41 protein-coding genes are annotated in these 51088 nt (G+C 64.9%); 24 read left to right on the top strand and 17 right to left on the bottom strand.

Translation table 11 applies throughout. The features are described from left to right. Positions 1–40 precede the first annotated feature (40 nt). The 6 genes from Q1U94_RS06280 to Q1U94_RS06305 all read left to right on the top strand — a co-directional run bounded on the left by Q1U94_RS06280 (position 41) and on the right by Q1U94_RS06305 (position 5006). Complete coding sequence (locus tag Q1U94_RS06280; protein WP_300542781.1) at positions 41–1282, top strand: type III PLP-dependent enzyme; 1242 nt, start codon at positions 41–43, stop codon at positions 1280–1282. Further along, positions 1279–2325 carry a deoxyhypusine synthase gene (locus tag Q1U94_RS06285; RefSeq protein WP_300542782.1) on the top strand — a complete coding sequence of 349 codons (1047 nt, stop codon included), beginning with the start codon at positions 1279–1281 and terminating at the stop codon, positions 2323–2325. The genes Q1U94_RS06280 and Q1U94_RS06285 overlap by 4 nt, the downstream gene beginning before the upstream one ends. Before the next feature lie 506 nt (positions 2326–2831). Further along, positions 2832–3167 carry a GIY-YIG nuclease family protein gene (locus tag Q1U94_RS06290; protein ID WP_300542783.1) on the top strand — a complete coding sequence of 112 codons (336 nt, stop codon included), beginning with the start codon at positions 2832–2834 and terminating at the stop codon, positions 3165–3167. 404 nt (positions 3168–3571) lie between these two features. Then, on the top strand, positions 3572–3952 hold the full coding sequence (locus tag Q1U94_RS06295; RefSeq protein WP_300542785.1) for a hypothetical protein: 381 nt from the start codon (positions 3572–3574) through the stop codon (positions 3950–3952). Positions 3953–4062: 110 nt separating this feature from the next. Beyond that, positions 4063–4704: a MarC family protein gene (locus Q1U94_RS06300; RefSeq protein WP_300542786.1), complete on the top strand. Its 642-nt coding sequence runs from the start codon at positions 4063–4065 to the stop codon at positions 4702–4704. Between the two features lie 113 nt (positions 4705–4817). Further along, entirely contained in the window at positions 4818–5006 is a 189-nt protein-coding gene (locus Q1U94_RS06305) for a hypothetical protein (RefSeq protein ID WP_300542787.1), read from the top strand. On the opposite strand, the gene aguB is transcribed toward Q1U94_RS06305, so the two are convergent. From aguB to Q1U94_RS06325, 4 genes are all read right to left on the bottom strand, one after another. Further along, positions 5003–5860, bottom strand: coding sequence for an N-carbamoylputrescine amidase (gene aguB, locus Q1U94_RS06310; protein WP_300542788.1), 858 nt, complete (start codon positions 5858–5860; stop codon positions 5003–5005). The genes Q1U94_RS06305 and aguB overlap by 4 nt on opposite strands. Positions 5861–5865: 5 nt before the next feature. Further along, the gene (locus tag Q1U94_RS06315; protein ID WP_300542789.1) at positions 5866–7041 is read right to left on the bottom strand and encodes a serine hydrolase domain-containing protein; all 1176 of its coding nucleotides are present in this window, start codon (positions 7039–7041) and stop codon (positions 5866–5868) included. Between the two features lie 3 nt (positions 7042–7044). Continuing rightward, on the bottom strand, positions 7045–8079 hold the full coding sequence (locus tag Q1U94_RS06320; protein WP_300542791.1) for an agmatine deiminase family protein: 1035 nt from the start codon (positions 8077–8079) through the stop codon (positions 7045–7047). A gap of 102 nt (positions 8080–8181) precedes the next feature. Next, entirely contained in the window at positions 8182–11388 is a 3207-nt protein-coding gene (locus Q1U94_RS06325; RefSeq protein WP_300542792.1) for a TonB-dependent receptor, read from the bottom strand. Between the two features lie 328 nt (positions 11389–11716). On the opposite strand from Q1U94_RS06325, the gene Q1U94_RS06330 reads away from it, so the two are divergent. Beyond that, a complete protein-coding gene (locus Q1U94_RS06330; protein ID WP_300542794.1) occupies positions 11717–13288 on the top strand; it encodes a glycosyltransferase family 39 protein in 1572 nt (523 codons plus the stop codon). Here Q1U94_RS06330 and argC read toward each other — a convergent pair. Genes argC through Q1U94_RS06345 form a run of 3 tightly spaced genes read right to left on the bottom strand, consistent with a single transcriptional unit; the run spans position 13285 to position 16552 of the window. Further along, positions 13285–14214 carry an N-acetyl-gamma-glutamyl-phosphate reductase gene (gene argC, locus Q1U94_RS06335; RefSeq protein WP_300542795.1) on the bottom strand — a complete coding sequence of 310 codons (930 nt, stop codon included), beginning with the start codon at positions 14212–14214 and terminating at the stop codon, positions 13285–13287. The two genes, Q1U94_RS06330 and argC, sit on opposite strands and share 4 nt — an antisense overlap. Further along, complete coding sequence (locus tag Q1U94_RS06340; RefSeq protein WP_300542797.1) at positions 14211–15545, bottom strand: acetylglutamate kinase; 1335 nt, start codon at positions 15543–15545, stop codon at positions 14211–14213. The genes argC and Q1U94_RS06340 overlap by 4 nt, the downstream gene beginning before the upstream one ends. Continuing rightward, positions 15542–16552: an N-acetylornithine carbamoyltransferase gene (locus tag Q1U94_RS06345; RefSeq protein WP_300542799.1), complete on the bottom strand. Its 1011-nt coding sequence runs from the start codon at positions 16550–16552 to the stop codon at positions 15542–15544. Before Q1U94_RS06345 ends, Q1U94_RS06340 begins: the two co-directional genes overlap by 4 nt. A 189-nt stretch (positions 16553–16741) precedes the next feature. On the opposite strand from Q1U94_RS06345, the gene kdsB reads away from it, so the two are divergent. After that, entirely contained in the window at positions 16742–17521 is a 780-nt protein-coding gene (gene kdsB / locus Q1U94_RS06350) for a 3-deoxy-manno-octulosonate cytidylyltransferase (protein ID WP_300542800.1), read from the top strand. Next, on the top strand, positions 17521–18150 hold the full coding sequence (locus tag Q1U94_RS06355; protein WP_300542801.1) for a histidine phosphatase family protein: 630 nt from the start codon (positions 17521–17523) through the stop codon (positions 18148–18150). Before kdsB ends, Q1U94_RS06355 begins: the two co-directional genes overlap by 1 nt. Here the strand turns inward: Q1U94_RS06355 and Q1U94_RS06360 are convergent. Then, positions 18147–19016, bottom strand: coding sequence for an alpha/beta hydrolase (locus Q1U94_RS06360; RefSeq protein WP_300542802.1), 870 nt, complete (start codon positions 19014–19016; stop codon positions 18147–18149). The genes Q1U94_RS06355 and Q1U94_RS06360 overlap by 4 nt on opposite strands. Beyond that, a complete protein-coding gene (locus tag Q1U94_RS06365; RefSeq protein WP_300542803.1) occupies positions 19013–20752 on the bottom strand; it encodes an MFS transporter in 1740 nt (579 codons plus the stop codon). The genes Q1U94_RS06360 and Q1U94_RS06365 overlap by 4 nt, the downstream gene beginning before the upstream one ends. Before the next feature lie 208 nt (positions 20753–20960). Between Q1U94_RS06365 and Q1U94_RS06370 the strand changes: the two genes are divergently transcribed. Then, positions 20961–22673: a M28 family metallopeptidase gene (locus Q1U94_RS06370; RefSeq protein WP_300542804.1), complete on the top strand. Its 1713-nt coding sequence runs from the start codon at positions 20961–20963 to the stop codon at positions 22671–22673. Between the two features lie 69 nt (positions 22674–22742). On the opposite strand, the gene Q1U94_RS06375 is transcribed toward Q1U94_RS06370, so the two are convergent. Genes Q1U94_RS06375 through Q1U94_RS06385 form a run of 3 tightly spaced genes read right to left on the bottom strand, consistent with a single transcriptional unit; the run spans position 22743 to position 24710 of the window. Then, a complete protein-coding gene (locus Q1U94_RS06375) occupies positions 22743–23363 on the bottom strand; it encodes a helix-turn-helix domain-containing protein (protein WP_300542830.1) in 621 nt (206 codons plus the stop codon). Between the two features lie 44 nt (positions 23364–23407). Further along, positions 23408–24064, bottom strand: coding sequence for a helix-turn-helix transcriptional regulator (locus Q1U94_RS06380; RefSeq protein WP_300542806.1), 657 nt, complete (start codon positions 24062–24064; stop codon positions 23408–23410). Between the two features lies 1 nt (position 24065). Further along, the gene (locus Q1U94_RS06385; RefSeq protein ID WP_300542807.1) at positions 24066–24710 is read right to left on the bottom strand and encodes a helix-turn-helix domain-containing protein; all 645 of its coding nucleotides are present in this window, start codon (positions 24708–24710) and stop codon (positions 24066–24068) included. Between the two features lie 238 nt (positions 24711–24948). Between Q1U94_RS06385 and Q1U94_RS06390 the strand changes: the two genes are divergently transcribed. From Q1U94_RS06390 to Q1U94_RS06410, 5 genes are all read left to right on the top strand, one after another. Then, positions 24949–26073 carry a hypothetical protein gene (locus tag Q1U94_RS06390; RefSeq protein WP_300542808.1) on the top strand — a complete coding sequence of 375 codons (1125 nt, stop codon included), beginning with the start codon at positions 24949–24951 and terminating at the stop codon, positions 26071–26073. A 105-nt stretch (positions 26074–26178) separates the two neighbouring features. Then, positions 26179–26778, top strand: coding sequence for a helix-turn-helix transcriptional regulator (locus Q1U94_RS06395; RefSeq protein ID WP_300542810.1), 600 nt, complete (start codon positions 26179–26181; stop codon positions 26776–26778). 199 nt (positions 26779–26977) lie between these two features. Then, positions 26978–27967, top strand: coding sequence for a homoserine dehydrogenase (locus Q1U94_RS06400; protein WP_300542811.1), 990 nt, complete (start codon positions 26978–26980; stop codon positions 27965–27967). After that, positions 27967–28905 carry a homoserine O-succinyltransferase gene (locus tag Q1U94_RS06405; RefSeq protein ID WP_300542812.1) on the top strand — a complete coding sequence of 313 codons (939 nt, stop codon included), beginning with the start codon at positions 27967–27969 and terminating at the stop codon, positions 28903–28905. The genes Q1U94_RS06400 and Q1U94_RS06405 overlap by 1 nt, the downstream gene beginning before the upstream one ends. Position 28906: 1 nt before the next feature. Continuing rightward, on the top strand, positions 28907–30052 hold the full coding sequence (locus Q1U94_RS06410) for a PLP-dependent transferase (RefSeq protein WP_300542814.1): 1146 nt from the start codon (positions 28907–28909) through the stop codon (positions 30050–30052). Here the strand turns inward: Q1U94_RS06410 and glpK are convergent. Then, positions 30049–31542 (bottom strand): glycerol kinase GlpK, encoded by a 1494-nt coding sequence (glpK, locus tag Q1U94_RS06415; RefSeq protein WP_300542815.1) that lies wholly within the window; start codon positions 31540–31542, stop codon positions 30049–30051. The genes Q1U94_RS06410 and glpK overlap by 4 nt on opposite strands. 95 nt (positions 31543–31637) lie before the next feature. Here glpK and Q1U94_RS06420 point away from each other — a divergent pair, with 95 nt between their 5' ends. The 5 genes from Q1U94_RS06420 (at position 31638) to Q1U94_RS06440 (ending at position 38596) form a co-directional block, all read left to right on the top strand. Continuing rightward, positions 31638–32582, top strand: coding sequence for an alpha/beta hydrolase (locus tag Q1U94_RS06420; protein WP_300542816.1), 945 nt, complete (start codon positions 31638–31640; stop codon positions 32580–32582). Positions 32583–32584: 2 nt separating this feature from the next. Next, positions 32585–33766 (top strand): NAD(P)/FAD-dependent oxidoreductase, encoded by a 1182-nt coding sequence (locus Q1U94_RS06425; protein WP_300542817.1) that lies wholly within the window; start codon positions 32585–32587, stop codon positions 33764–33766. Between the two features lie 131 nt (positions 33767–33897). Then, entirely contained in the window at positions 33898–34971 is a 1074-nt protein-coding gene (locus Q1U94_RS06430; protein WP_300542832.1) for an efflux RND transporter periplasmic adaptor subunit, read from the top strand. After that, positions 34968–38168, top strand: a complete 3201-nt coding sequence (locus Q1U94_RS06435) for an efflux RND transporter permease subunit (protein WP_300542819.1) — start codon at positions 34968–34970, stop codon at positions 38166–38168. Before Q1U94_RS06430 ends, Q1U94_RS06435 begins: the two co-directional genes overlap by 4 nt. Positions 38169–38179: 11 nt before the next feature. Beyond that, positions 38180–38596, top strand: coding sequence for a DUF1330 domain-containing protein (locus Q1U94_RS06440; protein WP_300542820.1), 417 nt, complete (start codon positions 38180–38182; stop codon positions 38594–38596). On the opposite strand, the gene Q1U94_RS06445 is transcribed toward Q1U94_RS06440, so the two are convergent. Next, positions 38593–39690: a PQQ-dependent sugar dehydrogenase gene (locus tag Q1U94_RS06445; protein WP_300542822.1), complete on the bottom strand. Its 1098-nt coding sequence runs from the start codon at positions 39688–39690 to the stop codon at positions 38593–38595. The genes Q1U94_RS06440 and Q1U94_RS06445 overlap by 4 nt on opposite strands. A gap of 84 nt (positions 39691–39774) precedes the next feature. On the opposite strand from Q1U94_RS06445, the gene Q1U94_RS06450 reads away from it, so the two are divergent. From Q1U94_RS06450 to Q1U94_RS06460, 3 genes are all read left to right on the top strand, one after another. Next, on the top strand, positions 39775–40242 hold the full coding sequence (locus Q1U94_RS06450; protein WP_300542823.1) for a hypothetical protein: 468 nt from the start codon (positions 39775–39777) through the stop codon (positions 40240–40242). A 90-nt stretch (positions 40243–40332) separates the two neighbouring features. Further along, entirely contained in the window at positions 40333–41538 is a 1206-nt protein-coding gene (locus Q1U94_RS06455) for a hypothetical protein (RefSeq protein WP_300542824.1), read from the top strand. 133 nt (positions 41539–41671) lie between these two features. Next, positions 41672–42820: a hypothetical protein gene (locus tag Q1U94_RS06460; protein WP_300542825.1), complete on the top strand. Its 1149-nt coding sequence runs from the start codon at positions 41672–41674 to the stop codon at positions 42818–42820. A 40-nt stretch (positions 42821–42860) separates the two neighbouring features. Here the strand turns inward: Q1U94_RS06460 and Q1U94_RS06465 are convergent, their stop codons facing one another. Continuing rightward, a complete protein-coding gene (locus Q1U94_RS06465) occupies positions 42861–46448 on the bottom strand; it encodes a M1 family aminopeptidase (RefSeq protein WP_300542826.1) in 3588 nt (1195 codons plus the stop codon). 23 nt (positions 46449–46471) lie between these two features. Beyond that, entirely contained in the window at positions 46472–47356 is an 885-nt protein-coding gene (locus Q1U94_RS06470; protein ID WP_300542827.1) for an ABC transporter ATP-binding protein, read from the bottom strand. Positions 47357–47933: 577 nt separating this feature from the next. On the opposite strand from Q1U94_RS06470, the gene Q1U94_RS06475 reads away from it, so the two are divergent. Beyond that, positions 47934–49757: an ATP-binding cassette domain-containing protein gene (locus Q1U94_RS06475; protein ID WP_300542828.1), complete on the top strand. Its 1824-nt coding sequence runs from the start codon at positions 47934–47936 to the stop codon at positions 49755–49757. On the opposite strand, the gene Q1U94_RS06480 is transcribed toward Q1U94_RS06475, so the two are convergent. After that, the coding region (locus Q1U94_RS06480) for an ATP-binding protein (RefSeq protein ID WP_300542829.1) at positions 49754–51088 on the bottom strand (1335 nt) is incomplete at its 5' end. The two genes, Q1U94_RS06475 and Q1U94_RS06480, sit on opposite strands and share 4 nt — an antisense overlap.

A 51088-nucleotide genomic window follows, 5' to 3' on the forward strand; every position in this document is an offset into this window, starting at 1 on the left:
ATGCCGGATTGGGTTAACTGCCAACAGGGGGTCACGTGAATTGCACACGTACCATACTCCCCTGGACCTGGTCCGCTCACGGCACGTAGAAAGCCCGGTCGTCTGCGCACGTCCGGATCGCGTTGCACAAGCGAGCCACTGGTTCCAGGACAATTTTCCGGGTGAAGTCCTTTACGCGGTGAAAGCCAACCCCAGCCCCTGGATTCTCGGGGCGCTGCACAAGGCCGGAACGCGTTTCTTCGACGTCGCATCGATTCCCGAAATCCAGCTCGTTGCCGAACATTGCCCGGGCGCCCGCATGGCGTTCCTGCATCCGGTCAAGAGCCGCGAAGCCATCCGCCGCGCCTATTACGAATTCGGCGTGCGCATCTTCGCGCTGGATTGCGAGGCCGAGCTGAAGAAGATCGTCGAGGAGACGAATTACGCCAAGGACCTCACCCTGATCGTGCGCCTGGCCGTCTCCAATGACGGGGCGATGTTCTCGCTGGCCGGCAAGTTCGGCGTGCCTGCCTACGAGGCGGCCGAACTGATCCGGCAGGCCCGCGCCTTTGCCGACGAGCTGGGCGTGAGCTTCCATGTCGGCAGCCAGTGCATGCAGCCCTCGGCCTATCGTTCGGCCATGCTGGAAGCCTCGCGCCTCATCGTGCAGGCGGGCGTCACCGTGGACATCGTCGATGTCGGCGGCGGCTTCCCCTCGATCTATCCGGGCATGACCCCGCCGCCCATGGACGACTACATCGCCGCCATCGAGGACGCCTTCGAGGAAATGATGGTGCTGGAGAACGCCGATCTGTGGTGCGAGCCCGGCCGGGCCCTCGTGGCCGAGGCCGAGAGCGTCCTCACCCGTGTCGAACTGGTCAAGGGCGATGCGCTCTACCTCAATGACGGCGCCTATGGACGCCTGTTCGACGCCGCGCATGCGAAATGGCCCTTCCCCGTGCGCGTCCACCGCGCCCGCGGCGAAACCGGTGCGGATACGGCCGCCTTCCGCCTGTTCGGCCCGACCTGCGACAGCATGGACGCCATTCCCGGCCCGTTCGACCTGCCTGCCGACATCGCCGAAGGCGATATCATCGAGATCGGCATGCTGGGCGCCTACGGAACCGCCCTGGCCACCGATTTCAACGGGTTCGGCACGATCGAACACATCGCGGTTGAGGATATGCCGTGGCCGTCTATGTTCGAGGCCCAGCCCGGCAAGGCCGACGACACGGAAGAAACGACCGTCATTTCCTTCGCCCGTGCCCGCCGGCGCCGCCCCAAGCTTAGGAGACGCGCATGAGCGACACCTCGAACCGCAAGGCCGAGCTTCTCTCCTCGCCCATCGAGCATATCGACATCACGGCCTTTGACGGCCGCGAACTGGTCGATGCCTGGGAGAAGATGTCCTTCACCTCGCGCGATGCCGCCCGCGCCGCCCGCATCCTGCAGGCCGCCGTTGCCGACCCGGACTGTTCGGTGATCCTCACCCTGGCCGGATCGACCTCGGCGGGCGGCTGCATGCATGTCTGGCGCGACATGGTGCGCCACAACATGGTCGATGCCATCGTCTCCACCGGCGCCTCGATCGTGGACATGGATTTCTTCGAGGCGATGGGCTTCAAGCATTACCAGGCCCGGGAAATCCCCGACGACCGGGTGCTGCGCGATCTCTATATCGACCGCATCTACGACACCTATATCGACGAGGAAGAACTGCAGGCCTGCGACCACGCCACGCTGGAAATCGCCGACATGCTGGAGCCGGGGCCGCGCTCCTCGCGCTCCTACATCAAGGCGATGGGCAAATGGCTGGCCGAAGGCAACGCCAGGAAGCCCGGCTCGCTGGTGCAGGAATGCTACGAACAGGGCGTGCCGATCTTCTGCCCGGCCTTTTCCGACTGCTCCGCCGGTTTCGGCCTGGTCAAACACCAGGTCCAGCGCATGAAGGCGGGCCAGCCCTATCTCTCGATCGACAGCGTGGCGGATTTCCGCGAGCTGACCGACATCAAGATCAAGGCCGGCACCACCGGCCTCTTCATGGTCGGCGGCGGCGTGCCCAAGAATTTCGCCCAGGACACGGTGGTGTGCGCGGAAATCCTCGGCGAGGACGTGCCCATGCACGCCTACGCCGTGCAGATTACCGTCGCCGACGTGCGCGACGGCGCCTGCTCCTCCTCCACCCTCAAGGAAGCCTGTTCCTGGGGCAAGGTGGACGTGGCCCTGGAACAGATGGTCTTCGCGGAAGCCTCGACGGTCGCCCCGGTGATCGTGTCGGACGTCTATCACCGCCGCGCCTGGGAAAAGCGCCCGCGCCACCGCTACGGGGACATGTTCGGGGACTGAGGTTTCCGGGCATGGATGGAATGAATAAGCCCCGGTGCGCTGCGCCGGGGCTTTTTTGATTGTGGCGACGCGCACACCTTCCCTTCACTCCCCCTGTCATCCCGGCCGGATGGCCCGCGAAAGCGGGCCGCAGAGCCGGGACCTATACGCGCCGGTCTTGGCTGCACGCAGACTCGATATCGGCGTCAGCTGGACGAACACCGGGATTATGGGTCCCGGATCTCCGCCCGGCTCGAGGCCGGGCATGCGTCCGGGATGACGCGGGTGGAGGGTGAAGATGGGAGCTTGGTGTGTGGGCGAACTCCACACAGCGGATAGAGAAACCTCCCCTTTTCCCCCAAGCATTTTTCCCGGCCGGAGCCCGGCCTTGAGCCGGGCGGAGCGCCGGGACCAACGGGAGACTCATCGCTCAGAACGATCTTCGGTCGGTCCCGGCTCTGCGCCCCGCTTTCGCGGGGCATCCGGCCGGGATGACAGATGATGGTATGCAATTTATAATTGCATGTATGGATCACAGCTACTTCGTCTATCTGCTCGCCTCACGCCGGCACGGCACGCTCTATTGCGGCGTGACCAATTCCCTGTTGCGCCGTGTGTTCGAGCACAAGACGCGGCAGGTGCCAGGCTTCACGGTAAAATACCGGGTCGACCGTCTCGTCTGGTACGAACCGCACGAGGACATCAACGAAGCCATTTCGCGGGAAAAGCGGATCAAGCGCTGGCGCCGGCAATGGAAGGTCGAACTGATCGAAGCCGCCAATCCGGACTGGAGCGACCTCTATCCCGCACTTGGCGGTACCGACCCGGCCACGCTGGCCCCCGAGAACCTGAGGAACTGGTAGCCCTTCTCCCGCCTCGGCCGCAAGATCGTTCACCAACTTATCCCCACCCCTGCTCGCCTCCCCCATAATCCCCCCCGTCCTCGCATCGCTCGAGGCCCGGATCCGGTCGGTCCGGGGGTGCGGGGAGTACGGAGCCTGTCCGTTGCTGCCGGATTGACCACGGCAGCGGCCGGCGGGGCCATCGGCGGGGAAGGGCGATAAAGAGGCTCGATCGTCCGTCCACGCCGGTTTCGAGAGGGGGCCGCAAGGAACCCCGGTAAATCTCCGTGTGCAGGATGCCTCCGGCGCCACGCACTGAAACCCAACAGACCGGCTCCGGCCGGCATCCTGCACTCCTCATCACGCCAGGCGGAAACGCCGTGGCGCTTCCGGTGCACATCCCGAGGCAATGCAAGGAGACCGGCATGTCGAACAGACGCTCGCGCAAACAGCATAACGGCGGACATCGCCGCCGCAGGTCCGCCGGTCCGGTACCGGCCGGCCCGCCGGACACGGCGCTTCCGCCCGCCCTCCGGCGGCTCATGCCCGACGGTGTCCCGCCCGACCAGGCGGCGCGGACGGCGATGGTGTGCGGACAGGTGGCGCTGTCGCAGAAACGGATGCGCCAGGCGGAACGCTGGCTGGCAATTTCCGCCCGCTTCGTCAGCCTCGGCCGCGGTTTCGACGCCCTGGACCGCCTGAACGAACGGGAGGCGCTCCAGGCCGAAGCCCTGGAAGCCTTCGCGGATCTCTGGGCCCTGCAGGAGGCGGCGCCGGCCGGACCCGCCGGCGCGCGCGATGCGTAACGGCCATACCCGCGTTTGTGCATGCCAACCCTGCAGAGCCATGCGCGAGAAAATCCGTGACCTTGCGCGCCATGAACGCTATGCGGGCGGCCAGGAACAGGACTGACCCCATGATGGAACTCTTCACCTCCGCCCTGGTCACGTTTTTCGTGGCCGTCGATCCGCCCGGCGTGGCGCCGATCTTTGCGGCACTGACCGAAGGTGCGCCCAAGGCGCACCGCCGCACGATGGCGATCAAGTCGGTGGTGATTGCCTCGGGCGTGCTGCTGGGCTTTGCCCTGGGCGGCGCCTGGCTGCTCAATGCCATGCACATTTCGCTGGACGCCTTCCGGGCGGCCGGCGGCGTTCTGCTGTTCCTGATGGCGCTGGAGATGATCTTCGAAAAACGTACCGAGCGCCGCGAGGAGCGGGCCGAGGAAATCATCGGCGAGCACGACAATCATCCCGAGCAATGGGACGATATCTCGGTCTTCCCGATGGCTATTCCGATGCTCGCCGGCCCCGGCGCGATCGCGACCATGATGCTGTTCATGTCGGACGCCAGCGGCCTGGCCGAACAGGGCGTGATCCTGGCGGCGGTGGCGATCATCCTGGTCTTCTGCCTGGTGGTCTTCCTGCTGATCGGCCCGGTGATGAAGCTGATCGGCGATTCAATGGCCGCCATGATTACCCGGATCCTCGGCGTCATCCTGGCCGCCCTGGCCGCGCAGTTCATCCTCGACGGCATCCAGGGCGCCCTGATGGGCAGCTAGTCCTGCACGCGCCCGGCCCTCCCGGCCGGAAACCAAACGTTAGCCACATCGTGCCATGATGCCGGCTCAACAGGCCGCCAGACGGTCGAATGCGGGGGGTGATGGAGGATTGCATGGGCATACGCCTGACAATGCTGCTCGCCGCAGCCATGATCGCGGCCGCCGGACTGACGGCCTCCGCCTGGAGTCTGAGCCAGGGCCAGCCCGACCAGGCCATCGCCTTTGGCTGGCCACCCCTGTCCATTGCCATCCTGATGGCGCTTCTGGTCCCGTCAGGCCAGCGTTCGGCCCCGAAAGCCTAGCCGCTGCGCGGCGAGAAGAAGGGCGCGTACAGATCGGGCCGCCGGTCGCGGAAAAAGCCCCAGGCCGCCCGGTGGCGCTGCAGGAAATCCAGATCGAATGTGGCGCTGACGACGCCCGTCTCCGACCGGCCGAGCTCGTCCAGCTTTTCGCCGGTATGGTCGGTGACGAAGGACGAACCGTAGAAGACCTGCCCCTCCTCGTCGCCGATCCGGTTGGCCGCAATCACCGGGATAACATTGGATACGGCATGGCCCTGCATGGCGCGTTGCCAGCGGATGGCCGTATCCAGGCTGTCGTCATGCGGTTCCGACCCGATGGCGGTGGGATAGAGCAGCACTTCCGCACCCAGCATGGTCATGCAGCGGGCCGCCTCCGGGAACCACTGGTCCCAGCACACGCCCACGCCGATCCGCCCGAAACGCGTATCCCAGACCCGGAACCCCGTATCGCCGGGGCGGAAATAGAATTTCTCCATATAGCCCGGCCCGTCCGGAATATGGCTCTTGCGATAGACGCCCAGCGGCTTGCCGTCGGCGTCCAGCATGACCAGGGAATTGTAGTAGTGCGGCCCGTCGCGCTCGTAGATCGAGACCGGGATCACCACGCCCAGCTCGGCCGCCAGCGGAGCGAGTTCGGTGACGCAGGGATGGTCCAGCGCCGGATAGGCGGTGGCGAAATAGCGCTCGTCCTGCACCTTGCAGAAATACGGTCCCTGGAAGAGTTCCGGCGGTAGGATCACCCGGGCACCCTGCCCGGCCGCCTCGCGCACCATCTCCTTCACGGTGGCGATATTGGCAGCCATGTCGGTGCCGAACGCCGCCTGCAGGCCGGCCACGGTGATCGTACGTGCCATCGGCATCAATCCTCTTCGATCCGCTCGGTCAGCCACTCGCCCGGCCCGTCGCCGGTGCGCAGGTCCATCACGGTGGGCCACAGCCACCAGGCCGGCCGGTTGTCCGAATTCCACAGCGCCACGAAGGCAAATCCGGTGGCCGGCTCGAGCACGATCTGGGCGCCATAACCGGACAGATAGCCCGAATGCAAGACCAGGGTGCGGCCTTCCCAGTCATAGATGCGCCAGCCAAGCCCGTACCAGGTATTGTCCACCCGCTGGCGCAGATCGCCCAGGCGGCGGGTTTCGCGCAATGTCTCGGTCAGCGGGCTGTGGATCCGGCTGCGCACACTGTCGGCCAGCCCGGGCCTTGTGCCCAGCTGGACCTGGGCCCAGACGATGAGATCGTCAAGCGAGAGATTGACGCCCGAGGCCGAGGGGATGCGGTCATAATGTGTATCGGGATCGCCGGGCCGGTTCGATACCCGGCGCCAGCCGCTGTGTGGCCGGGCCCAGGAGGGCGCGGAGGTCAGCGCATCGGCCCCGAGAGACGCGCCGGGCAGGCCCAGGGGCTCGATCAGGCGGGTGCGAAGCACCGTTGAGAAATCCTCGCCCGTTGCCGTCTCGACTATGCTTTCCAGCGCCGAGAAGGCCACGTTCTGATAGGTGTAGCAATCTCCCACCGGACACAGCAGATCGACCTGGGCCAGGCGGCGGCGGATGCGTTCGGGCGACTGGCCCGCCTCCAGGTCAAGATCATAGGCATTCGGCGGCAAGCCGGTGCGATGGCTGGCAATCTCTTCCAGAGTCGGCTGGCGGCTGCCCTCAAGGCGCAGCACATCGCCGGGCACCGGTGCAGCAAGATCGACCAGCCCCTCCGCTTCCAGCAGGCCCAGCAGCGTGCCCGTGAAGGTCTTGGAAACGGAGGCGGCGCGGAACAGGGTCCGGCGCGTCACAGGTTCACCGGAACCGGCGGCGGTTTCGCCATGGGTGTAGACGAAGACCGGTTCTCCGTTCTCGATCACCGCCGCAACCAGGCCGACGACGCGACGGTCGGCCATGGCGGCGTCCAGCCGCTCGCGCACCGTGTCGAGATAGGGGTATTCAGGGCGTGCCGACGGGCTGGCGGCGTCGTCCCCGGCCACCGCCGGTGGCAGGACCAGAACCGCAAGACACAGGGCACTCAGGACGGATCGGAACAATCCTCACTCTCCGGGCTGGTGACAGGTCACACAATGAAAAGCCCCCCCGCCCGTCAGTATGGCACGCGCGGACGATCCGACAATATGATGATGCGGAAACAGCGGCCGCAGGCCGCGCAGGGCCGCCGCCTCGCTCGCGGTACCATAGGTCGGCACCACGACATTGCGCGGCCCGATCACCCAGTTCATGTGGCTTGCCGGCACGATCCCGCCATCCCCCAGATCGACCCGCCCCGGCGAGGGAATGGTGTGCACCTGAAGCCGGCGTCCCTTCGCGTCGGTCATGCGCGCCAGCTGACGGGCAATGGACGAGAGGACCGCGGTCTGCGGATCGTCACCGCCCGCCGGCGCCTGGCAGATCACCACGCCCGGACGCGCGAAACGGACGATATTGTCGATATGCCCGTCGGTATGATCGGCCTCCAGCCCCTCATCGATCCAGAGCACCTTCTTCACCCCGAGCGCCGCTTTCAGCCGCGTCTCGACATCGGCTTCGGAAAGGCCGGGATTGCGGTTGGGGTTGAGCAGGCATTGCCGCGTTGTGATCAGCGTGCCGTCGCCGTCGAATTCCAGCGCTCCGCCCTCGGCGACCAGATCGACCCGCCGTTCCCCGGCTCCGGCCAGTTTCGCCATCACGCCGCCGACCGTGTCGTCGCCCGGCAGATCATACTTGCCGCCCCAGCCGTTGAAGACGAAGCGCACGGCGATGTCCCGCCCGTCCTGGCGCAGGAAGACAGGGCCGGTATCGCGCGCCCAGACATCGCCGAACTCGGCCCGCACGACTTCGGCCTTCTGGCCCATGGCCCGGCGCGCGGACGCTTCGGCCTGGGCCGTGGCCGCCAGGATCACCAGATCGAGCTTGCGTCCCGTCTCCGACGGCTGCGTCAGGGCACGCAGGAAGTCTGCGAACTCGGCCTGGGCCGGTTCGAGATCGTCTTCCCAGAGATCGGCGGCCGAGGGCCAGCAGGTGAAGATGCGCCGCACCGGCGCGGTCTCGTGCGGCAGATGGATGGCGTGCGGGACAGGGGTCGTCGTCATGCGCGCGCCTCTAGCACGCTCCGCTGCGCCGTGCGAGCGGCAAAAAGAAGAAGGGCGGCACATGGGCCGCCCTTCCGCAAGATGCTTGTCCTGGATGCGAACCTAGAAGCTGTAGCGCACACCCAGACGGATCGACCACAGCGACGCCCCGCCGACGCGAGACGTCGTGTCGGGATTGTTGAAGTTCGAGTAGACGAACTGGCTGCCGCCGGTGGACAGGAGCGTTGCATCGACCACGCGGTTACGACGCGGGAAGCCGGCCTCGTTGAGGACGCCCCACTCGTCGTTCAGCAGGTTGGTGAAGTTGTCGATGTCCAGGAAGAACTGCGAACGGTGACCTTCCATGAAGCCGGGGAATTCCTGCGTGATGCGCAGGTCGGCCTTGGTCCACCAGCCGCCTTCATGGCCGTTCCGCGGCGCGAAGCCGCCGGCATAACCGCTCAGACCCGCTTCTTCGATGAAGGAGAAGAAGGCATTGGCGTCGATGCCGGACAGGTCCACATTCGGATCGCTCGGACCGGTCGGGATGTAGAGCAGCCAGTTGTCGCCCGAGAGGAAGGGGCTGAAGAAGGTCAGGTCGCCGCCACCGCGGGCCGCCATCGTGTAGCTGAACGGGCGACCGGACGAGGCCAGCGCGAACAGGCCGAACCGTGTTTCATAACCGTCGAAGAACTCGTGACCATAGTTCACGTTCAGGGTGAAACGGTTCTCGATATTGTAGTTCGAACGGGCCGAAATCTCGTCATTGGCGCCGACGAAGGCACGGCTGACATAGTTGGAGAAGGCAACCGACGACGTCATCGGCTGAACGTCCTCGGCGTCCGTATAGGCATAGCCGAAGACCCAGTCGAGGCCGTTGTCGTATTCCTTGGCGACCGTGAAGGAGACGTTCAGCGACTCCGCGTTCACGTCCGTATTGGTCAGCTCCAGCGTGCCGGGGCTGTTGCGGGACGTGTAGATCGGGAAACCGGCCGGACCGGTACGGTCGAGAACCAGGTCGCGACGGGTGATGATCGCGGCGTTGATATCCTGCGAATACAGGATGTCGGCGTTGATCGTGTACTCACCGCCCAGGAAATTATCCATCGGGACATACGCATCATACGTACCGCCGAGGGCGTATTTCCACTCGCCCGGGATGTCGAAGCTCGGATGCAGGTTGTTCATCTCGAAGCCCGGCGAACCCTGCCCGGCCGCAACCGCGTCGATCATGATCTGCGGCACCGCATAACCCGGCGTCAGGCCGTTCGGATAGGTCACACCCGCGTCGAACAGGGTGGAGAAACCGGCGCCATAGAAGATGCCTTCGTTCACACCGAACTGGGAGATGAAGTCCGTCGAGTAGGTGTTGGACAGCCACACATTCGGATCGCCGCCGGAGAAGAGGCCGAAACCACCGCGCAGGGACAGCTGGTCGTTGACGTCCCAGTTGAAGCCGACGCGCGGCTGCAGCAGGTCGCGACCGTCCATGTTCTGGGCGTTGGAGTATCCGTAGGACGCCACGAAATCCGGATTTTCCCTCGGCGTGTCATCGGAGGTGTAGAAGTCGTAGCGCAGGCCGGCGGTCAGCACGAACCCGTTGCCGAAGTCCCACTCGTCCTGGAAGTAGACCGCGTTGGAGGCATAGCCCCAGTCGGCGGCCGCATCGTTCGGATCCAGGCTCGGCGCGTTGTTGTAGTCGATGTCGTCCGGAATACCGTTGCGGAAGTCATCGATACTGTCGAAGTCGAACTGGCCGATCGTGTGCTGGACGAACAGGTTGAAGAAGTCCGTCGCCTCACGCTCATAGCCGAACGAGAAGGTGTGGTTGTTCCAGCGATAGGTGCCGCGGGCCACAAAGTTGAACACGTCGTAGTTCAGCTCATTGGACTGACGGGAGTCATCTTCACCGATGTAGATCGTGTTGCGCTGACCTGTCCCGTCGATAACCGGGTCGTTGCTGTCGGTGATGCGGAACTCGCCGAAACCGTCCTGGCCGATGGAATTCTGGCGGTTGTCCAGCTCGGAGAAGCTGACACGGAATTCCGTCGAGAAGTTGTCGGTCCAATCGGAGTACAGCGAGCCGGTGTAACGGGTCAGTTCCGCACCACGCTCATAGAGGTGGTTGGAGAATTCGAACTCGTTGGCGTCACCGTCGGATTCGGTGATGTTGAAGCCGTCATTGTTCAGGAAGACGAAGTCGGCACGGTGGTTGTTGTTGATCTCCCAATCCAGGCGGAAGAGGATTTTTTCGTCTTCGTTCGGGAAGCTCGACGGCGCAAAGCCCGGATCGTAGTTGTAGACGGTGCGGGCAATGTCGAGGATTTCGTCGAACTCGGCCTGGGTGAAGCCGGCCACTTCGTTGATCGCGCCGGAACCTTCGACACCGCGGTCGAACGTATTGGCACCTTCAAGCTTTTCGTAGGCGACGTAGAAGAACAGCTGGTCTTCGATGATCGGACCGCCGACGTCGAAGCCGTAGCGGGTCTCGTCGAACTCGGCGACGTTCACGTCGGAACCTTCCAGGCTGTCGCCCTGCAGGCTGTCGGACGTGTAGTCGTACCACAGATTGCCGTGGAACTCGTTCGAGCCCGACTGGGTAACGGCGTTGATATTACAGGCCGAGAAACCGCCATAGTACACGTCGAACGGAGCCAGCTCGACGGCGACCTGCGAAATCGCGTCGAACGGGAAGGGCTGGCGCTCTGTCGGGAAGCCGTTGCGGTTCAGGCCGAAACCGTCATTGATGCGCACACCGTCGAGGGTCAGCGAGTTGAAGCGCGAATTGGCACCGGCGCACTGGATGCCGTCGACATCGGCTTCGTCGACATAGATGCGCGGGTCGGTCCGGATCACGTCATTGATCGTGCGGTTGATGGAGGGCAGACGCTCGAGGTCGCGCTGGTCGAACACCGCCGACGGGCCCACCGCAACTTCAACGGCGTTGATGGCCGACGCCGTCACGACGATCACCTCGGTAGCCGCAGCATCGATGGACAGGTTCAGCTCGGTCGCCTGACCCAGGTCAACATAGACGTCTTCGACGCGCTGGCCGGCATAACCGTCGGCAGTCACGGTGACGATGTAGGGACCGCCCGGACGCAGGTTGCCAGAGGAGAAGGTGCCGTTGGCGCCGGACACGGCCGTACGGGCCGAACCCGTCGGAACGTGCAGGACGGTGATGGAAGCGTTGGGCACCACGGCACCGGACGAATCGCGAACGAAACCCTGGATGGAACCCGTGGTTTCCTGCGCATAGACCGCCGCCGGAGCGGCGGCCAGCAGGGCAATCGTCGCCGCGCTGTAGGAGAATTTTTTCATAAATGACATGGAGCATGTCCCCCGATAGGTCGATCAAAAGGGGGCGCCGCCCCCAAATACGAAGCAGGGGCCTCGTACGCCGGCCCTTCGAACTTTCCAAGACGTATACGCGAAGCTTTTGTGACATCCCGGGAGTTCGCGTGGGCAATGCCTCTCGTCTCCGGGTCAGACCAATCGCAAAATATGTGTGTGCACCTGCACAAAACCTCAAAATCCGGGATTTTTTGGCCGCCGGACCCGCAGTTTTTCTCCACGGCCCCCTTTACCGGCCAATGCGAAAAGCGCATAGGCTGCGGCCAAAATGTTACACTTTCAGACCGTTTTTTCGGGACGCCGCATGACTGATTCTGTCCTTTCGACCGACGCCCCGGCGTCCCGCTGGTCTCAGGCCGCCCTGATCCTGGTCGCCGTCTTCGCCACGGCCCGGCTCATCGGGCTCGCCGTCTCGCCCGTCGCGCTCTATGCCGACGAGACGCAATACTGGGTCTGGTCGCGCGAATTCGACTGGGGCTATTTTTCCAAACCGCCCATGATTGCCTGGCTGATCGCCTTGTCGACGGGCCTGCTGGGCGACAGCGATTTCGCGGTGCGCCTGCCGGCGCCGCTGCTGCATTCGGGCACCGCATTCTTCCTGTTCGCCAGCGCCCGTCACCTCTGGGACGAACGCACCGGTTTCTGGGCCGCAGCCACGTATCTCACCCTGCCCTCGATCTGGCTGTCAGGTTTCGTGATGTCCACCGATGCCCTCCTCCTGTGCGCATGGTCGGGAGGGCTGTACGCCCTGCTGCGCCTGCGCGACGGTGCGGGCATGGTGACGGCGGCCGCGCTCGGCCTCGCCGTGGGCCTGGGATTCCTGTCGAAATACGCCATGATCTATTTCGCCGCCGGACTGGGCCTGGCGGTGGTCCTCGACCCGCGCACCCGCGGCGCCCTGCTCGGCCATAGGGGCGTGGTCGCGGCAGCGATTGCGCTGGCCTGTCTCATACCCAATCTGGTCTGGAATGCCGCGAACGATTTCGCCACCGTGTCGCATACCGCCGCCAACGCGAATTGGGGTGGCGACCTCTTCCATCCCGGCGAGATGATCTCCTTCCTGACCGACCAGCTCGCCGTGTTCGGCCCCGCTCTGTTCGTCGTCCTGTGCGTGGTCCTGGGCCTGACCCTGCGCCACATCCGGACCGCCGATCGCGACCGCGTGCTTCTGGCCGTCTTCACCCTGCCACCCCTGCTCACCGTGACGGGACAGGCCTTCATCAGCCGGGCGCATGCCAACTGGGCGGCCAGTGCCTATGTCGCAGCGACGCTGCTGGTCGTCGCCTTCCTGCTGCGCGGCCCGTCCTGGCGGCGTGCGGTGCTGATCGGATCGATCGCCGTGCATTCGGCCATCGGCCTGTTTGCCGCCGCCCTGGCGGCCAGCCCGGCCCTGGTCTCGGCGATCGGCGCGGAAGACGCCACCAAGCGGATCCGGGCATGGCCGGAGACCGCGGCGGCCATCGAGGCCGAAGCCAATGCGCGCGACTACGCCTTCATCGCCTTCGACGACCGCAATGTGTTCCACCAGACCCAGCGCTACGCCCCGCAATTGCAGGACCGGCTGCGCATGTGGATGCGCTACGACCATCCGGCAAACCATGCCGAGGATGTCTGGCCGCTGCCGGAAGCGGTCGGCGGGCCGGTCCTGATCGTTTCGCACCGGCCGCTGGAAGTACCGCGCCTGAGCGACGATTTTGCCTCGTTCGAACCGGTCGGCACCCTGGCCGTTCCGCTCGATGGCGGGATCACCCGCGACTTCACCCTGTGGCGGGCCGAGGGGCATGTGCGCGTGCCGCGCGATGCCGCCTACGAGGCACACTGGCAGGCCGTCGATGCCGAGATCGGCGTCGTGCGCGGCTATAGCGAGGACGGTTAGGCAGCCTGCTCCGGCAGGCCCAGGGCGAGGGTCAGGTTCTGCATGGCCTGCGTCGCCGCACCCTTCAGCAGATTGTCCAGTGCGCTGACGATAACGGCATGCGTGCCGGTCTCATCCAGTGCGAACCCGCCGATCACAGCGCCGGCGCGCCCGGTTCCGTCGCGGACTTCCGGAACGGCCTCCACCACATCGATCAGCGCTTCGCCGGCATAGGCCGTGCGGTAAAGCTCGATCAGGGCCTCGCGGGAGAGCGGTTCGGCCAGCCTTACATGTACCGTCGCCACGAGGCCGCGAAAGAACTCGGCGACATGCGGCGTGAAGCGGATATCGAGGCCGAGATGACGGCTCATCTCGCGCTCGTGGATATGCCCGGTCAGCGCGTAGGGCATCAGATTGCCGGCCAGCGCTTCGGGATCGTTCTTGCGCGAGGGCGTCGTGCCGGCGCCGGAATAGCCCGACACGCCAAAGACATGCGCATCGCCGGCCAGACGGCCGCGAAGCGGCGCCAGCGCCAGCTGGCCGGCCGTGGCATAGCAGCCCGGATTGGCGATGCGGACCGCCCCGCAAAGGCGGTCGCGCCCGTGGATCTCCGGCAGACCGTAGGTCCAGGCACCGTCGAAACGGTAATCCGCCGACAGGTCGACAATGACCGTGTCCGCCGGCAGCGCCCCGACGAATGGAGCGGATGCGCCATTGGGCAGGGCCAGGATCACGGCATCGGCAGGCCGGCCTTCAAGATCGCCGGGGCCGAGCGCTTCGAAGACCAGTTCGCTGGCAATCTCCGGCGCCATTTCTGCAACCGGCGTACCGGCGAATTCGCGCGATGAGGCAAAGGCCAGCTCCATGTCGTCGCGCCCGCCGATGAGGCGCAGGAGTTCGCGTCCGGTATGCCCCCGCGCCCCGATCAGGCCGATCCGCGCGGTCATTGCGGGGCCTCCAGGGTCGGCGGCAGGGCGAAGGCCCTCTCGACCACGGCATGCATGTCGCTGAGCGCGATATCCTCGCCGCGCCAGAACACGGTCCATTCATCACGGCGCACCGCACCGTCGCATTCGTCGAAATAGAAACCGTTGACCGGATTGGAGGTTCGCGAGCGCCAGATCAGACGCGGGGCGTAGTCCACGAGTCGGTGCCAGACCGCCCGGCCCAGCCCCTCCCCGCGCGCATCGTCCAGCACCGCAAACTTGTCGAGATAGATCCAGTCGTCGAGCCGTGTGGCGATCGCAGCGGCGCGATAGCTGTCGGTTACGAAGGCCCGGTCGACGACCAGGCTGTCCCAATAGCCCGCGACCGGTTTGCGGCCGAACGCCTTGGTAACGAGACCATCCAGTTTCGCCAGATCCAGCCCGTCCTTGCTGCCGGCCGACTGAATGCGTTCCCCGCGGCGGATCAGGGTGCCGGCACCGGCATGGGTGAAGAGTTCGCGCGCCAGTTCCGAGGGCCGCGTGATGGAGACCGAGCTCGACAGCGGCAGATCGTCCAGCAGGCGCTTGATTTCCTCGAGCTTCAGCCGCATGCCGCCATTCACCCATTCGGCCCGCATCAGCTCGTCGAAATCGGTGGCCAGGTTGATCGAGGAAAGAATGTCGCCCCATTCGTCCAGCAGACCGCCCGTGCCGGTGAGAAACACGACCTTGTAGGGCTGCAGTGCGTGCACCAGTGCGCGTACGGCGACATCGGCATTGATATTGACCAGACAGCCATCTTCGGTCTCGCCCAGACAGGCCAGGATCGCGGCCTGGCCCGCCCGCGCCGCGGCGGCCACCAGGTCCAGCCGGACACGGCTGGGTTCGCCGACCCGGCCCAGGATGGCTTCGTCGAGAAGTTTCGCCTCGAACACGCCGCGCGGCACCGCGGCGGCGCGGCCTCCGGCATTGCGGATTGCATCGACCAGGGTGAGATTCGCCTCGGTCAGCGTGTCGCGAATGACGGGGATGGCATTCTGGCGCGTCACACGCAGCCCGTTGACGCGCTCGGTCGCAATCCCCGCCGCATCGAGCGCCGTATCCAGTTGCGGGCCGCCGCCATGCACCACGACCGGGGTCAGTCCCACCGTCTGCAGAAAGGCCAGCGCCGAGGCGAGACCGGCCAGATCGTCCTGGATCACCGCGCCGCCGACCTTGATGACGGCAAAGCGCTCCTGGTCGACGCCGGAGAAGCGGTGCAGGTATTCGCGGATTTCCTTGCCGTCGCGCATCTGCGAGAGCAGTTGCACAATGGTCTGCCGCACGGGCGGCGCCGGTGTCTGGGCGGTCATGCAGCCCCTCCCTGCAATGCCAGCGTCTCCATGACGGCCTTTTGCACGTGCAGGCGGTTCTCGGCCTCGTCGATTCCCATGAAGGCCTCGCTGTCGACCACGGCATCGGCAATCTTCACATTGCGCCGCATGGGCAGGCAGTGGGAGACGACAGCCTTGTTGGTCAGCGCCATCTTCTCCGGCGTGATCATGAAGTCTGCACCCTTGGTCCTGAACGGCGCCTCCTCGTCCCAATTGCCGTAAAAGGGCAGCGCCCCCCAGCTCTTGGCATAGACCACATCGGCCCCGTCATAGGCCGCCTCGACATCGGTGGTGAGCGTCACCGATCCGCCGCCCTCGGCCGTGAAACGCTCGGCCGCGGACATGTAGCGCTCGTCCAGGCGATAGACCTCGTCGGGCACCAGCATGCGAACATTGGCACCGAACTTCGACGCGATCAGAAGGGCCGAATTCGCCACGGCCGTATTGAGCGGCTTGGGATGCGGCACCCAGGTCAGCAGATAGGTCTTGTCCGCAATCGGCCCGATCCGCTCCTGCAAGGCCAGCATGTGTGCCAGTTCCTGGCAGGGGTGGACGATGGTCTCCATGTTGATGACCGGCACGGTGGCGTGTTTCGCGAAGGCGGTGATCATCGGATCCTCGCGCTCGGCCAGCCAGTCCTCGAACCTGGGGAAGCAGCGGATGGCGATCAGGTCGACATAGCGTGAGAGCACCCGCGCAGCCTCGCGCACATGTTCCTCTTCGGCGCCATCCATGACGGCCCCGTCGCCGAACTCCATCGGCCAGGTCGCCCCCTTGGCGTCCAGCACGATGGCATGACCACCCAGCTGGCGGGCGCCGATATCGAAGCTGGATCGTGTTCGCAGCGAAGGATTGAAGAAGACCAGCGCGATGGACTTGCCCTCCAGCGATCGGCTCTTCACGCCCGACTTGAAGGCCGCCGCTCGGTCGAGCAGGCCCTGAAGTTCGTTGCGTGACCAATCTTCGGTGGACAGGAAATGGCGCATTTGTCGTCCTCGCATCGCCTTGAGATGACATGAAAGCACGGCCATAGGACCGGCGGGGCGCCATGTCTACACATCGCCGCGCCGTGCGCACGGGGATTTTGTCGCGTCGGCACAGCATCCCCGCGCCGAATATGGAATTTCCGTACGGATTGTGGAACAAGCCGGACAGAGAGAGGGAGCCCGCCAGACATGTCCGTCATCGCCGTTATTCCGGCCCGCTACGGGTCGACCCGTTTTCCCGGCAAACCCCTGGCCATGATCGCCGGGAAGATGATGATCGAGCGGGTCTGGCGTATTGCCGCGGCGGCGAAAGGCGTCGACCGCGTCGTGGTCGCAACGGATGACCAACGCATTCTCGATGCCGTGACGCAGGCGGGAGGCGAGGCCGTGATGACGGATCCCGGCTGCCGCAACGGTACCGAACGCGCCCTCGACGCCGTGCGGCGCCTAGATAGCGCTGCCGAGATCGTTATCAATGTGCAGGGCGATGCCCCGCTGATTCCGCCCTGGGTGATCGGCGGTGTCGCGGAAACCCTGCGCAACGATCCCGCCCTGCAAATAGCCACGCCGGCCATCGAACTGCCCGCCGGAACGGAAACGATGATGCGCGAAGCCAAGGCGAAGGGGTCGGCATCGGGCACGACGGTGGTCTTCAACAAGGCCATGGACGCGATGTATTTTTCCAAGGCCGTCATCCCCTTCCGCCGCAAGCCCGGCGAGGGCGTGCCCGCGTATCAGCATATCGGTCTCTACGGTTATCGCCGCGATACACTGGAACAGCTAGTAGCCCTGGAACCGACCCCGTTCGAACTGACCGAAAGCCTGGAGCAGTTGCGGGCGCTGGAGAACGGCATCCCGATCCGCATCGTGCTGACCGATTATCGGGGCCGCTCGGCATGGTCGGTCGACGCGCCGGAGGATGCCGTACGCGTCGAGGGGATCATCGCGCGCGAGGGAGAACTGGTCTGATGGCGAAGATCCTGCTCGCCCGGCACGGCAATACCTTTGGTCCGGGCGACACCCCGGTCTGGGTGGGCGCCAAGGAAGACTTGCCGCTGGTGGAAAGCGGAGAAGCGCAGGCAACCGCCCTGGGGGATGCGCTGAATGCGGCCGGACTGGCCCTTGGCCGCATTGTCTGCGGTCCGCTGAAACGGACCCGCCGCGCCGCCGAAATCGTGGCCGGGCGGACCGGCTTTGCCGGCGCGCCCGAGATCGATGACCGCCTGTTGGAGATCGACTACGGTTCCTGGGGTGGCAAGTCCAACGACCAGATCGTCGCCGAATTCGGCGCCGGGGCGCTGGAAACCTGGGACAGGCACCACCGCCGGCCGGACGCGGCCGACTGGTCGCCGGACGAGGCCGTGCTGAAAACCAATGCCCTAGCGGCCATGCGCGATGCGGCGGCGGGCCCGCTGACCCTCGTCATCACATCCAATGGCGTCCTGCGCTACATGCATGGCGCCCTTGCCGGCCCCGGGAGGGGCGCGAAGGTGAAAACCGGGCATGTCTGTGCGGCGGACATCTCCGGCGAAGACGGTACGCGCCTGTTCTGGAACGAAAAGCCCGACGCTGACCTGCTGAAACGGACCTTCGGTTAGTCGACGCGGTCGAGCAGGGCCGATACGGCAGACCAGGCCTCCGGTTCGGTCATGAACGGGGCATGGCCGACATCGGGGACTTCCGCCACGACCAGGTCCGGATTGCGCCGCTTCATCTCGGCCACCGTCTCCGGCAAAAGGAGGTCGGAAATGCCGCCCCGGACGACCACGGTCGGAATGCCGCTGAACGGTTCCCAGAAATCCCAGATATCCGGCAAGGGCGTCCCTCCGTCGATCATCGACAGGAGATTGCCGTCATAGTCCAGCACGACCTGACCGTCCCGCTCGATCCAGGTCTTTTTGGCAAAGTCGAGCCAGAAGGCCTCGTCGTCCGCCTTGCCCGGGAAAGCGGCGAGATTGCTCTCGCGGGTGCGTGCCGCAGCGTCCTGCCAATCGGCCGCCGGCTCGCGGCTGGACGTATTCAGCTTGATCCGGTCGAGACCCTCGCGGGCGATGGACGGTCCGATATCGTTGATCACTGCCGCCGCCAGCCGCCGGGGCTGCATGCCGGCGGCGATCATCGTCATCAGTCCGCCCATGGACGTGCCGACGAAAACGGCCCGGCCGATCCCGAGATCGTCCAGAAGTGCCAGCATGTCGGCCGCATAAACCGGCGGCGTGTACCGTTCGGTCTGTGGATCCGGGTCCGACCGCCCCCGGCCACGCTGCGAGGCGACGATCACACGCCGCCCCTTCGCCGCGATCATCGGCGCCAATTCTTCAAAGTCTTTCACATTGCGCGTCAAACCGTGCAGGCACAGGACCGGCACACCCCGTTCCGTCCCCTGCGCCAGGTAGTCGCGGTAATGCAGGCGCAGCCCGTCCGCATTGGTGAAGAAATGGTCGGTAAACATCGCGTCGGTCATTGGGCGGGTTCGGCCTCCGTGGGCGGCTCGGCTTGCGGAACGGGTTTGAGATCGCCATCGCCTTCCCAGTCGCGGGCCAGATAACGGGCCGCCCAGAACATGAAGAAGGCCGCGACCAAGTAGAGGCAGGCTCCGATGACAATGGAAATGCGCAGCGAGCCGTCACCGAATGTCGGCTGCAGCACGGTCGATATGCGGCCGAGCACATAGACCCCGCCACCAATCTCCAGAAGGTTGTTGATCAGCAGGAAGACCGAAGAGGCGCTGGTCCGCATGTGCGGCGGCATCAGGTGCTGGAAGGCCGAGAGCACCGGTCCGAGCCAGGCAAGGCCGAGCGCGGTCGGAATGAACAGGATGGCCGTGGCCAGCAGCGGCGATGGCGACAGTATCCCCGCCCAGTAAAGCGGCGCGCTGAGCAGGAAGGCCATTGCCGGTACGGTGGCGAAGGCCGAGCGCTTGCTCTTGCCCATGATGTCGCCCATCACGCCGCCCAGGAAAATGCCCAGGCTTCCCGCCACAAACAGCACGCCGCCGAACAGCCAGCCTGTTTCCGTGAGCGAAAGCTGGAAATTGCGCGCGAAGAAGGAAGGCAGCCAGAAGAAGACGCCATAACCCATCATCGAGGATGCCGACGCGCCGAGGATCATCAGCCAGAAGCTCGGCTTTTCCAGGGCCAGCGACATGAAGTCCCGGAATGCCGCGAAGAAGGCCCCCAGCAGAATGCCCGCCACGGCGTGGCCGATGAGCCATCCGATCGCGGCCGCACCGAAGCCCGCGCCGTCAAGCGCCGGAATGCCCCAGGCGACCAGGGCCGAGAGCTGCATCAGCACGGCCAGACCCAGCATCAGGAGCGGCGCGCGCGTTTGGCGGCCGACCCAGATACCGCCCATCCAGCCCGACACGGCCCCGACGACGGCCGCCGCCAGCAGTACCGGCACCGACTGTACCGTTGTGGCGCCGAAGACCAGCATGTTGAACAGGGACAGAAGACTGGGCAGCGCGAACAGGACAGCTCCGGCGATCGAGAGCGTGCGGATCTTGCCGGGGGCGTACTGGCCGGTCTCCTGACGCGACTGCGCGGCACGCGTCGGCACCGTGTCGAACTGGCCGCGCTTGGGCTCGCGCACGATCAGCTTGAAGATCGGCGCCAGCACGATACCGGCCACGCCGACAATGATGAAAGCCGCGCGCCAGTCCAGCGAGTCCGAAATGCCGCCACCGGCGATCTGCGAACCGGCGATGACGCCGAACGCACTGCCCACGGGAATACCCAGTGAATAGATCGCCAGCGCACGGGCCCGTTCCGCGGGCGGGTGGTAATCGGCGATGATCGTGTAGGCCGGTGCCACACCGCCGGCCTCGCCAACGCCGACACCAACCCGGGCCAGGAATAGCTGCATGAAATTCTGTGCGAATCCGCTGATCGCCGTAAATCCGCTCCACACCGTCAGCGCGATTGTCATGATCCAGGTGCGGTTCATGCGGTCGGCAAACCACGCGATGGGAACGCCGAGCGTAGAATAGAGGATCGCAAAGGCAATCCCGCCCAGAAGCCCGAGCTGTTCATCCGTCAGCCCCAGGTCTTCCTTGATCGGAATGGCGAGGATGGAAATGATCTGGCGATCGAGAAAGTTGAACGCGTAGACCAGGAACAGCAGCAGCATGACAACGCTGCGATAGCCTGCACTCGCCTTTGTGGCGGTGCCGGCAGCTCCGCCCTCATTATCTGCCGCCATGATCTCTCCCCTCAGGCGTACCGGTTCTTCGACCGGCCTGATTCCGTCTCAGGTCCGCACCAAACATGAATGGTCATTCAGGTTTGGTCAAACCCCATTTCCGCACGAATGTGATGCGGCCCCTTGTGCATGTCATGCACGAGTGCAGGATGTGCCACAGTTTTACGGCAAAGCCCAAGGCCTAGCTGGCCGAATAATGGGGGAGAGAATGAAACGCATTGGATTGAGTGCCGCCCTGGGCGGCCTTCTGATCGCGGCCTGCACGCCGGCGGACGATACCGCCGATACGCCTGCGGTCCCGGCCGGGGAGACCGAACAGGCCGGACCGGACACTGAAACGGCGGCGATGACCGGACCGGAGATAGCCGAGTCCGATCTGCGCTGGCGCATCTCGACCCTGGCCGACGATGCGTTCGAAGGCCGGGCCCCCGCCACACCGGGCGGGATCGCGGCCAGCCAGTGGCTCGCCGACGAGATGGCCCGGATCGGGCTCGAGCCCGGCCATGGCGACAGCTATTTCCAGCCCGTACCCCTGCTGGAAGTGACCCTGGACGAGGCCAATTCCTCCTTCGACATCGCCCACAATGGCGAGCCGCTGGGCCTGTCGATGAGCGAGGACACGGTCTACTGGACCAAGCGCTCGGCCGAGGAAGTCTCGATTGCCGACAGCGAGCTGGTCTTCGTCGGCTATGGCGTCGTCGCCCCGGAATACGGCTGGAACGACTACGAGGGCATCGATGTCGAGGGCAAGACGGTGGTCATGCTTGTCAATGACCCGGGCTATGCCAATCCGGACGCCGGCATCTTCAACGGCAACGCCATGACCTATTACGGCCGCTGGACCTACAAGTACGAGGAGGCCGCCCGGCAGGGTGCGGCCGGCGTCATCGTGATTCACCAGACGGCCCCGGCCTCCTACGGCTGGAACGTCGTGTCGGGTTCCTGGACGGGATCGCAACTCGACCTGGCCCGCGAACCGGGCGAAGGCACCTTTGCCGCGGTTGAAAGCTGGGTCACCGAAGAGACCGCCCGCCGCCTGTTCGGCCTGTCCGGCCTGGACTTCGACGTGCTGACGGCCGCCGCGGCCGAACCCGGCTTCGAAGCGGTACCCATGGAGGGGCTGACGGCCTCCGGCACGCTGCGCAATACCACGCGCACGATGGAATCGCGCAATGTCGTGGGTGTCGTGCCCGGCACGGCGCGGCCCGATGAATACATCATCTACACTGCTCACTGGGATCATATCGGCATCCGCGACGTGCCCGACGGCGAAGACGGCCTGTATAACGGTGCCGTCGACAATGCTACGGGCACGGCGGCAATCCTGGAGATCGGCGAGCATTTCGTCGCCGATCCGCCGGAACGTTCGGTGATGATCCTGGCCGTTACGGCCGAGGAATCCGGCCTTCTGGGCTCGGCCTATTATGGCGAGAACCCGATTGTGCCGTTCGACCGGACCGTGGGCGGGATCAATATCGACGCCATGCTGCCCACGGGCCGTTCGCGCGATGTGATCGTGGTCGGCCATGGCGCATCCGAACTCGAGGACGTGCTGACAGCGGCGGCCGGGGAACAGGATCGCTACATCGTGCCGGATCCCACGCCGGAAGCGGGCTATTTCTACCGCTCCGACCATATCTCCCTGGCCAAGCACGGCGTGCCGATGCTCTATGCCGATGGTGGCGAGGACCTGCGAGAGGGCGGCACCGAAGCCGGCCGGGCCGCGGCCGAAGACTATCGCGCGAACCGCTATCACGGACCCGAGGACGAGTATTCAGAAGACTGGGAGATGAGCGGTATCGTCGAGAATACCGAACTCTTCTACGAGGTCGGTGAGCGCCTCGCGAATTCGACCGACTGGCCGAACTGGTACGAAGGCAACGAGTTCCGGGCCCTGCGCGACGCCCAGCGCGGCGAATAGGACAGCACGGCACCAACGGAAAAGGGCGGCCCGGCGGGCCGCCCTCTTTCCATGACTGCAACCGGTCGGTCAAAAGGTGCGTCGCGCTACGACCTTGTCGCCACGTTCTTCCAGCCGGGCGGTGTATCTGGACTCGTCCAGCACTGCGCCGGAATGCACGCAGTAGACCGTGCGGGCCTCGGAAATGCGCGGCCAGTGAATGAAGTCGCACAGCAGTTTCTTGAGGCCCGAGGACACATTCACTTCCATCGACCCCAGGCTCTGGGCATAGGCGAGATTGTTCTGGAACATGCCCTCCTCGCGGATCTTCTCAAGGGCGGTCATGAAATCCCCGCCGAGAAAATCACGGATATTCCGGCCTTCGGCCTCGTGGCGGGCCATGCCGAAAAGTTCCAGCGCACCGCGCGACACCGCCTTGATCATACCCATGGAGTCGGTGACGAATTCAACGGACGGATTAAGGGTCACCAGATCGACCCAGGTCGGCGCCGGCGCGACGACGAAGGCGTCCTGTACCAGTTCGGCCATGCGCCGCTTGACGCGTTCGGGCGGATCGCTGTCACCGTTTTCCCAGCGCGAGATCATTGCCTGGGTCACACCGAGATCGGCCGCAAGTGCGGCCTGTTTCAACCGTTTCGACATCCGGAAATTCCGGATGACCGACGGCCAGTTCACCTTGTTGGACGACACAGACAACTTGATGTCCTGTACCAATTCCGTCCCCCTCGAGAGCCCTACCGGGCCGTCACCAAATCGAACTGCCCGGGCATGGCCCGGCGCAATTCTTCAAAGTCCGCCTCGTCGATACGGGCGCCGGACAGCATCCAGCGGATTTCGCCGTCTTCACCCCGATGTGGCCAGTGCAGACCCTGTACACAGCACCCGGCCACCTGCCCGTTCCTGTCGACAAAACAGTACCTGTCAGCACTTTCAACACTTTCGACCGCTTCGTCAAAGAATCCGGCCGACAAAAGAAGGCCGAACAGTCTGGGCAGGTCACCGGTGAACACGTCCTGGACGTGTTCACCCTCGATTTCGCTCCGGCCGCGGCCCAGCAGGCGGGCCAGGCCCTGGCTGGCGGTTTCGATGAGGCCGCTGCGGTTGATGACGGCGGCGAGACCGGGCTGTTCGCCGGCATGGGTGCGCCAGTCGATCAGCGGTGCGCCGACCGTGTCGGTCCGGAGCAAGTCCATGATCCGCTGCTGCATCCCCGGGCTGGGATCGACCACGCCCGACTCCCAGCGCGACACCATGGCCTGGGTGACGCCGAGATCGGCTGCCAGGGCGGCCTGCTTGATATTGCGCGTAAACCGGTAACGGCGCAGACGGGCGCGCCACTGGCCGTGAAGCAGCTCGTTGTCGGGCGTGTCCTTGCGCGGGCGCCGGGGCATTTCAGATCGCCTTCCGGACAACGCGGGCGCTTCCCAGGCGCCGGCGTACATCGTCGTAGACGGATTGCGTCACCTCGGCGCCCGACATTAGCCAGACGATCTGCGGTCCTGGCAGGAAGGTCGGCCGGTGCAGACCGTGGCAGAGAACGGTCCGGATCTGACCGTCCGGCGCCAGGAATTCGCAGCGGTCCATGCTTTCCGCCGACGCCACACGGCCCCCGAAGAAGCCGCTCGCGGTGAGGGTATCGAAAAGCTCCACCAGATCACCCTGGAAGGCCTCGTGGAGATAGCGGCCCTCGATACCGTGGCGTTCGCATTTGAGAACACGCAGGAACCCGCGGCTCGCCCGCTGGATCCGGCCTTCCGGGTCGATCACACCGACCACCGAGGGATGCCGTCCGATCCGCTCCAGCCAGGCCTCCCGTGAAACCGAGGCATGCGAGGTCCAGTAAAGCTCGAAGACTCGTTCCTGGATGCGGTGACTGGGCTCGGCAGCGCCGGATTCCCAGCGCGAGATCATGGTCTGGGTCACCCCCAGATCATGCGCCAGCGCGGCCTGCTTGAGACCTTTGGACAGGCGGTAGTGGCGGATCACCGAGGGCCAGTGAATGGTCCGCGCTTCAACGGTCGGAAACACCTGAGACATCAGCGCAACTCCGTCTGGAACGGGGCGCCAGCCGCGGCAGGCTTTGAGTTATAAAATATAACCCATCTGCACGCGAAAGGAAAGGCGGCAGCGTAACGCCACTGCACGTTCGGGAAACCGCTGATCCTTCACGACAGTTTTGTGAAATTCTCAGCCCGCCGCGCTTTGCCGATTGATCCGGCAACAGCGAACTTGCTACCTGCCCCCGCGCTTCCCACAGGACAAGGTAGTCTGCGTCATGGCTGATATCACTCTCGCGGCCTGGGTGTTCTCGATCGTCGGGTTCCTGATCGCGTCCTACTCCATCGTTGCGAACGACGCGATCCAGACGCTGGGAACCTTCCTCAGTTCGAATGCGAGACGGCCCTGGTGGGTGCTGTGGCTTTACGCCTGTTCGATCATTGTCGCCGTGATGCTGTGGGGCTACTACGCCGGCGGACAGGACATTGCCTTCGGGCGGCTGAACACCCTGCCCTACCCCGAAGGCGGGGTAAAATGGTGGCACGCCATTCCACCGCTCTTCCTGCTGGTGCTGACGCGGTACGGCGTCCCGGTTTCCACCACCTTCCTGGTGCTGACGATCTTTGCGCTCACCGGAGGCGCGGAGACCGAAGGCGTGCTGCCGAAGATGCTGACGAAATCGGCGCTGGGCTATCTCGTCGCCATCGGCGCCGCATTCGTCGTCTACCTCATCGTTTCGCGCACCTTCGAACGCTGGATCGACCGCACCAAGGACCTCCCGCACACACCGCTCTGGTTCGTGCTGCAATGGTGTTCGACAGCCTTCCTGTGGTCGCAGTGGCTGATGCAGGACCTGGCCAATATCTTCGTCTTCCTGCCGCGCGCGACCGAACTGGTCCCGGTGATGGAGAATGGCGCGCCCGTACTGCAGGACGGCGTTGCCGTGATGCAGACGCAGGTCACGTTCTCGCCGATGCTGCTTATCTTCGCGACGGCGGTCATGCTGCTGCTGCACGCGATCATCTTCGCCACGCGTGGCGGCGAGATCCAGAAGATCGTTCTCACCAAGACCAACACAACCGATGTGCGGGCCGCCACGCTGGTCGACTTCATCTACGGGATCATCCTGTTCGTCTTCAAGGAAGTGAACGATGTCCCGATGAGCACCACCTGGGTCTTCCTCGGCATGCTCGCCGGCCGCGAGATCGCCGTTTCCTACGTTGCCGGCCTACGTTCGCGCATGGCCGCGCTGTGGGATGTCGTCTCCGACGTCATCCGCGCCTTCATCGGTCTGATTATCAGCGTCATACTAGCTATCTTGTTGCCGGCGATGGCCCGCGGCGAGCTCGGCGAGCTGCTGAGCGACCTGCCGGGATATGTCGGCAATGCGCTGGGCTTCTGACGGAATTCGTTTAGTCAGGAATTCATTAATTATGAGTGCCTTGTCCCATTACGGGACCATAGAACACAACCCACGGATGGAGCTGGGACAGGGCATTCGGACGATATGGATTGGGCCAAGACCGTTCGCGCACTCCGCCTGCGCCTGCGATTGAAACAGGGGGCGATGGCCGAACTGGTCGGTGTAAGCCAGACCTATATCTCGCGCCTCGAAGCCGGCATTACCGAACCGGCCCCGCAGGTCGCCGATGCGATCCTCCGGCTCTCCCGGGACCCGCGTACGCGCAGCACGTTCGACGATTTCGTGGCGACGGTGCGTTTCAGCCCGTTCCGGTGTTTCATCGTCCAGCCCGAACCGGAAGCCGGCCGCTACACGCTGGAGGCCGTCAGCGCGGGCCTGCGCGACGGCGCCGCCGGCGAGCCGGCCGAGCTGGCCGATATTCCCGCTCTCGCCGCACTGAAAGACCAGATCGACGCGGTTTGCGCGGCCGGTCTCGAAGAGGGCCGCCTCTTGTCGGCGACCGCCTACTGGCAGGACGGCAACCAGCCGCCGGGTCACTGGAGCACACTTTACATCCCGATCCGCGACGAGGCCGGCAGCTGCTTTCTGCACGCCACGCTCACTGCGCACGATGCCGACGAGTACACCCGCCTGGTCCGTCAGGCCGGGCGCAATATCGTGTTCGAACTGTTCGACGGCATGTAGGTCCGGTGCCCGCGCAAGGACCGCTTGACACATATAAACATATCTTTATACGTGAAGGCGCGCCGATTTGATGTTCAGCTTGCGGGCGCGGAATAAGTACGGCTAAAGCGGATCGACCGAAGGAATACAGCGACTTTCCGCGCCCCCTTCGTTTCCGCAGATCGGCGTTCGTCCTTTTCCGCGTCAGATGGAAAACGACATGTCGACACTCGCGGCCCTCGATTTCGAACTTCCCAAACGCAATGTCCGTCCTGCCCGCACGCGCCTGCGTGCTGTGCTTCTGGGCTGCGGCACGGTGAATTCCGGCGTTCTGGAAGGGCTGGACTCGATGCCGGACGCGGTCGAGGTATCGGCCATCGTCACGCGCCGCCCGCGCGATATCCAGGCCGGCCGGGCGGCCTGGCTGACCGATATCCGCGACGCCTTCGATACCGGCCCCGACCTCGTCGTCGACGGTCTGCCGGATTGCGCGGCCGCCGAAAAGGCCCTGACCCTCGCCGTGGAACGCGGCATCCATGTGATTTCGGCCAACAAGGCCGTCATTGCGCGCCGTCCGGACCTGGAGGCCAGAGCGCACGCCAAGGGGACGCGCTTTGTCTATTCCGCAGCCGTTGGCGGCGGTGTTCCGGTGCTGGAAACGATCAGCCGGCTGATCTCGGCCGGAGAGGAGATCGGCAGCGTGCGCGGCGTACTCAACGGCACGTCCAATTTCGTCCTCGGCCTGCTTGAGACCGGCACCAGTTTCGACGAGGCGATCGCCGCCGCCCAGGCAGCCGGCTTCGCCGAGGCCGACCCGGCAGCAGATATCGACGGTCTGGACGCCGCGGCCAAGCTTGCCCTGATTGCCCGCAAGGCTTTCGCCATTGCGCCCGACGCCGCCCGCATCCCGGCGGAAAGCCTTTTGGCACTCGATCCGGGCCAGGTCTGCGGTGCCCGCGAAAACGGGTTGCGCTATCGCCAGGTCGCGGAGCTGAGCCGGACCGCGGACGGGATCGATGCCCGCGTACGCCTGCTCGCACTGCCGGAGGACCATCCCCTGGCCAAAGTGGAGGGCGAGGAGAACTCGGTGGAGATCGTCTGTGAGAGCGGGCTGAAAATCGTGCTGCACGGCAAGGGCGCCGGCAGACAGCCGACCGCCGGTGCCGTGCTGGCGGATATCCGCGATCTGATCGCGGCCGGAGAGGTGTAATGGCCGTGACCCTGGAATGCCTGCCTTCCACCCGATGTCGCGACATCACAACCATCGCCCTTGCCGAGACCGGCTCGCCGGTGCGCGTAAAAGGCCGTGTGACCGGACCCGGTCACGGGCCCGCCATCGTCGTGCTCGGCGGAATATCCTCGGGCCGCATCGTTGCGGACAGTGACAGCGAAACCGGCTGGTGGTCCTGCCAGACCGGACCCGACCGCGCCATCGATACCGGCCGGTATCGTGTTCTCTCCTTCGACTTCATCGGCGAGGAACTCGCCCCCCACCCCTCCACCCAGGACCAGGCCCGCGCCATTCTTGCCCTGGCCGACGCCGCCGGCATCGGCCGGTTCGACATTGCGGGTTCGTCCTATGGCGCCATGATTGCCCTGGCGCTGGCGGTGCTGGCCCCGGACCGGATCGGAAAAGTGCTCGCCATTTCCGGCGCCCACCGCGCCTGCGCCATGGCCCAGGCCTGGCGCTCGATCCAGCGCGACACCGTGGAACTCGCCCTGCGCCTGGGCGACGGCAAGGCCGGTCTCGACCTCGCCCGCCGTCTGGCCATGACCACCTATCGCACACCCGAGGAAATCGAGGCGCGCTTCTACGATCCCGCTCCCGATTGCCGCGACGCGTCCGGCGTGGCGGCCTATCTGAAAGCCCGCGGCCGCGACTATGCCGAGACCGTGACACCGGAACGCTTTCTGGCCCTGTCGCACTCGATGGATGCGCACTGCGTCGATGTCTCGAAAATCAGGTGTCCGGTGACCTATCTCGCCGTCGAGGAAGACCGGCTGGTCCCGCTGTCTCAAATGGCCGAGGCTGCCGCAGCAACACCCATGGGCACGCTGAAAACACTTCGCTCCCGTTTCGGACACGATGCCTTCCTGAAGGAAGAGGCTATCGTGTCGGAGACACTGATGAAGTTCCTCGAGGACTGAAATGACCGACAATCACCGTACCAAGGCCATCCGGGCGGGCCTGAACACCGATCGGAGCTGGAATGCCGTCATTCCGCCGCTCTCGCTGTCGACGGCCTATCGCCGCGAGGATCCGGCCATTCAGCCCGCCTATGACTATGCCCGGACCGCCCATCCCGGCCGCACGCTCCTGGCCGATGCCATCGCCGAACTGGAAAACGCCGCCGGGGCAGTGGTGACCGGATCGGGCATGTCGGCCATCGATCTCCTGCTGCACGATCTGCCCTTCGGCGCGCGGGTGATCTGCTCCCACGACGCCTATGGCGGTACGCGGCGCCTTCTGGACGCCCGCGCGTCGGCCGGACGGCTGGTGCCGGTCTATGTCGATACATCCGATACCGGCGCGGTTGCCAATGCCCTCAATGACGATGCATCCCTCATAATCGCGGAGACCCCGTCCAATCCGCGCCTGCGCATTTCCGATCTGAAAGCGCTGGTCCGCCTGGCCCGCGATGCGGGGACCGAACTGGCCGTCGACAATACGGTGATGTCGCCGGTCCTGCAGCGCCCCCTGGACTGGGGGGCGGACTATTCCGTTCAGTCCATTACCAAGCTCATCAACGGCCATTCCGACATGGTCGGCGGTGTGGTCTGCTGTGCCGATCCCGCGCGCGCCGAACGTCTGGCCTGGTGGGCCAATTGCGTTGGTGTGGGGGCCGGCGCCTTCGACAGCTATCTCGCCCTGCGGGGCCTGCGCACCCTGCCCCTGCGGGCGAAGGCGCAATGCGAAAGCGCCCAGGCGGTGGCCGACTGGCTGTCACAGGACCGGCGCATCACCGATGTCGACTATCCCGGCCTGGCCTCCCATCCCGGTCACGAAATCGCGGCACGCCAGCAGGACGGGTTCGGCCAGCTGATCTCGCTGCAACTGGCCGATACGGCACCCAGTGCACGCGATGTCGTTTCCCGTCTGGAAGTCTTCACCCTCGCCCAGTCTCTGGGCGGGGTGGAAAGCCTCGTCTGCATCCCCGCCCTGATGACCCATGCCTCGATGTCGCCCAGCGCGCGCGCGGAAGCGGGCGTGCCGGACACGCTGATCCGGCTGTCGGTGGGCCTAGAAGGCGCAGGCGATCTCATCGCCGATCTCGACCGGGCTCTGGCGGCTTAGGTGCCCGTGGAACGCACACGCGCGACCGCGGCCTTCCAGCCGGCCCGGTCCGCCCTGCGCCTCCCGGCCTCGCAGGCCGGCGTGAAGGCGCGGTCCTGGCGCCAGAGCTCCCGGCCGGCTTCAAGCGCCGGATAAAGCCCGGCGCCCAGACCGGCCAGAAAGGCTGCGCCCCAGGCCGTCGCTTCGGACCGGACCGGCCGCACCACTTCGATCCCGGTGAGATCGGACAGGCGTTGCAGCAAGGCGTCGTTGGCCGCCATGCCACCATCGACGCGCAGGGTTTTCGCCTCCACCCCGTCGGCCGCCATGGCATCCAGCAGATCGCAGGTCTGGTGCGCCGTGGAGTCGAGAGCCGCCCGCGCGATCTCGGCCCGGCCGGAACCGCGGGTCAGGCCGACAATCGCGCCACGTGCCTCGGCATCCCAGTAAGGCGCGCCCAGCCCGGTAAAGGCCGGTACCAGATAGACGCCGCTGTCCGGGTCGGCAGAGGCGGCCAGCGCCTCGATCTCCGAGGCCCGGGCGATCAGGCCCAGCCCGTCGCGCAGCCATTGCACCGTGGCCCCGGCCGACAGGATAGAGCCTTCCAGCGCATAGATCGTTTCGCCGGCGATACGACTGGCGATCGTGGTCAGAAGCCGGTTGGCGGAGACGACCGGTTCGGCTCCGGTATTGATCAGCAGAAAGGCGCCCGTGCCATAGGTCGACTTCATCTCGCCGGGTGCCAGGCAGGCCTGGCCGATGGCGGCCGACTGCTGGTCGCCGGCCACGCCCGTGATCGGGATATCCCGGCCCAGTGCCTGGCCGGCCATGCCGAAATCGCCGGCACAATCGCGCACCTCGGGCAATAGCGAAACGGGGACGCCGAACAGGGCTGCAAGGTCCGCATCCCATTTATTGCGGCGGATATCGTAGAGGGCCGTACGGCTGGCATTGGTCGCGTCGGTGGCATGCACCTTTCCGCCGGTAAGCCGCCAGATCAGCCAGGTGTCGATGGTGCCGAAGGCCAGCTCCCCCGCCTCCGCCCGCGCCCGTGCGCCCTCCACATGATCCAGGATCCAGGCGATCTTGGTAGCGGAGAAATAGGGGTCGAGCACCAGGCCCGTCTTGTCCTGCACGTCTCGCGCATGCCCGGCTTCACGCAGGCGCGCGCAGACATCGGCGGTACGCCGGTCCTGCCAGACGATGGCATTGTGGACAGGCTCGCCCGTGCTGCGGTCCCACAGGAGGGTCGTTTCGCGCTGATTGGTGATGCCTGCCGCCTCGGCGCGATAGCCCTTCTTTTCCGCCGCCGCGAGCGCTTCGCGTGCCGTGGCGCGGACCGTAGCCCAGATCACCTCGGGATCGTGTTCCACCCAGCCGGGATGGGGATAGATCTGCTGAAATTCGCGCTGGGCCGCGGCCACGACGTCATAGCCCGGCGTGAACACGACAGCGCGCGAACTCGTGGTGCCCTGGTCGATCGCCAGGATCGCGGTCTTCTTGCCGAACATGCCGCCCTCCCCCGTATTGATTGCTCTTATGACTACAGCCATGACGCAATTGGACAAAACACGCTAGGCTTTGCCCCGGACGAAAAGGAGCGGGCATGAGCGCCGACCAGTTTCCGCATGAAAGCCTGAACAGCCCGACCGGTGCTGTCCTCGCCCTCCATACGTGCGAGGCCGAGAGCGCGCCGCGCGGCATCGTGCACATCAATCACGGTCTCGCCGAACGCGCCGGCCGCTATGCCCGGTTCGCGGATTTCCTGGCCCGGCGCGGCTATCATGTCGGCGCCCACGATCATCGCGGCCACGGGCTTACCACCGCCGGGGACGGCGCGCCGCGCCGCTTCGCCGACCGCGACGGCTGGGACAAGGTGATGGGCGATGTCGCCGCGGTTCAGGCCGAACTGCGGCGCCGCTGGCCGGGCCTGCCGCTGATCGTGTTCGGGCACTCCATGGGATCGGTGATCGCCTTCAATCATGTGCTGCGCGCGCCCGGGAGTGTCGACGCGGCCGCTATCTGGAACGGCAATATGGCACTGGGCGGGCTGAAGAGCGTGATGCGCTTCGTCCTGTGGTGCGAGGCCTTTTTCGGCGGCCCCTACACGCCCAGCCACACACTCGACCGGCTCACCTTCAAGGCCTGGAACAAGCGTTTCCCGGAAGGCCGGACCGACGCCGACTGGCTGACCTCGGACACGGCGGAAGTCGACGCCTATGTCGCGGACGAGTTGTGCGGCTGGCCGTCCAGCGTGTCACTGTGGCGGGATTTCCTGGACGGGGTGGCGTTCGCCGAAGACAACGGCAATCTGGAACGGGTCCGCCGCGACCTGCCCTTCCACCTCGTCGGCGGATCGCTCGACCCGGCCACGGATGGCGGCAAGGCGGTACGCAAGCTGGCCGGCCGGCTGGGCCGTGCCGGGTTCGTCGACGTGACCTGCGAGATTATCGAGGGTTTCCGGCACGAAACCGTCAATGAGGCCGGGCGCGACAAGGCGATGGCGGATTTTGCCGGCTGGCTCGACCGGGTGACGGACAGTCCGCGCTAGCCATGATCCATTGCGATGTCGTCATCATCGGTGCCGGAGCGGCGGGCATGATGTGCGCCATTGAGGCCGGACGCCGCGGCCGTTCGGTCACCGTGATCGAGCATGCCCGCAAGCCGGGCGAAAAGATCCGGATTTCCGGCGGCGGCCGCTGCAATTTCACTAATCTTCATGCCGGCCCGGACAATTTCCTGTCGGCCAATCCGCACTTCATGAAGTCGGCGCTCAAACGCTACACGCAATGGGATTTCATCGCGTGGGTCGACGCGCACGGGATCGCCTGGCACGAAAAAGCGCTGGGCCAGCTGTTCTGCGACGGGCCGGCAACACAGATCATCGAGGCCCTGCTGGCCGACATGCGCAGGGCCGGGGTGGAGCTGAAACTGGGCACATCCGTCACCCGCCACGAGCGCACGTCCGACGGATTCGAACTGGTCCTGAGCGATGGTGACGAGATGGCCTGCCAGTCCCTGGTCGTCGCCTCGGGCGGCAAGTCCATCCCGAAAATGGGAGCCACCGGTTTCGGCTATGATATGGCCCGCCACTACGGTCTCGCCGTCACCGAAACCCGTCCGGCCCTGGTGCCGCTGACCTTCGATCCGGACATGCTGGCCCGGCTCAAGCCGCTCGCCGGTGTCGCTGCCGATGTACGGGTCAGCCGGGATCGTGCGGCCTTCGACGAGGCGCTGTTATTCACCCATCGCGGTCTCAGCGGGCCGGCCGTTTTGCAGATATCGTCCTACTGGCGCGAGGGAGACGACGTCTCGGTTCGCTTCCGCCCCGATCTCGACTGGTACGAGACCCTGCGGGACGAGCGCGCGGCCAATGGCCGCCGGGCCATTTCCACGGTGCTGGCCGATCATCTGCCCAAACGCCTGGCCCAGATGCTGGACGAGGAAGGCGGCCTTTCCGGCAATCTCGCCGATCAGTCGGACAAGCGCCTGCAACATTTTGCGGGCATGCTCGAAAACTGGACGGTGCGCCCGACCGGATCGGAAGGCTATCGTACGGCAGAGGTGACGCTGGGCGGTGTCGATACGGGCGGGCTCGACAGCCGCACCATGCAGGCGCGCGGAGTGCCCGGCCTGTTTTTTGTCGGCGAGGTTGTTGACGTGACGGGTTGGCTTGGCGGATACAACTTTCAATGGGCCTGGTCGTCAGGGTGGAGTGCCGGCCGGGCCGTCTGATCCGGGCGCCAGGGTCCCCGGCCGCCGTGAAAGTCCTCGCCACGCGACTCGATGGGGGTTATCAAGGTGTCAGTAAACAGTGTTTGCGGCTCCGATACGCACGGGCCGGAGCCAAGCCATCCGTGTCGGCCATGACCCTGAACAAGTCCTACATCGCCGCTCTCGTCATCTTCCTCGCCGTCGTTCTCCTGTTCACCGTCGGAACGCTGCTGAACAGCGGTCCGGCCAATTCGCACGAGGCGGCACCGTCCGAGCACCGCCTGTTCGAGGTGGTCACGCGGACCATCGACGCCCAGCCGCGACCGGCCATCCTGTCGCTGCGCGGCCGGACGGAAGCCTTCCGTGAAGTGGTCGTCCGTGCCGAGACGGGCGGCCGCGTCGCTCAGGCGCCGCTGCAGGAAGGTTCGCCCGTCAGCGCCGGCGACATTCTCTGCCGGCTCGACATCGACGCCCGCGCCGCGGCCGTGGAACAGGCCGAAGCCGACCTTCGCTCCCGCCAGCTGGACTATGATGCGGCCGCCGAACTCGCCAATCGCGGCCACCGCTCGGCCAACCAGGTCGCTGCCGCGGAAGCCGCGCGCGATGCGGCCCGGGCACGCCTGCAGGCTGCCCGCGAGGAGCTGGCGAATGTCAATCTGCGCGCACCCTTCGACGGGATATTCGATGGCCGCAATGCCGAAGTCGGCGACTTCCTGCGCGCCGGCGATCCCTGCGGCACGGTTGTCGAACTCGACCCGATCCTGATCTCTGCCGAAGTCGCCGAACGCGATGTCGCCGATCTCGAACCCGGCATGCCCGGCCGTGTGCGCCTGGTCACCGGGCAAGCGGTCGAAGGCGCGATCCGCTTCGTCGAACGCCGTGCAGATCCGGCCACCCGCACCTTCCGCGTCGAACTGGAAGCGCCCAATCCCGATTTCGAGATCCGCGCCGGCGTGACGGCGGAGATCCGGCTGGACCTGCCCGAGGAGCCGGCACACCGCATCCCCGCCTCCATTCTCGCGCTCGATTCCGACGGCGAACTGGGCGTGCGCATTGTGGAAGACGGCAATCGTGTCCGTTTTGTCCGCATCGAACTGTTGAGCGATGACGGCGAACAGGTCTGGGTCGGCGGATTGCCCCGCCGGGCCGAGGTGATCGTGCTGGGCCAGGAATTCGTGGCCGACGGTGTCGAGGTCCGGGTCGCGCGGGAGGGAGGTGCCCGGTGACGGGTGTCGTCGATTTTGCCATCGGCCGGGCCCGCATGATCCTGGCGATTTTCGTGTGCGCCCTGGCGGCGGGCCTGATGTCCTTTCTGACCCTGCCCCGCGAGGCCGATCCCGACATCCCCTTCCCCTTTGTCATCGTCGTGGTGCCGCTGGACGGGATTTCGCCGGAGGATGCCGAGCGCCTGATCGTGCGTCCGACGGAAACCGAAATGCGCTCGATCGAAGGGCTGGAGGAACTCAACGGGACGGCCGCCCTGGGCGCCGGCACGATGATCGCGGAATTCGGCGTGCCCTTCGACGCCGACGAATCCGTGCAGGATGTCCGCGAGGCCGTCGACATGGCCCGGCGGGAATATCCCGAGGATGTGCGTGAACCGGTGATCCAGGAATTCAATTCGGCCCTGGCTCCGACAATCGCGGTCCAGGTCTATGGCGAAGCCCCGGAACGCACGCTCTACCGGATTGCCCGCGATCTCGAAGACGAGATCGAGACGCTGCCGCAAATCCTGCAGGTAGACGTTCAGGGCATTCGCGAGGAAGTGCTGGAAATCGTCATCGATCCCGCCCTGCTCGAAACCTATGGTGTCACCTACAACCAGCTGTTCAACGCCGTTCAGTCCAACAACCAGCTGATCGCCGCCGGCTCGCTGGACAGTGGCGAAGCCCGTTTCCAGGTCAAGGTGCCCGGCCTGTTCGAGAATGCCGAGGATGCGCTGGGTCTGCCGCTGACCCGCTCGGGCGACACCGTCGTTACCTTGCAGGACGTTGCCACGGTGCGCCGGACCTTCAAGGATGCCGACAGTTTCTCGCGCTATAACGGGTCTCCCGCCTTCACACTGCAGGTGGTGCGCCGGTCCGGCGAAAACATCATGGATACCAGTGCCGCCGTACGCGCGCTTACCGCCGAGGTCGCCGAGAACTGGCCGGAGACCGTGCGCTACGACTTCAGCCTCGACCTGTCGACCTATGTGCGCGACAGCCTGCAGAGCCTGACCTCCTCCATCATGCTGGCCATCGTGCTGGTGTTGATCCTGGTCGTGGCGGCCCTGGGCCTGCGCTCGGCCCTTCTGGTCGGTCTCGCGATCCCCTCGAGCTTCCTGTTCTCCTTCCTGCTCCTGAGTATTTACGGGCTGACGGTGAATTTCATGGTGATGTTCGCCATGGTGCTGGCCGTGGGCCTGCTGGTCGACGGGGCGATCGTGGTGGTGGAATACGCCGATCGCAAGCTGGCCGAAGGAGAGACGCGGCGCCAAGCCTATGCCAGCGCCGGCAAGCGCATGTTCTGGCCGATCGTCTCCTCGACCGCCACGACGCTCGCGGCCTTCGTGCCCTTCCTGTTCTGGAACTCCATTCCGGGCCAGTACATGGCCTTCCTGCCGCTCACCCTGATCTTCGTCTTGAGCTCGGCCCTGGTCATGGCCCTGATCTTCCTGCCGACGCTGGGCTCGGTGCTGGGCCGCAAGGGCGGCGTCGCCGACACGGACTCAGCGATTGCCCATCTCAACGCCACAGAGGCCGCCGAGCCGGCCGACCTGCCGGGCCTGACCGGCGCCTATGCCCGGATGATCGGCCGGTTGGTGAAACGTCCCGGTCTTGTCGCGCTGGGCGCGCTGGCCGTCGTGGCCTCGGTCGTCGTGGCCTTCGGCGCCGTGGCCTCCACCATGCGCACCGAATTTTTCCTCGATGCCGAACCGGAACAGCTCTATGTCTTTGTCCGCGCCCGCGGCAATCTCTCTCCGGCCGAACAGTACGAGCTGGCCCTGGAGGCGGAGCGGCGCCTGGACGGCATCGAGGGTATCAAGGGCTATTACACGGTCGCCGGCGAGCCGCCGGGGCGCACGCCCTTCGACGGGACCGGTTCGGCGCCGGCCGACAGCGTGGCCCGCATCTTCGTCGAATTCGAACCCTTCGGACAGCGGCCCAATGGCCGCCTCATCGAACGGCGGATTCGCGAGGCCATGACCGGCATTCCCGGCGTCATCGTCGAAGTCCGCCCATTCCAGCAGGGACCGCCCGTGGGCAAGGACATCCAGGTCGAGTTGCGCTCCGACGATGCTGCTGCGCTCGAACAGGCTGCCCGCCTCGTCCGGTCCCGTGTCGACGCGATGGAAGGCACGACCGATATCGAGGACACCCTGCCCCTGCCGGGCGTGGAATGGCGGCTGGATGTGGACCGGGAGGAAGCCGGACGCTTCGGCGCCGATGTCGCCCAGGTCGGCGCGGCCGTGCAACTGGTCACGACAGGGACGCTGGTCGGCCGCTACCGCCCCGACGATGCCGACGAGGAAGTCGATATCCGGGTGCGCTTTCCCGATGCCGACCGCGACATTTCCCGTCTGGACGATCTGCGGGTGAACACACCGAACGGCGCCGTACCGATTTCGAATTTCGTGACACGGGAGGCCCGGCAGCGGGTAGATTCAATCAATCGCCGCGACGGCAAACGGGTCCTGATGGTGCGGGCCAATGCCGCGGAAGGCTATGCCGGCAACATCCTGCTGGCGGAACTGCGCGAGTGGATCGACGAGCAGGCGGCGTCCGGCGCGATCGCGCGTTCTGTCGACATCGACTATCTCGGCGCCGACGAAGAAAACGCCGAGGCCGGCGCCTTCTTCGTGGGCGCAATGCTTGCCTCGCTGTTCATGATGGCCGTCATCCTGTTGTGGCAGTTCAATAATTTCTGGCACGTCCTTCTCACCCTGCAGGCCGTGGTGCTGTCGGTCGTCGGCGTGCTGTTGGGCGTGATGCTGACCTTCCCCTATATCTCCATCCTGTTCCTGGGCACCGGGATCGTGACGCTGGCCGGCATTGTGGTGAACAACAACATCGTGCTGATCGATACGTTCCAGCGACTTCGGGGGCTGGGCATGCCGGTCGACGACGCCATCGTACGTACGGCCGCCCAGCGCCTGCGGCCCGTGATGCTGACGACGATCACAACCATATTCGGCCTGCTGCCGATGGTGTTCCAGATCAATGCCGATTTCGCCCATGGCGTGTTGTCGATCGGGGGGCCGGCTTCGGAATGGTGGGTACAATTGTCTTCGGCAGTGGTCTGGGGGCTGGGCTTTTCCACCTTGCTGACCCTGGTTCTGACCCCGGTCATGCTCGGCGTACCGTCCCGCCTGGGCGATGCACGTGAGCGCCTGTTCGGCACCCTTCCCGGCGGTCGGGGCAGGTCTCAGCCAGCGGAATAGGGAGAGGACCGATGAGCCATGTCGACCCCGAACGCGCGGCCTTCGAGGCCTTCAAGGCGCTCGATCGCAACAAGCCGGTGGAAATGCTCAACCTGATCCGCTTGCGCGACAAGGCTGCCTATGCCGATGGCCGTTCCGCAAGCGGTGCGGAGGCCTATGCCGAATACGGCCGGCAAAGCGGACCTGTGTTCAGGCGTGTAGGCGGATCCATTCTCTGGCGCGGCCAGCCCGAACTCGTGCTGATCGGCCCCGCCGACGAGCACTGGGACCTGGCCTTCATCGCCGCCTATCCCAGCGCCGCCGCCTTCCTGGAAATGGTCACGGATGCGCACTACCAGGCCAATGCCGTGCCGCACCGCCAGGCCGCCGTCGCGGACTCGCGCCTGATCCGCCACCGACCGCTGGAAGGCAGCGATGTGTTCGGCTAGCGCTCGCGCGCAACCCGGATGAGACGGCCTTCGGCTTCGTCGGTCAGCAACCAGACCGCTCCGTCAGGCGCCACTCGTATATCCCGGATACGCGCATCCAGTTCACCGAACAGGACCTCCTCGCCGGTGACCGCCCCGTTTTCCAGATCGACGCGGCGCACATGACCCGAGGCTGTTGCAGCGTCGCCGGGGATCAGCGCGGCCACCAGAAGGTCGCCCTGCCATTCCGGGAACATGCCGCCACGATAGATCGCCATGCCGGCCGGCGCGATCGAGGGCACCCAGTGATGCAAAGGGTCTCGCATGCCGTCATAGGTCTCGAACGGCGTGACCAGGGCGCCGGTATAGTCGATCCCGTAGCTGGCAATCGGCCAGCCGTAATTGTCGCCCGCTTCGAGCACATTGATCTCGTCCCCGCCCTGCGGGCCGTGTTCATGGGCGTAAAGCGTCCCGGTCTGCGCATCGTAGACCACGGCCTGGGGATTGCGGTGACCGATCGTGAAAACGCCCGGTGCCGCGTCGGCGAAAGCCCCGCCCAGGGGGGCGCCATCCTCGGCCAGATGGACGAATGTGCCGAAATGCGTCTGCGGCCGCTGCGCCTCCTCGCGGAAATCGAACCCGTCGCCAATGCCCAGCACCAGGCTGTTGTCCGGCAGGAAGGCAATCCGGCCGCCATAATGCACATCGGTCCGGCGCCGCGGCTCGGCTGAAAAGATGATCTCGAATCCCGTCAGGGCGCCGTCCTCGAGCCGGCCGCTGCCGAGATGCAGCGTGTTGTTCCGCGGCGTTCCGGCGGACCAGGTCAGATAGACCCGGGAATTGCTTCCAAATTCCGGATGGAGGGCAACCTCCAATAGCCCGCCCTGACCGGCATGGAGCACATCGGGCACCCCGGCGACCGGTTCCGCCTCGAGCCCGTCCGGCCCCACGATCCGCAAACGCCCCGGTTTTTCAGTGACGAGCATCCGGCCATCGGGCAGGAAGGCCAGGCTCCAGGGATATTCGAGACCGCTCGCTCTGACCTCGGGCGCCTGCGCCGCGACGCTTCCGGCTGTCCACACGGCCGCGAATACACCGATCCAGAATTTCAACATGCCGTCCCCTCCGGAATTGTCGGCGCTGAGCTCAGACTATAGGCTCCGGCGGGCAGTGTAGAGCCCCAATCGGGAGGGACGGCCATGGCCGTATTTCGCACCATCGCCGCCTTTCTGGCGGCGGTTCTAACCGGAACCGTTCTGGTCTCGATCGCCAATACACATGTGGTTCTGCAGGCTTTGGTCCGCATTGGTGCCTCGATCCCCACCGCGGCACGGCTGGAGGCCATTCAGCGCGACCTGACCGGTTTCGCGCCGACGCTTTTCGTGCTGATCTTCGCCGGCTTCGCGATCGCCTTTCCGGTTGCCGGCATTCTGGCGCGCATACTGGGCGAGGGCTGGCGGCGCCTGGGCTTCACCCTGGCCGGCGGGGGTGCCGTCGCAGCGATCATGCTGGGAATCACGGCCTTCTACGGCCAGATGCTGGACGCGACGATCACGCCGGTCGCCTCCAGCCGCGAACTGACCGGCCTGCTCACGCTCTGCCTGGGCGGCGCGGCAGCCGGTTTCCTGTTCGCCACGCTGCAGCCCCCGCCCCGTCGCGACCGGTAGTCGGCATTCGAATCAATTGCAGCCGGGGCGGCAGACGCCTCCTTAAATCCGGCCGGGTTATGACGGTGCCCGCTCGAGGAGACGCCGCCCATGACACGAGTCCGCGAAACCCTGCGCTCGGATCTGCGCAATATCGTCAAGGGCGGCGCGACCTCGCGGATTCTCGATCTCTATTCCATAGCCCGGCGCTATGGCCATTCTGACCGGCATGCGGACAATCCCTTCTTCCTCCACCCCCGGCTGAACCGCTGTTTCATCATCAAGCATACGGTGCGGGTGCACGAACGCCCCTATGTGATGTCGTCCCAGCCGGTGGTGACAAAGGTACTGGTTCCGCTTGCACAGGAGGACCTCGCCCTTGGCGGGCATGCCGTCTTCGTCGAGGAGATGGGCTTTACCCAAAAGATGCGCTCCCTGTTCGAACGGCCGGACGAGCCGCATCTGATGGACCTCGACCTTGTCCGCCTGCGCGAACTTGCCGCCCTGCCCAGCTTCGACCCCTTCCTCCTGGCCGAACGCTATCGCGAGCATGTCCGCCCCATTGACGAAATCTATTTCAACATTTCCGACGACGAGATGGAGCGTATGGAGGATTCCGTGGCGCGCCAGATCGTGTCCGTCGTTGCACTCGCTTTCGACGGCGAGTCCCATGACCGGGACGACGATCGCGCCCTGAACTTCACCCGCCAGCTGCTCGCCTGCGATCTCGACGGTCGTCTCGGCGGGTTGAGACAGTCCCTCGACATGACCGAAATGGAGTTCCGTTCCGGCATTTTCGGCTGGCGCGGCATTCTCTATTACCGCTGGCACATGAACGAAGCGCTGGCGTCGCTTAAGGCATTCGTCCAGCAGCTCAGATCCGTCACCGTCGTGGGTGCCAGCGAGCAGGAATACTCCGAACTCCAGCACATGCGCCGGTCGATTATCGACGAAACCCGTCACCGCTGGGCCTGCCTGACCTCGGTGATGGAGGAGTACGAACACGTATTCGGCCGGTTTTGCCGGGGCGAAGATGCAAATGGTTTCCGCAACTTTCTGCTCAAGGCGCCTAGCCTGTTCTACGATGTCGGCAGCGACCTGTCCGTGGTCAGTCATGTTCCGGGCTACTGGCGCTACTGGGCCAAGCAGAATGCCAAGGGATTCCTGCATGCGCGCGAGGCGGTGACGCTGTTCTCGGACTTCATCGCCAGTGTCACGCGGGTCTCGCCCGGCACCGGCCACCAGGACAGCGAGAAACGCCGGCGCCGCGGCTCGCCGATACCGGCCCCGCAGGTCTTCGCGCCCGACGCCGCCTGACCGGATCCGTCCCGGCGGGGCTGCTGCCTCCTGCCCTTCCGGGCAGCAGCCCCATCCGCGAATTTTTCGGTGCGGTTATTCGATCTTAAGCTGTTTCCGCTAGCGTCCCCCCAAGTGAGGAGAGGCGCAAACCATGAGCGGATCCGACAGAAACAGTCTTCGCCGGATCGTGCGAGGCGGTGCCACGCCGCGCATTCTGGACCTGTGGTCGATCAATCGCCGCTTTGGCGAGACGCTGGAAATGGCAGCCAAGCCCTTTTTCCGGAACCCGCGGCTCAATGCCGGCTTCTTCCTGAAACACACGGTGCGGCCGCACGACCGGCCCTATCTGCTGACAGACAGCGCGGTCGCCACCAAGATCATCGTGCCGGTCAGCATCGACGATCTGGGCATGGGCGGGCACTCGTTCTTTGTCGAGGAAAAGGGGTTCGAAAGCCGGCTCAAGGCCTTTCTCGGCATGGGCGTCCTCAACAAGCACTACGAAACCGATCTGGCACGGGTGAAGGAGCTGGCCACAGTGCCCTCCTTCGACCCCTTCCTGCTGGCCGATCGCTATTCGGGCGGCGAGCGGCCGGTGGCGCGCTTCTATTTCAACATCTCCGCCGACGAGCAGGAGGCGATGCTGGCGAATGTCACCCGGCAGATCTTCGGTATTGTGAGCCTGGCCTTTGGCGATCAGGAAATCCGGCCCGACGACGAGCGCACGCAGAAATTCGCGCGCCAGCTGCTCGATGCCGAGGAGAGTGCGAAACTTTCCGGACTGCGCGAAACGCTCGGCATGAGCGAGGAACAGTATCGGGAGGGCATTTTCGGCTGGAGAGGCATTCTCTACTACCGCTGGCGCATTCGCGAGACGAAGGATGACCTGCGGCGCTTCGTGATGGAGCTGAACGATGTCATCGTTCGCGGCGCCACTGCGGAAGAAAACAAGGAAGTCAACGAGATCCGCAAGGCCATTCTCAGCATGGCCAAGGAACGCTGGCGCGCGCTGACAAATGTCATGGACGAGTATGACAGCGAATACCGGCGCTTCTGCGACGGAGCCGACCCGTCAGCCCTGCGCACCTTCCTGCTCAAGGCTCCCGGTCATTTCGGACAACTCGGCGCCGACCTGTCGGCGGTCTCCCACGTCACCTCCTTCTGGTCCTATTGGTGGAAGGATCGCGAGCGGGGCAGTCTGTCGGCCAAGGATGCGCTGGACATCTTCCCGGGCTTCCTGCGTTCCCTCACCAGCCAGAGCACGGAACGGCCCTACGGCGAAGGCATCGCAGCCAGCGGATAGGGCCGGCCCCGCGGACCGGCCCTCCGTTTCTTCGCGAACCCTATTCCCCGATCGTGACCCGCATCAGATTGTCGTCCGAATCCCGGTCTATCAGCTTGTTGTAGGGATCGATCCCCGCATACAGCGGCTCGTCCTCGACGATCAGCTCGATACGCATCGTGTTCTCGTCGATCCGGTGCTTGTCCATGTACAGCACGTGGTCCGTGCCCTCATAGGCATCGTCGAGATCCTCGGTGAAAACGCCGATATCGATGAGATAGTCGATCGCTTCCTCGGTCTGCTCGCCGGCACCGTCGGCCGAGAATTTGTGCGCCTCGATCTCCAGCGCCAGGTCCCAGCGCCCGTCCTCGCGCCGGGAGGCCGTGGCCGAGGTGACTTCGAGATCGAACAGCACGATCCGTTCGAAGAAATCATGGATCACGGTCTCCCATTCCGGCCCCGCCTCCTCGCGCAGGATCGAAAGGAAATCCAGTGTCGTCGCATAGGGTTCCGAGGAGAAGGCGCGCAAGGCGATCAGACGCTGCATGGCCCGGTTCACCACCTCCTCGCCGAGATAGTCCTGCAGGGCATACATGATCACCGCGCCCTTGCGGTAATGGATGTATTGCTGGTTCTCGACCCGGTAGAGCGGCTGTTCCTCGATGGCCTCGGAACCGCGGCCGGATAGATAGCGGTCCAGCTCGTATTTGAGGAAGCGACGCATGTGGTCTTCGCCATATTCCTGGCGCATCACCATGAGCGCGGAATACTGGGCGAAGGTCTCCACCAGCATGGTCCCGCCCTGCACATTCGCCGACATCACCTGGTGCGCCCACCACTGGTGCGCCGCCTCGTGCGCGGTGACGTAGTAGACATAGTCGATGTCCTGGGGATCGGAGAGATCGGCGATGAAACCGATCCCTTCCGAATACGGGATCGTGTTCGGGAAGGACTGGGCGAACGTCTGGTAGGCCGGAAATTCCAGGATCCGGAACTGGCGGTACTGGAACGGGCTCAGATGCTCGGAGAAATAGGCCAGCGACTCCTCGGACGCCTCCAGCATCCGCTCCACATTCCAGGCGTGGTCCGGATGGTAAAAGACCTGCAGCAATATGCCGTCACGCTCCCTTTCGGCCACGGCATATTCGGCGGAAAGCCACGAGTAGAAGTTCAGGATCGGCCGGTCCATCACATATTCGAAATAGCGTCGGCCATTCTCCTCCCATTCGCGTTCGAGATAGCCCGGTGCAATCGCGATCTGGTCCGGCGATGTGGAAACGATCGTGCGGAAGCCGACGAAGTCGGCGTTCGACAGGCCGTTCTCATCCCAGTGGTTCTCGTCCTCCAGCGGGAAGGCGCGGTCGATCGGTTCAAGCCCCTCCCGGCGCCTCTGCTGGCGGTCGGTGAGACGCCAGCCATCATTGAAGCCGACAATGGCCATCGACTCGCCATTGTTGAAGAAAGTGCCGTTGTAATTGGCCGTCGTGACATTGCCGGAATTGCGGAAGCCGGGATTGGCGCGTTCGACGGAGAAATCGAAAGTCCGCGTTTCGCCGGGCTGCATCGGCGTGTCGAAATCGAAAGCGTAGATCAGGAAACGTTCGTCCGTCTCTCCCGGCTGCGCCCCCTCGGCTTCCTGCGACAGGACAGTGGTTCCATACCCGTAGGACACCCACAGCGTCCCGATCGGCACGTCCGTCTTGTTTTCCAGCACATAGCGTCCGCGCGCCGTATAGCGGCGTTCGGACGGGTAGATATCCACCTCGTAGGAGGTATCGACAATGGTCGGCTGGTCGGTTTCCTGCAGATGGATGTATTCGCGTTCATACTCGGCCTGCAGCGCCCGGAAGGCGTTGGAGGACAGGTATTCGTTGCGGATATTGGTGTTGTAGAAGATCCATCCGCCCGTAGCGGTCGCACCGGCGATCGCAACGACCAGCAGCCCCGCCGTGGCCGGACCCAGGCCGCGGCCGAATGCGCCGACACGCTTGAGGACCGGCGTCAGCGATCCCCGGCTCCACAGCCGGTATGACAACACCAGCAGCAGCAGGGCCCAGAAGCTCCAATAGGCGTAGAACCACAGCGAAATTCCGAGGAAATGGCCATACCCGTTCATGTCGGAATAGGGTGCACCCGGCGCCGTGCCGTACTGGTAGAGATTATGGTCCAGCCCGATCTGCGACATCACGATCGAGACGATCAGGAAGACCAGCATGAAGGCCATGCCCAGCCAGCGATTATTCATCAGCACCTGGGCGAAGATCGCCAGCGCCGCGAAGATTGCTGCCGGCACGATCATGTCGATCAGGCCGCGCAGGGCGTACTGGCCCCATTCCACGGCCGCGAAACCCTGGGCCATCTGCGACAGGCCGCCGGCCACGAGCGCAACACCGATCAGCGAAACGATCACGAGGCAAAGCGCCAGGAATTTTGTGGCGATGAAGACCCAGCTGGGGGTCGGTGTCGCGTCGACGATGTATGAGAAGCCGACCCGGCGTTCCCGCCACATCACTTCGGCAGCGTAATAGATCACCACGACAAAGGGCAGCCAGGCAAAGGCGCCGTTGATCACGTCGATCATGATCCGCGTCACCGGATAGTTCGGCGTGCCGTAGAATTCATTGCCCAGGAAGAAGCCGGGCACAGTGTTCAGCAGCCCCAGAACCAGAAGGATCCAGAAGGCCACATTCAGGACCACGCCCTTGAACTCGAAGCTCAGGCGGGACAGGAACTGGCTGAAGGCCGCACCGCCGCCGAGACGCGGCATCACCCGCGGCAGGTCGATCTCGGAAATGGCGCTGGCATTGCCGGCATCCGCTGCGGCGCCCTTGCGCTTGCCGATCTTCAGCCCGCCCTGCCGGAAGCGGAAGGCCGCGACATTGATGCCCAGAAGGACCAGGCCGAACGCGATCCAGATCAACCGGTTCTGGAGGAAGACACCCTCGAATTCCACCACCCGCTCATTCTGGTCGAACACCGTCCAGTAGCGTGTGACTTCACTGAACGTGTTGAACCCGAAGGGATCAATCAGCGCGAAGGTCTCGCGCAGATCGGGCTGGGTCTGTGACAGGCCGACGCCGACGAAATAGAGCACGAGCAGGCCGACAAAGGCTGCATAGGTCGCGATCGTCGACCGGGTGAAATTGGCCACGGAGAACAGTATCGTTCCGATCACCCAGAGGTTCACAAGGCCGAACGCGGCGTAGACATAGGGATACCACCACAGCGTGGTCGGCCCGATCAGTTCCGGGTCGAGCCAGGGCATCAGACTGCCGGTCAGGAAAGCCAGCGGAACCGAGGCGAAGACCAGGGCAGAGATCGCAAATCCACCGATGAAGCGGCCCAGCACGAAATCGAATTCGCGGACCGGGCGGGAATAGAAGAGCTCCGAGGTCTTGAAGCCGAAATCGCGCAATACGCCGGACGACAGGAAGACGGTCGGAATGATGGCGCCGAACAGCGAGAAGACCAGCACGTTGGTGGTCAACGCATTCGGCGAATTGATATTGACGGCACCGCCGCCGCCCACCTGGATCTGATCGATGGTGACCCCGCCGAAAGTGAGCAGGAAGAAGATTGCAAAAATGGCGATGGATGCCGGCGAAAAGAGCTGAAACCGGAATTCGAATCCGGCGATTTTCCAGAGCATGATGATGCCTCCCTCGCCCGGCCCTAAGCCGCTTTCGCGCGACGGCCGTCGGCGATGGTGGCGAAATAGACATCCTCGAGATCCGGCGCTGCCGCGGCAAAACCGTCACCCGGATCCGTGTCAGCAAGCACCCTGACAAGAACCTGTCCCATGGACAGCCGCTCGGAAATGACCCGGAGCCGGGCACGCAGGGCCGGCAGGTCGGCCTTGGCGACCGTTTTTGCCCAGACCTTGCCCTCAAGCTCCCCGATCAGGTCGGTCGGAGCGCCCTGGGCGACAATCCGGCCCTGATTCATGATCGCCATTTGCGGGCAGAGATCGGCCACGTCCTCGACGATATGGGTCGACAGGATCACCACGACATTCTCGCCGATCTCGGAAAGGAGATTATGGAACCGATTGCGCTCTTCCGGATCCAGGCCCGCCGTCGGCTCGTCGACGATGATCAGTTGCGGATCGCCAAGAAGCGCCTGGGCGATACCGAAGCGCTGGCGCATGCCGCCGGAATAGGACGCCACCGCCTTGTTGGCATGCTGTTTGAGATTGGTCTGTTCGAGCAGGGCCTCGACAACCTGCTTGCGTTCCTTCGCATTCGACAGGCCCTTGAGTACGGCCAGATGGTCGAGCATGGCCCGGGCCGACATCCGCGGATAGACACCGAAGTCCTGCGGCAGATAGCCCAGAACGGCCCGCAAATCCTTGGGCTGTCTGACAATGTCGATGTCGCCGAACCGGGCCGAACCGCTGTCCGGGGCTTGTAGCGTGGCAAGCGTGCGCATCAGGGTCGACTTGCCGGCCCCGTTGGGGCCCAGAAGACCGAACATGCCCTTCGGAATGCTCAGCGAAACATTGTCCATGGCGCGTACGCCGCCTGCATAAGTCTTGGTCAGACCCTGGATGTCCAGCATATCCCGTCACGGCCCGTGGATCGGGCCGCCTCCCCTTGCAATAGCTATCGGCCCAGAACCTAGACCCGGGCCGGATTGCGAACAAATGAGCCTTTGTTCAGGAAGGGGGCCAGAGGGACAAACATCCGGCTTGTCCCTCCTTGAGAGGGCCACCCGTCATCCAGCGCACGTCTCCCGGGCGCGCAGCGCGCTGTCCGGGACGTCCTGACCGAAGACCGGTGCGAAGCGCTCGCGCAGGCGATCCCGGCCCGGCCTGCCTTCGCAGGCCCGTCGCCGGGAAGATGCGGGGTGTGCGGACGACGCTGGCGCGCCGGGAAAGCGCGTTGTCCCCCACACCGCGAATATCTCCTCCCGCAATTTCCGCGGCTTGCCGGAAACGCGCCCCGGTTTGTCCCCGTCCTTTTCGCCGATCGCTCCTCATCCCGCACCCCTCCCATCGCTCCAGGCGGACACGTCGTGGAGACAATGGTGTGCGCGGCGGGCGGGAGAAATGGCGCGAGAGAAGAAAGCAGGGAAAAACGACACCCCATGCGCGACGCCCGTGACGCCGGGCGCGTCCAACGCTATGCGGATCGGTATGACCCCACCGCTTCTGACCCTGCAGGACATCCATCTCACCTTTGGCGTGGCGCCGCTTCTGGACGGCGCCGACATGCAGATCGGCGAGGGCGAACGATTGTGCCTGGTGGGCCGCAACGGGTCGGGCAAGTCGACCCTGATGAAGGTCGCAGCCGGGCTGGTCGAGCCGGACGGCGGCGAACGGTTCCTGCATCCCGGAGCGACCGTGCGCTATCTCGAGCAGGAGCCGGACCTGGCCGGCTTTTCGTCGGTTCGGGACTATGTCATCGCCGGACTGGCGCCTGGCGACATGGATTATCGCGCCGACTATCTCCTGGAGCAGCTGGGCCTTAGCGGCGCCGAGGATCCCGCCACGATTTCCGGCGGCGAGACCCGCAGGGCCGCACTGGCGCGTGCTTTGGCGCCGGATCCGGACATCCTGATGCTGGATGAGCCGACCAACCATCTTGACCTGCCGGCCATCGAATGGCTGGAGGGCGAGCTGGCCGGCAGCCGCTCGGCGCTTGTCCTGATCAGCCACGACCGCCGCTTTCTGGAAAAACTGACCCGCAAGACGTTGTGGCTGGACCGTGGCCGCACGCGGCTTCTGGAACAGGGTTTCGGTGCCTTCGAAGCCTGGCGCGACGAGGTGTTCGAGCAGGAGCAGGAGGAACTGCATAAGCTCGACCGCAAGATCGTGCGGGAGGAGGACTGGCTGCGCTACGGGGTCACCGCCCGGCGCAAACGCAATGTACGCCGGCTGGCCGAATTGCGGGATCTGAAGCGACAGCGGGCCGACCATCGCGGCCCCCAGGGCCAGGTGAAGCTGACGGCGAGCCAGGCCCAGGACTCCGGCAAGCTGATCGTGGAGGCCAGGAATGTGTCCATCGCTTTCGGCGACCGGCCGGTCATCCGGGATTTCTCGACCAAACTGGCAAGGCAGGCGCGTATCGGCCTGGTCGGTCCCAACGGGGCGGGCAAGACGACGCTGCTCAACATCCTGACCGGCCAGCTGCCGCCCGACAGCGGCAGCGTGCGTCTGGGAACCAGGCTCGAGATCGCCAGCCTGGACCAGAAACGCGTGGCGCTGAACGATGACTGGACGCTGTCGGAAGCCCTCACCCGGGGCGGCGGGCAACAGGTCGAAGTCGCCGGAAAAACCCGGCACGTCATGGCCTATATGAAGGATTTCCTGTTCCCGCCGGAACAGGCCAATACGCCGGTCCATGTGCTCTCCGGCGGCGAGAAGGCCCGGCTCATGCTGGCCCGCGCCCTCGCCCTGCCATCCAATCTCCTGGTTCTCGACGAACCGACGAACGATCTGGATTTGGAAACGCTCGACCTGCTCCAGGGCCTGATCGACGAGTACGCCGGAACGGTCTTTCTCGTCTCTCACGACCGGGATTTCCTCGACCGGGTGTGTACAAGTGTCATCGTCTCCGAAGGCGATGGCCGATGGCGCGAATATGCCGGCGGCTACTCCGACATGCTGACCCAGCGCGGCCGCGGCGTGTCCCCGGACGACAGGACCGTGGTGAAGGCGAAGGGCGGCAAGCAGCCACCCGCCGCCGACAGACCGGCTGCGGCGCCCCGGCCGGAACGCCGGCGCATGGCCAACAAGGACCGCTATGCCCTCGAACGCCTGCCCGGAGAGATCGAAGCCCTGGACGAGCGGATCGCCAACCTCGAACAGACGATGAGCGATCCCGGCCTGTTCGCGGACAGCGTCAGGTTCACCGAAGTCTCCAAAGCACTCGCCGATGCCATTGCAGAACGCGAGGAGAAGGAGGATCGCTGGCTGGAACTGGAGGCCCTGCGCGAGGAGATCGAGGGCGATGCCTAGGCGGTGTGACGCGCGAGAAAGTCTTCGAAACGCGGAACGGTGAAGGCCAGCCTGCCGTAGGCCGGAGCATAGATCATGCCCTTCTCGATCAAGTGCTGGCGGGTGGAGTTGAGCTGGCTCGACGAGGAGGCGCCATAAGCCCTGGCGACGGCGCCAGGCGAATGCTCACCCGGCCCCAGCGAAGCCAGAGCACGCATGTAGTCCATTTCCTGCGTCGTGCACCGGTCCAGCCGCATCTGGAAGAAGCCGCGGTCGAGCGACTCCCGCACGGTCCCGGCAGCGCTCTCCACGTCGCGTTGGCGAATGGGTGAAGATATGGCCGCCGTCCAGCACCCATTGCCCCATTCCTGGATGAAGTGCGGATAGCCTTCACTCTCCGTCCAGATGGCATCCAGTGCCGCTGGTTCGATCGCCACGTCTTCCAGCGCCAGCGTGTCCCGGATCACCCGGTCGCTCGCTTTGCGGTCCAGCGGCTCGACACTTTCGGCAATGAAGAGACGCTCCGAATAGGAGCGGCTTTCCCCCAGCTGACGCAGGATATTGGGCAGGCCGGCCCCGATCAGCACCACCGGCAGCCGGCGCTGGGCGATCCGGTGCATCGATACGATCAGCGCATTGAGATGGGCCTGACCGACAAATTGCAGCTCGTCGACAATCAGGACGACAGCTATCTCCGCATGCTTGGCCGCCAGTCCGACCGCCTCGACAAGATCGGGCAGATCGGTTTCCAGGTCGCCACTGTCTGCCACCCCCGGTTCCGGGTCGAACTCGACCCACACCGACCCGCCCGGAAACTCGACATTGACCGACTTGACCAGACTGGCCAGGGCACGCCCGGCCTTGCGCACGAACGCCTTCGCCTTTTCCACATCGTCCAGCCCCAGCAGGATCTTGCGCAACTGCGCGACCAGTTGCTGCAGGAACGGCTTATCCGGCACGGCTTCGATCCAGGATACCGCGCAACCCAAGGTCTCGGCAGCCTCCCGCGCCTCCAGCAGGATTGAGGTTTTCCCTGTCCCCCTCAGCCCGTGCAAGACTAGGCTGCGTGCGGCCCTGCCGTTCAGCGCCCGTTTCATCTGGGCAGTCATTCCGGTCAGGATGGCTTCGCGTCCCGCCATGATTTCGGGCACGACGCCGGCGCCCGGTGTAAATGGACTGTCTTCCGGTTTCACACGAAACCCTCGCAAACCCAGGATAGCAGACAGAACACTGGTCAACTCGGTCAACTCGGTCAACTCGGTCAACTCGGTCAACTCGGTCAACTCGGTCAACTCGGTCAACTCGGTCAACTCGGTCAACTCGGTCAACTCGGTCAACTCGGTCAACGGGGT

The sequence above is a fragment of the Maricaulis sp. genome, from assembly GCF_030149515.1.
Classification (GTDB): Bacteria; Pseudomonadota; Alphaproteobacteria; order Caulobacterales; family Maricaulaceae; genus Maricaulis.

What these genes read in the sequence shown, in the direction of transcription:
- Q1U94_RS06305 (WP_300542787.1), top strand. Translation starts at nt 4,818, where the DNA reads ATGGGCATACGCCTGACAATGCTGCTCGCCGCAGCCATGATCGCGGCC.
- Q1U94_RS06390 (WP_300542808.1), top strand. Translation starts at nt 24,949, where the DNA reads ATGGCTGATATCACTCTCGCGGCCTGGGTGTTCTCGATCGTCGGGTTC.
- Q1U94_RS06285 (WP_300542782.1), top strand. Translation starts at nt 1,279, where the DNA reads ATGAGCGACACCTCGAACCGCAAGGCCGAGCTTCTCTCCTCGCCCATC.
- Q1U94_RS06425 (WP_300542817.1), top strand. Translation starts at nt 32,585, where the DNA reads ATGATCCATTGCGATGTCGTCATCATCGGTGCCGGAGCGGCGGGCATG.
- Q1U94_RS06355 (WP_300542801.1), top strand. Translation starts at nt 17,521, where the DNA reads ATGGCGAAGATCCTGCTCGCCCGGCACGGCAATACCTTTGGTCCGGGC.
- Q1U94_RS06320 (WP_300542791.1), bottom strand. Translation starts at nt 8,079, where the DNA reads ATGACGACGACCCCTGTCCCGCACGCCATCCATCTGCCGCACGAGACC.
- kdsB (WP_300542800.1), top strand. Translation starts at nt 16,742, where the DNA reads ATGTCCGTCATCGCCGTTATTCCGGCCCGCTACGGGTCGACCCGTTTT.
- Q1U94_RS06340 (WP_300542797.1), bottom strand. Translation starts at nt 15,545, where the DNA reads ATGACCGCCCAGACACCGGCGCCGCCCGTGCGGCAGACCATTGTGCAA.
- Q1U94_RS06365 (WP_300542803.1), bottom strand. Translation starts at nt 20,752, where the DNA reads ATGGCGGCAGATAATGAGGGCGGAGCTGCCGGCACCGCCACAAAGGCG.
- Q1U94_RS06290 (WP_300542783.1), top strand. Translation starts at nt 2,832, where the DNA reads ATGGATCACAGCTACTTCGTCTATCTGCTCGCCTCACGCCGGCACGGC.
- Q1U94_RS06405 (WP_300542812.1), top strand. Translation starts at nt 27,967, where the DNA reads ATGGCCGTGACCCTGGAATGCCTGCCTTCCACCCGATGTCGCGACATC.
- Q1U94_RS06465 (WP_300542826.1), bottom strand. Translation starts at nt 46,448, where the DNA reads ATGCTCTGGAAAATCGCCGGATTCGAATTCCGGTTTCAGCTCTTTTCG.
- Q1U94_RS06370 (WP_300542804.1), top strand. Translation starts at nt 20,961, where the DNA reads ATGAAACGCATTGGATTGAGTGCCGCCCTGGGCGGCCTTCTGATCGCG.
- Q1U94_RS06430 (WP_300542832.1), top strand. Translation starts at nt 33,898, where the DNA reads ATGACCCTGAACAAGTCCTACATCGCCGCTCTCGTCATCTTCCTCGCC.
- Q1U94_RS06455 (WP_300542824.1), top strand. Translation starts at nt 40,333, where the DNA reads ATGACACGAGTCCGCGAAACCCTGCGCTCGGATCTGCGCAATATCGTC.
- aguB (WP_300542788.1), bottom strand. Translation starts at nt 5,860, where the DNA reads ATGGCACGTACGATCACCGTGGCCGGCCTGCAGGCGGCGTTCGGCACC.
- argC (WP_300542795.1), bottom strand. Translation starts at nt 14,214, where the DNA reads ATGACCGCGCGGATCGGCCTGATCGGGGCGCGGGGGCATACCGGACGC.
- Q1U94_RS06360 (WP_300542802.1), bottom strand. Translation starts at nt 19,016, where the DNA reads ATGACCGACGCGATGTTTACCGACCATTTCTTCACCAATGCGGACGGG.
- Q1U94_RS06385 (WP_300542807.1), bottom strand. Translation starts at nt 24,710, where the DNA reads ATGTCTCAGGTGTTTCCGACCGTTGAAGCGCGGACCATTCACTGGCCC.
- Q1U94_RS06460 (WP_300542825.1), top strand. Translation starts at nt 41,672, where the DNA reads ATGAGCGGATCCGACAGAAACAGTCTTCGCCGGATCGTGCGAGGCGGT.
- Q1U94_RS06330 (WP_300542794.1), top strand. Translation starts at nt 11,717, where the DNA reads ATGACTGATTCTGTCCTTTCGACCGACGCCCCGGCGTCCCGCTGGTCT.
- glpK (WP_300542815.1), bottom strand. Translation starts at nt 31,542, where the DNA reads ATGTTCGGCAAGAAGACCGCGATCCTGGCGATCGACCAGGGCACCACG.
- Q1U94_RS06380 (WP_300542806.1), bottom strand. Translation starts at nt 24,064, where the DNA reads ATGCCCCGGCGCCCGCGCAAGGACACGCCCGACAACGAGCTGCTTCAC.
- Q1U94_RS06295 (WP_300542785.1), top strand. Translation starts at nt 3,572, where the DNA reads ATGTCGAACAGACGCTCGCGCAAACAGCATAACGGCGGACATCGCCGC.
- Q1U94_RS06475 (WP_300542828.1), top strand. Translation starts at nt 47,934, where the DNA reads ATGACCCCACCGCTTCTGACCCTGCAGGACATCCATCTCACCTTTGGC.
- Q1U94_RS06420 (WP_300542816.1), top strand. Translation starts at nt 31,638, where the DNA reads ATGAGCGCCGACCAGTTTCCGCATGAAAGCCTGAACAGCCCGACCGGT.
- Q1U94_RS06395 (WP_300542810.1), top strand. Translation starts at nt 26,179, where the DNA reads ATGGATTGGGCCAAGACCGTTCGCGCACTCCGCCTGCGCCTGCGATTG.
- Q1U94_RS06410 (WP_300542814.1), top strand. Translation starts at nt 28,907, where the DNA reads ATGACCGACAATCACCGTACCAAGGCCATCCGGGCGGGCCTGAACACC.
- Q1U94_RS06440 (WP_300542820.1), top strand. Translation starts at nt 38,180, where the DNA reads ATGAGCCATGTCGACCCCGAACGCGCGGCCTTCGAGGCCTTCAAGGCG.
- Q1U94_RS06345 (WP_300542799.1), bottom strand. Translation starts at nt 16,552, where the DNA reads ATGCGCCATTTCCTGTCCACCGAAGATTGGTCACGCAACGAACTTCAG.
- Q1U94_RS06325 (WP_300542792.1), bottom strand. Translation starts at nt 11,388, where the DNA reads ATGTCATTTATGAAAAAATTCTCCTACAGCGCGGCGACGATTGCCCTG.
- Q1U94_RS06450 (WP_300542823.1), top strand. Translation starts at nt 39,775, where the DNA reads ATGGCCGTATTTCGCACCATCGCCGCCTTTCTGGCGGCGGTTCTAACC.
- Q1U94_RS06445 (WP_300542822.1), bottom strand. Translation starts at nt 39,690, where the DNA reads ATGTTGAAATTCTGGATCGGTGTATTCGCGGCCGTGTGGACAGCCGGA.
- Q1U94_RS06400 (WP_300542811.1), top strand. Translation starts at nt 26,978, where the DNA reads ATGTCGACACTCGCGGCCCTCGATTTCGAACTTCCCAAACGCAATGTC.
- Q1U94_RS06300 (WP_300542786.1), top strand. Translation starts at nt 4,063, where the DNA reads ATGATGGAACTCTTCACCTCCGCCCTGGTCACGTTTTTCGTGGCCGTC.
- Q1U94_RS06470 (WP_300542827.1), bottom strand. Translation starts at nt 47,356, where the DNA reads ATGCTGGACATCCAGGGTCTGACCAAGACTTATGCAGGCGGCGTACGC.